This is a genomic window from uncultured Maribacter sp., from assembly GCF_963975365.1.
Classification (GTDB): domain Bacteria; phylum Bacteroidota; class Bacteroidia; order Flavobacteriales; family Flavobacteriaceae; genus Maribacter.
In genome coordinates this window covers 1-57,671 of sequence record NZ_CAXBGF010000010.1, presented here as the reverse complement: position 1 = coordinate 57,671, position 57,671 = coordinate 1, and the positions used below count along the sequence as shown (strand labels likewise).

Here is a 57,671-nt window from a genome sequence, read left to right as displayed (position 1 = left end):
ATATCGAAAAAGAAGATTTCCTAAACATTTTATAAGTAAGTTGACCGATAGTGATGCAGAGAATTCTGAAACTCAGACTTGGCTTGAATTTGCATTAAAGTGTGAGTATATTGACCAAGGTACTTTTGATGAGTTTAAAAGCGATAGTGAAGAAGTAGGTAAACTTTTAAATTATATGATTAATAACCCAACAAAATTTGGTTCAGAGTAATTTACTGCCAACTGAAACTGAAACTGCAAACCGAAAACTGAATCATGAGCGGAATATACATCCACATTCCTTTTTGTAAACAAGCTTGTCACTATTGTGACTTTCATTTTTCAACCTCGATGGGGAAGAAGGAGGCAATGGTGAATGCCTTATGTAAGGAACTGGAATTGCGTAAAGATGAGTTTAAAGATGAAACAGTGGCTACAATTTATTTTGGTGGTGGTACTCCTTCTGTTTTGCAATCGGATGAAATAGAGCAAATACTGATTTCGGTTCGCACGAATTATAAGGTTATTGATAATCCTGAAATCACCTTAGAGGCGAATCCTGATGATTTATCCGAAGAGAAAATAGTGCAATTGGCAGCGAGTTCTATAAACCGATTAAGTATCGGTATTCAATCATTTTTTGAAGAGGATTTAAAGCTGATGAATAGGGCGCATAATGCTGTAGAGGCTGAAAAAAGTTTGCAGTTGGCAAGGCAACATTTCGATAATATTTCTATTGATTTAATTTACGGTATGCCCAACATGAGTTTAGCGCGTTGGAAAGAAAATATTGATAAAGCGCTCGGTTACGGAATTCCGCATATATCTAGTTATGCATTAACTGTTGAACCTAAAACGGCCCTTGCTAAATTTGTAGAAAAAGGATTGGTTTCACCTGCCAGCGATGAGGAGGCACAAGAACATTTTAATCTTTTGAACGAAACCCTTTTAGATGCGGGATTTGATTGCTATGAAATCTCCAACTTTGGAAAACAGGGTTACTACTCAAAAAATAATTCCGCCTATTGGCAGCAGAAAAAATATATAGGAATTGGCCCTTCCGCACATTCATTTGACGGTGTTCGTAGAGGGTGGAATATAAATAGCAATCCGAAGTATATTAAATCGATTGAGAAAGATATCGTTCCTATGGAAGTTGAGGTTCTTTCCACGACAGACAAATACAACGAATATATAATGACAGGCCTTAGAACTATTTGGGGAGTATCCTTAAATAGAATCGAAACCGAATTTGGTCCAAAGTTTAAAGAATATGCTTTGTTGCAGGCCGATAAATTTATTGAAGAACATCTTTTGTTTATAGATGGTGAAATACTTAAAACAACTAAAAAGGGCATGTTTTTGGCAGATGGCATTGCGGCAGATTTGTTTATGGTGAATCTGAAATAACCTTGGAAAGAGGAAACCTTCTCGATTTGAATTACTATACTACGAACCGTTTAAAAAATCGTAATTTTCTTAATTCTAAATACAAGGTTATATAAACCACTTATCAGCATACCTTTTGGCAGTAGTAAAATGAAGACCACCATCACCTATAAAACAAAGGAATACCACATTGACCTTTCGAAACCTATAGATATTTCGATACCAATAAGGGGCGATAAAGAAAATGTAAATGCTTGGTATATCGATGCGCCTAAAATTCAACCACATACCTCTGGTGATTTTATAGGTAGTATTTCGGCAGGTTCAAGTACTAATTTTTATGATATATGGTTTAATCCACATTCTCATGGTACACATACAGAATGTGTAGGGCATATATCTGTAGCACATCAATCTGTAAATCAGAATTTACATCAGTTTTTCTTTTTGGCTGAGGTAATAACAATTGTTCCAATAGAAGAGAATGGTGATTTTGTCATAACCAAGAATCAGCTAAAAAAACTGTTAGAAAATAAAACACCTAAGGCTTTAGTTATCCGTACGATGCCGAATTCTGAGACCAAATTACACAGACAATATTCAAATACGAATCCGCCATATATTTTAGAGGAAACAATGGAGTATATTAGAGAATTTGGTGTCGAGCATTTGTTAATTGATTTACCATCGGTGGATAAAGAAAAGGATGATGGGAAGTTATTGGCTCACAAAGCATTTTGGAATATTGATGGAGAGGTACGATTAGGCACAACAATAACGGAATTCATCTATGTAAAGGATGCTATCGCTGATGGAAGCTATTTTTTAAATCTGCAAGTAGCCCCATTTGAAAACGATGCTAGCCCTAGCAGACCAGTACTTTATAAAATAGAATAATCATGAAAAATATTTTAAAATTAGAAGAAATTGCCTTAATGGGTCTGGGTATATTCATGTTTGGTATTTTGGGATATCAATGGTGGTGGTTGCCCTTGTTGATATTAACTCCCGATATTTCAATGTTGGGCTATTTAGCGGGACCCAAGATTGGTGCGTTGTGTTATAATATAGTTCATCATAGGGCTGTAGCGATACTACTATATTTCTCAGGCGCCTATTTTATGTTGCCTATAGTTGAATTAACAGGAACAATTCTTTTTATACATATAGCCATGGACCGTATCTTTGGCTATGGACTTAAATATGATAAAGGGTTTAAGTTTACTCATTTAGGCGAAATAGGAAAGAAAAATGGATAATGTTTTTGATACGTTTCTTGGATTACTCTTAGGTGCTATTGGCACGTATTGGGTCTTTACTTTTTTTAGGGGAAAGAAAACCAAAGAAATTACGACGCACCAGTCTACCGTGCTTTTAGAGAAAATGAAGAGTGTATGCAAGCTAATTTCTGTTGAAGGGGAATTTGCTGAAATCTATAAGTACGAGAATGTAAAGGATTTTATGAGCTTGGTAAGCAGTAAGAAAAAAGCCTTGGTCGTTATAAAGGCTAAAGCTCACATTGGCTATGACCTTAGCAAGTTGATGATGCATGCCGATGAGGAGAGAAAACTGATAATTCTTGATAATTTTCCCCAGCCAGAAGTGTTGAGCATAGAACCAGAATTAGAATTTTATGATATAAAAAGCGGATTTTTTAATTTTTTTGTACCAGAAGATTTAACCAAATTAAATGCAGAGGCGAAAAAACATATCCGTGAAAAAATACCTGAAAGCGGTTTAATGGATACCGCTCGAAAAGAAGCATTGGAAACCGTATTGATAATGGAGAAAATTGTGGAAACCATAGGGTGGAAATTAGATTATTCTACACTAAAAATACCACAACAACAAATAGAAAAATTAGATAACCAACGTTAAACAACTAAAATTTAAAAATGAAAAACATAATTTGTATTCTTGCAATAACATTAATGGCTAGTAGCATTTTTGCTCAAAATGACAAAGAAATGAAAGAATTCGATTCCAATTTTTCCCATACCGTATTTTTCTGGTTGAAAAATCCTGATAATGCAACAGATCGTGCAGCTTTTGAAACCTCTTTAAAGAAGTTTTTAGATAACTCGGGTTATGCCAAAACAAAGTTTATAGGGACACCACCAAGAGCAAGTAGAGATGTTGTTGATGGTTCATTTACCTATTCCTTGATACTTACTTTTGATTCGGCTGAATCTCAACAAGCATATCAAGATGAAGCACCTCACAAGTTATTTATTGCGGAATCTGAAAAATTGTGGACTAAAGTAATCGTTTACGATTCTACAAGTATCTAAAAATTTATGTTCATTTTTCGAGAGGCTGAACCCAAAGATGCCGACCGTATAGCAAATTTGCATGCTCAGAGTTGGCAACAGAATTACCGAGGTTCATTTAGTGATGAATTTTTAGATAATGAGGTTTTAGATAATCGGTTAGCCGTTTGGCGTGAACGTTTCAGTAATCCAAAAGAGCATCAGCATATTGTTATTGCTGAGGAAAATGGGCTATTGTTGGGGTTTATTTGTTCCTATTTTAAGGAGAATCTTATTTATGGCACCTATTTAGATAATCTTCATGTAAGTGATACTGCCAAAGGAAAAGGAATTGGCACAAAATTGATGGGTAACCTTGCCCAAGAAATTATTGGTAGAAACTATAAGAATGGTTTTTACTTGTGGGTTTTGAATACCAATTATGCAGCGATTTCTTTTTATGACCGTATAGGAGGTGAATCTTTAGAGACTGTAGAGGCCAATGATATTGGAGATACCGTTTTTCAAAAGACACGATATGTTTGGAAAGATATGAATGCATTCTTAAAGCTGGTTAAAACTAAAAGTCGTATTGAAAGGTAAATAATCAGCAGATTTTGCTTTTAACTATCAACCAATTAACAATGAATATTGAAGAATTTAGGGACTACTGTCTAGCTAAAAAAGGGGTAACTGAAACGTTTCCTTTTGATGAGGTTACATTGGTCTTTAAAGTCATGGGTAAAATGTTCGCACTTTGTGGGTTAGATCATGTACCCTTGCGTATCAATTTAAAATGTGATCCTGAATGGGCTATTGATCTTCGTGAAGAACAGGATGGCATCATCGAAGGTTGGCACATGAGTAAAAAACATTGGAATACGGTATATCTCGACCAGCTTTCCCCAAAATTACTTACCGAATTAATTGACCATTCTTATGACCTTGTGGTTTCTAAATTCACCAAGAAATTAAAGGCAGAACTTGATGCTTTGTGAAAATTAAGGTGAAACCGTTTTCTAAGGTTATCTTTACAATTCCTAAAATAGTTTAATTTTCATGAAGAATTTAGAGGAATTTTATACCCAGAAAGTTAAAGGGTTTGATAAAGATATTGAGGAATTAAACCAGAAGTTATTTTCATTTAGTGTACTACGCTTAATCATATTTTTAGGAACTGTAGTCGCGGTTTATTTTGCATCGGTCAATGCGAAATATGTAATCGGTGTTTTATGTGTTGGCATTCCTTTATTTCTATTTCTGGTAAGTAAATACGCAAACCTTAAGCAAGAAAAAGCAAAGATTCAAGAATTGATAAATCTTAATTCTCTAGAGTTGTTGGTACTTAAAAGGGATTATTCAAAACTTTCAACCGGGAAGGAATTTGCTGATGACACGCATTTTTTTAGTCAAGATATAGACCTTTTTGGGGAAGGTTCTTTTTATCAAATCTCTAATCGGTCCAAAATATATGAGGGCAGCCGGTTATTGGCCAATATCTATAAAGAAAATTCGATTTCAGATATAAAATTAAAACAAGATGCAATCTCAGAAATGGGTAAGAAAGTCGATTGGCGTCAAGAATTTTCGGCAATGGCTGCATTAACCAAAACAGAAACGTCTACCCTAACTATTGCTAAATGGTTGAAAAATTACCAATTTTTTGTACCTAAAACCATGAGCTATATTCCAATGGTTTTCTCGGTATTTTCAATTGGTATTTTCATTACCTATTTCTTAGATCAAATACCTGAATCGTTTTTAATTACTTGGTTAGTTTTAGGTATGCTAATAGTAGGGGTATTTACTAAAAAAATAACTAGTTTAGGGCAAAGTGCAACCAAAATGAAATCTACTTTTGACCAATACAATCAATTATTGGAAATGATTGAGGTAACTGATTTTTCTTCTGTGTTATTAAAGAAACACCAAGCTAATATCTTAAGTAAGGGAGAAAAAAATTCAAAAGTTCTTAAAAAATTTGCAGCACTTCTTAGTAATCTTGATCGCAACAATAACTTGTTGTACCTCGTTTTCGCTAATGGTTTCTTTCTACGTTCCATAACTGATTGTTTAGCTATTGAAAAATGGATTGGCAATCATGGTGACGCTGTTGAAACTTGGTTTGAAACCATTGCTTTTTTTGATGCATATAGTAGCTTAGGAAATTTCGCATTTAATCATCCTACTTTTACGTATCCTGAGATTACCAATGATGATATGGTTTTAAAATCGAAAAATGCAGGACACCCACTATTAGACCCTTCAAAAAGTATTCTTAATGATATAACTATTAAAGAAGGTCAGTTCTTCATCATTACTGGTGCTAATATGGCTGGCAAGAGCACTTTTTTAAGAACCGTTTCTTTACAGATTATGATGGCAAATGTAGGGTTGCCGGTATGTGCTGAAACCGTTAGTTATTCCCCAATAAAATTGATTACAAGTATGCGTACAACCGATTCATTGACTGATGATGAATCGTATTTCTTTTCAGAATTAAAGCGATTGCGTTATATCGTCGATGAAATACAGATCGACCGCTATTTTATTGTCTTGGATGAGATTTTAAAAGGCACAAATAGTACCGACAAGGCTTTGGGTTCTAGAAAATTCGTAGAACGATTGGTTAAAAGTAAATCTACCGGTATTATTGCAACGCATGATTTAAGTTTATGTGAAGTGGCCAATGAGTATTTGGCAGTTAAGAATCATTATTTCGATGCAGAAATCATTGATGACGAACTGCATTTCGATTATACGTTTAAAGATGGTATATGCCAAAATATGAATGCTTCATTTCTTTTAAAGAAAATGGGAATTATTGAATAAAGCTAGATTTTAAATGTTATTTATTTAATCTTTAAATGTGGTTTTTAGATGCATCAAAAATTTCATAAAACAATTATAGATTTGTAATGGATTCGTTAACGCAAATAGTACTTGGGGCAGCAGTTGGCGAAGCTGTACTGGGTAGAAAGGTTGGGAATAAGGCAATGCTTTTTGGCGCCATTGCTGGCACCATTCCAGATTTGGATGTGCTTACACGATATATTATGGATACCGTAACTGCAACAGAATGGCATAGAGGATTCAGTCATTCAATTTTCTTTTCGATACTATTTGCACCAGTTTTTGGTTGGCTAGTTTGGAAGTTGAATAGCAAAGAAGACGCTTCTTGGAAAGATTGGTCTTGGCTCATGTTTTGGGGGCTTTTCACTCATCCTGTTTTAGATGCATTTACAACTTGGGGAACACAACTTTTTTGGCCTTTCAAAACTAGGTTGGCTTTTCAAAGTGTTTTTGTTATTGACCCTTTATACACGGTGCCTTTTATCATTTTATTGATTTTGGCATTTTTTCAAAAAAGAACATCCTTAAAACGGGCAAGATTTATTAAACTTGGGCTACTCATAAGTAGCTCATACTTATTATTGACAGTAGTTCTAAAAGGAATCGCTTTCGGAAAATTTGAAAAGGCACTTGAAGTTCAGGGTATAGCTTATAATCAAATGAACACAAGGCCTGCGCCCTTAAATACAATTCTTTGGATGGCCAATATTGAAACTGAGGAAGCTTATTTAATGGGTGATTATTCTTTTTTTGACTCCAAATCCATTGCATTTAAATCATACCCAAAAAACCATGAACTTTTGGGAAGTTTAAAATCACATGATAAAATTAAAAGACTCATACAAATAACCGAAGGTTGGTATACCATTTCAGAAAAAAATGGTCAGCTCTATTTTAATGACCTAAGATTCGGATTAATTAGTATGGATAAAACAGATACTCAATTTGCATTCAGTTATAAGCTTGTACCCAATGGAGAAGATTTAATCGTTGAAGATATGCCAAAATTTAAACAGGATGCTAAACGTCTTATGGCATCTTTATGGCTGCGTATTTGGGGAAATTGAAATGTTAAAAAGGATATCCTATGGCAAAATTCAATGTCATTTTATTATCAATGTTTCCAAAGAAAGGTACATTCCATCTGTTATTTTCAGGCAAGTAAGCTACTCGTAGCGGTGAAGCTAAATCTAACCGAATAACAAAATTCTGAATATCTAGTCGAAGGCCAAAACCTACCCCGACCGCAACTTCTTTCAGCCAATCTTTTTCAAACTTGCCATCTGTAAAAAGGTTTTGTGAAAAGCTGCTCGTTAGTTGGTCATCTTCAATATCTGAATAATTACCGGTGAGCCAAACGTTACCAGCGTCAATAAAAAAGGCGCCTTTTAAATATGAGAATAAGGGAAACCGATATTCAACATTTGCCTCTAATTTTAAATTGCCAGATTGGTCAAAATAATCAGTTGTTGCATTTTCAGTTTGTGCATTAAAATTACCTGGTCCTAAAGAGCGTATGTTAAAAGCTCTTACACTATAAGGGCCGCCAGAGTAAAACTGTTTCACGAAGGGTAAGGTTTGGCTATTGCCATAAGGTAAGCCCCAACCCGCATAAATTCGTGAAACCAAAGTGCGTTCTTTTTGCCATCGCATATAAAAACGAAAATCGGCATCAACCTTGGCATATTGCGCATATTCTGAGCCGAAAATTGTTTTTGAGCTACCACTTAAAAGATTTAGCATGTTGCCTGCCAAATCTAAATTTGTCGCAAAATAAACAGGATATTCTTTATTAATGTTCGAGACTTCGTCGTAGGTGAAATTATATAAAAGACCCGCAATAAAACGTTGTTCAAAACTTAAACTTAAGAAAGGATTGTCATCCAGTATCGTTTGAAATTCGTTGGTTACATTCGTTAGTCGAGAATAATTGATGCTAATGGGGTCTAATTGATGATATACATATTGGTTTTCTTTCCATGTATATCCAAAAGAGCCATTTACCGATTTTAGCGTGAATAATTGGCTACGTTGAAGAAAATCTAGCCCTAAAGAAATTTTAGTTTTAGGTACAGCATATTTAAATCTGCTTGGTGAAAATGGAATGGATCTAGGGATAATAAGATCTGCGCTTATACCACCTGCAATACTGCTTAAACTCGAATTATTTCCGCTGGATAGTTGAGATTCGTAAGAAAAATTAGCTGAAACACTAAAAGTTTCACCTCCGTTAAAAACATTTCTATTGCTATGGGTCAATAGAATTCCGGGGCCTGTAAATCCGTTAGATTTAGTTATAGCTTGTAATTCGGCTCGTATAGAGCGCTTTGTTAATGGCGCTAAATAGATATTCGCCGCCAAAGAACCACCATTACCATCTGTAGCAGTAGTGTCAAGCTCGGTATATTGAATATTTACATACTTGTAACTCCCTAATGCCGATAACCGGTTGCTGGTTTGTTTTGATATGCTGGCATCATACGAATCGCCTTCATTGAATAGCAGATAAGATTTTAGTAATTCTGGTTTGAAATACAATTCATTTTGAACAAAATCAATACTGTCAACTTGGGTGACATTATTTTTAATCAAAGGCAATGTATCTCCTTCAATGGAGTAATTTGGGTAGATCGTGATAGAGTCAATTGTATAGGGGATAGAAGCACGAGCGGGTACAGCTTTCTTAAGCCTTAGAAAAAGGTCAAACTTTTTGTTTTTATAGTGATTGGTATCTGCCTCAAAAATTAATAAGTTTTCTTGGCTATTATAATAACCATGTTGTTTAAGTCCGTTGTTTAATCGAGCTCTTTCCGCTTTTAATAAATCGAGGTCGAAACGGTCTCCTTTAACTAGTGCCGTTTTGGGTAGCATTTTTTCTATTTCCTTATAAATAGGTAATGAATCTGATTCTAGATTGTAATTTTCCAATACATAAGGTTCTAGCAAACTTGCCGAATAATTAACGAAGGCAGATTTACCATCAATGGCGGTTTTGGAATCTGCTTTACTATAGAAGAAACCATTATTGTCTAGTCGATTTAATATTAATTCTTCTACCCGTTCTGTATTTACATTAGAAAAATAAACAGGCTCTTCACCAAATGATTTATTCAAGAATTTATAGAAAAAACCGGGTTTTTCACGTTGCGCCTTGTAATGAAAAAATAGGGCGGGTTTCATCCCTAAAAAAGAAGTGTTTGGGTTCGGTTCTATAAGATTGAATAATTCTGTTTTAACCTCTTTGATGTCTTTTAAATCACTTACTGTTTCTAATTCAAGTTCTGCGCCAGTATATAATTTTTCCCCTTCAGGTATATACTTCTCAATACCACAAGAATGTATAAGCATGAAAGCCAAACTGAATAATGTTTTATATGTAACGTTGTTATTTTTCAATAGTGTAAAATCAATTATTCTATATTCTTCACTTCTTCTTTTGATGATTTTTTTACGGTATTTTCTTTATTCAAAGGATTAAATAATTGACTGAATTTATTGAACTCACGGTCAAAAATGAATGCCAGCCCAGTAACGATCAACTGACCATCGATCACGTTTTGATATTCCTGTCTTCTAAACCCTTTTAGTCTATAAATGCCTTCTTCAGTTAACAAATACTCTAAAGTAACATTACCGATTAAAGGTGTTGCCGTATCGCTCGACGAAGCACTACCCTCTACATCTACAGCGCTACCTGCGGTAACTATCAATCTATCATCAAAAAGCTTTTTACTGGCGTTTATATTGAGCTGGGTTCGGCTTTGTGCCGTACCACTTTGATAATCATCAAAGCTATCTATATCAAAGCCTAGTTTAAAACCGGTTTTGCCTAACAGTTTGTTCGAAATGGTAGTTAGCTCACTAGAAAGAACTTTGTTTACATTATTTCGTGCAATTGATATTGCACCCCCAGAACTACCATCACTACCTGTAGTAGGGTAAAATCGATTGAGGGCCAATAATGAAAATACCTGCTTATTCAATTCAGATTCTTGTTGGTTTAGTTGTTGAATGCGACCATAGACAGCACCACCAAAATTACCACGAGCATTTTCGGGCATATCCAATTCGAAGGAAAGCTCGGGCTTCATAAGCTGTCCATCTATATTTAAATAGACTAAAAAAGGTGCTGATTGTTGGTACGACCTAGATACATTGCTATCTTGACCATAACTAATGGAAGACATTAAAGAGGCGGCCGAAGTTACAATCTCGTAAATAGCGGTCACGTCCATTTTAGCATCATAAGGGTCACCACTCCAAACAATACTACTTCCTTTTTGTAATTTGAATTCGCGACTCACCAAATTATATAAACTGGTTCGGTAAAAACCTGAATTAAGTTCTAACCTGCCCGATAATCTAATGTCTTGGTTTGGATCAATATTTAAGTTAAGAACTGCTTCTCCTGAGGCTTGTAATTTATCTTGTGTCTTTTCATCTAGAACAATGGTAAAGGTTGCTTCATTGGCAATTTCTAGAGTGGTGTTAATATCCATGCCTGCGAAGAATGAATTTGACGCCTCGCCGTTGTTACGTGTCAATAAAGCATCAGGGTTTTCTTTGTTTACGAAAATGACCACACCATCACGCTCTTGTATATCTAATTGGTTTTGTGGAACTAAATACGTTAGGTCGGTAGTATCTTTAACGCTGAGCTTCCCATTAATAATGGGCATTTCTAAATTACCACCAATTTTTAAATTTGCACGTATACTAGCAATGCCATACACGAGTTCATTATCACCTTTTTTAGAATCTAACACTCTAAATTTATCCGTATTAACAGTAAGGTCAAAACCAGGATTCATCAAGTTTTTCGTTATTATTCGACCATCTAAAATTAGTGTACCTTGGTTGATATCATCTATGTTAAAGCTGTCTAACGTTATCTCATCTTGATTTATATTCAATGCTTGATCATTAATCAGTAAAGCAGTTTTGTAAGAAGATAAGCTTAATCCGAAATCATTAAAGTTTAGCCTTCCAGAATATTTCGGTTCTGAAAGTGAGCCTGTTAGAAGTAGGCTTCCGTTAATATATCCTTTGGCATCTGTAAGTTGGTCATTGGCAAATCCCTGTATAATACTGGCTTCCAATTTTTGAATATCAAGCTCCATATTAAGGTCTTCGGAAGTTTTTTTTGCGGTATAATCATCTGTTAAGGTCAAATTGGCAGCACCATCTTTTAAAGCTAAATCAAAATCATATTCAGATAGTGACTTTGAAGAAGCGTCTAGAGTTAATGTACCTAACGGATTAGACATTACCTGAAAATCTTTGATATCGATATTAGCCACTAAACCTTTAGCGCCATACGGATTAAGTATTACAAAGCTACCCTCAACTTTTCCTTTTGCCAATGCTTCGTCAGGATTCAAAAAACTTAGAAAAGTCTGTAATTGAAAATTTTCAAAAAGTATGCCTATATGGTTGGTTTCCATTTTAGGGACTTTGGTTGAAATTTCCAGTTTTTGTGAATTTCTGCTCAGTATAGTATTATTAAAATCGGCGTAAGATTCTGCAATTACTATAGTATTATCAACAGGTATTTTCCATTGTTTATTGTTGAGTGTCAAATTCTCAGGATATACATGCAGCCTCAACGTATCTTTTTTGAATACCAGTGAAGATGATATATGCATTACCTGAACAGTATCGTTTTTAGAGTTAAAATCTAGAACGAGTTGTTTGTTTTTTAGACTTCCTTCTAGATAGGTCTGTTTTAAGTGTATAGGGTCATAAATTAATTCGGCAATACCTGCCGAGAATTTAAGGTCAACGGAATCTCCTTTTACAAAGACATTTAAACTATCTATAGAGCTGCTTGCATATGCTATATGGGGCACTTTTGCTTCGGCTGAGATTCGTTGCGTTCTTGAATTGAAGCTGGCGTCTATATTCAAAGAATCTAAGTCTTTTATTCCATTAAAAAATACTTTAGACAAAACAGGGGTTGGGACTATAGCGAGTGCCAGTTTTGCTTCGATGCTATCTTCTGGTTCAAAGGCTATGGTATCATTTGTGAAGTAGTGTTCAAGTTGTTTTTTAAGGGCATCTATAATACGATTCGGGGATGCATTTGATGAAAGTTCGCCATTTAGAAAGTTACTACGTATAGAAATGTCGGTAATGGTATCTTTAATATGTGATCTTAAGGATACTGTTGAAACTTGATATTGCTCATTATCTGCTATTGCAATACCATCATTAATATCAGCCTTAATAGTAAAGTTTGAAGGTGTTCCCGTATAAGCTCCGTCTATATTGGCTGCAACTTTAATGTTATTCTTTGTAAATCCCAACTTTTGCAAATCTGCTCCAATAATATTCGAACTAAAGGTTATGTCATTACTTTCTGATTCTAAAACAAGAGTAGATATGGCCTTCATGTTTAAATTAGGATCATTGATATTGGCTGTAACTTTTCCGTTACCATCTTTCATATGACCGGAAACATCAATGGTTTTATAGGTATAACCAGCGTATTGAAATTGTGAAATGACTCCTTCAATATCTGCGTTGATAGTACCTAAAGTTGTTCCCGAACCTGAGCCTTTTAGGCTAAGGGATAATTTGCCTAATTGTTTGTTTTGAAGAAGTTTATTTAACGGTAAACTATCGACCGAAACTGCACCATTGAAACGCATTGTTTTACCAAAATTAATCTTGGCATTAATCTGAGCAAATCCTTCAGGAATATTGATGTCCAAATCGGACTTTACCCAAGTTGTTCCTCCAGATAAGCTGCCTGTGGCAACTATAGTTTCTGGAACTGAAATTCCGATTTCTTTTGACGATATTAATTTATAAATATCATTTTTGGTGCTCGAAAAGTTAATATTGTTCAAGTTGTATTGAAGTGAATCAACGTTGGTCAAATTGGTGATTGATCCTTTTACAGCTAATTTAGTGCTAGGTCCCCATTGTAATTTGGTATTAAGATTACCTACTTTCTTTAGGTTTCCTTCAGCTTTAAAAAAACCTGTTATGTTATGTTTTGATAAAGAATTGAAGTATTTATTTTGGGCAAGTTCGGGTGCAAATTTTAGTACATCCCCAACGTCTAAAATTAGATTTGAAATTGAGGCGGATAAGGTACCGTTCTTAGGATTTTTAATTACCTCCTTCAATGATTTAAACTGAACCATCAGTTTTGCATTTGCTGAACTCTGATTCAGATTGAAAGATAAATCTGATAAAGTGGCATTAGTGTCTGTTAAGCCTGCTTTAAAAGTTAATTGGTCTAGTTGGATACCACTTGGCTCAGACAATGAAAACTTTGAAACTAGTAGATTGAACTTTTTTGGATAATATTCAAAATTGCTAGCCAACAAATTTAGTTGTTGAATTTGAAATGCATTCAGGTCAAATAGATTTTCGTTTTGCTGGGTATCGTTTAGAGAATATGTGACTAAATTTCTCTGCACATCTATAGTGTTAACAGCCAAATCGAATTTTGGCCATTCAAAATTTGTTACAGTAGCTTTTTCTTCTTTTAAATTTTGATCGGTTGTTAAACTGAGCTTGATTTGGGAGTCATGAATTATTAGGTGATCTGTTTCATATTGATTTTCGGGAACATTAGCCGAAATGTTAGTCAGATTAATTGTTCCTAATTTTAAATCAGTATTGAGACCCTCTGGTCTACTATTGTAATTGATCAAAAGGTTGTGTAAGCTAAAATCATCAACTTCAATAAAGGGCAAAACTGTACTCGTAGTGTCTGTACTTACAGGAAATGAATGTGACTGCGAATAGCTGAATTGGGAATCATTTAATGTGAACTCGTCGAGTGAGAATTTCATTTTTTCCAAATCAAATTCATTTACATCAATAGATAGTTTTCCTAAAAGTAGTTTTATGTCCGTTCCTAAGTAAACATCATTATAGTTCAAGTTCCAATCAGATAAATTTAGGTCGCCCAATGAAACTTGTATGGGTTCATTTGTTGTAGTGCTACTATCGGTCGGGGTAGTTAATGCATCTATTAAAAAAGTGAAGTTATAGTGGTCTACCTTATTTGTTCTGCTAATGTTTGCTATAACACCATTTGAAATTACCCCATCAATCGATAACTGATTCTTAAATAGAACAGGATAAATAGGAATGTCTGCTTGAATTGACTTGGAATAAAATAGCGTGTCACCTTTTTTGTCTTCTAAATAAATATCTTGGGCTAGTAAATCTCCTGAAAAAGTAAGGTAAAGACTGCCTACTTCAACTTTGGTGTTTGTCTTATGAGATATATAGTTCGTAATTTTTGAAACGATAATATTTTGGGCCCACGAAGTTCTTATGACCAAAACCAACACAAAAAAAAGCAATAACAACCCGAGTATAATCTTCCCGAATAGTTTAAAGTATTTTTTATTTTTTTGATTCTTTGCGGTCATATGGTATACATGTTAAGATTGAATACTAATATTCAATTCTGAGCTTTGATAAACTAAGACCCAAGCTGTGCCATAAACCCTGTAGCAATTATAATAAGTAGCACTTTTATGATAACCAGGTTATAAAACCTTCTCTTCTTTTTCTTGGTTTTTTTAATTGTTTCTATAAGGTCGCAAAGTTAAGACTACTGCATTATAATTTTAACTTAATTCGACTTAAGATTGTCTACATAACTATTAAGTTTTTAACTTAATTTCTCTCTTTTATTATACAGAATAATTTATTCATCGATACTTTCCGTCATTCTAACTACACTAAAGTTGTATTTAACTAAAATACATAAATAAGCACTAATGAAGTAGATACCTTTGGAGTGCAGAAAATGTTGAACGTATAATTATACCAAATTATAATATATGAAATCAATAATTTTAATGTTATTAGTACAGAGCTAATTTTAGAGGCTATAGCTGTATAAAAATTGTTTAGGTGGTTCCCCCAAACCTGTAAAGGACCAATAGAAATATTGGTCTTTTTTTTATTTCAGACCTTTCACCTGAATATCATGAAAGCTATCAGCTTGTAAGCGTAACAATTCTTCTGCTTTTTTCTTTTTGTAACCATACAACTCTTCTTCACCTTTTAAATCTTCATAGATTTTTTGGTTAATATCACCATCTGTAGCAACAATTAGTTTACGCTGTGCTACTTTTTGAGCCACCCAAGAAGATAAGATGGTTTCCTCTTCCTCCAGTTTTATATCGTATTCACCTTTCGGGGCTAATAGTTTAGCGATAATTGGTGATGTTTCAATAGCTAAAAACAGTAAGAATATAAAAAATGATGGAAGCCAAGGCAACTCATCCAAAGCGGTAATTCTTGCCATTAATCCGTCAAAACCATTAATAATAGGTTGAGAATTTTTTACTACTTCAACATATTCAGTATTTAAAGCTGCAATCTGTGTTTCAAGACCAGTGATTTTTTCAGCATTTGCCGCTTTTAATTCGTTTAATTCGGTGAGTGCTGCATCATGTTTTTCACGCTTTTCTGCATATACCGGACCTTTGCCCAAAAGTTTAGTACCTGCAGTGCCTTCAGCTTCGTTGATGTACACATCATACAAGGCATTTGTTTCGGCTTCTTTAGTGGCTATTTCACCTTTTAAAGCAGTAATATCTTGATTTAGTTGCTCAACTTTTGGTGCGTATTGTAACGCCAATTGGTCCTTGTTGGCTAAGGTCATTTCGTTCTTTTGTTCCAATAAAACCTTATTGATTTCCTTTTCAAAGATTTTCATTTCCAAGGGTTTGGAAATTACTATGGCAATAATAACAGCAAGTATAATACGTGGAGTTGCTTGAAAGAATTCTTCACTAATAGTATTCCGTTTTTTTATGGTAGAAACAATAAACCGATCTAGGTTGAAAATAAGTAGGCCCCATATAAGACCAAAGAATACGGCAGTATATACATTGTCGAATACCGTAAAAAGGGCATAACCACTCGCGATAAATGCCATGACCGCGGTGAAAAATACGGTAGCGCCAATACCTGCATATTTATTTTGTTCCCCTTTAGAACAGGTGTTTAAAAGATCGGCATCTGCCCCAGAGCAAAGGATGAAAAATTTCTGTAACATTTTGATTTGTTTTTGATTGATGATGGTACGTAATGGGAGAACGCAACTAATTTATTTTTGGTACTTAAAAAGCCCTCTTTTAGGAGGGCTTTAACACATATGTGACGCAAGAATTATTCTATTGTTACAGGGTCTTTTGTAATTCGAACAATTTGCTTGCCGTTTTTGGTTCTAGATTCTATGTTTAACTCCTTGTTATTTTTCAATAAATCAATAGCCTTGTCTGAAGAGACAATTTCACCCTCATACATAAAAGTAGCTCCTTTTTTAGTTGCGTTAATAACATAGTCTAAAGGTGAAGGTGGTGTTGGTGGTTCGGGTGCAGATGGTACTTCTACTACTTCGATAATTTCAATAGGTTGTTCGTTTACATCGATTATTTGGCCCTTATTAGTTACACGTTGTCCAAAACGATGATAAATTCTTGAAGTCCCATTATCATTTATATAATAATGTTTTTCCCCATTTATCTTTATGGCATTTGATTTGTCAACTGCCACTACGTTTTGGTAGAATTTTTGGTCTTTTATGAATTTAGTTTCCAATGGTACTTTTGGAGATTTTACCCCAGAAGGTTTAATTCTTGTTAAGGTGTTTGAGTGGGTCTCTATTATTCTTTTTATTTCTTTATCTGCATAATCAGTAGTATTAGGCACTTTTGGCGGCTTTGGTGGCTCAGGAAAATCAGGGAAAGGTTGTGCTGAAGCCTTTTGCTTTTCAGACATGATGCCATGGATAAACTTTAGTTGGTCTACATCTGATTTTAGGATACGAATATTTCCACCTTTGGCCATCATGGTATTATACTTTTTAGACAGATTATTATAAGATGCAATTTGCTTTTTAGTAGCACCTTCTTGATTCACCTGTGGTAAACATTCAGGAAAAGGTTGCGCGGCCTCTTTTTGTGCCGGACTCATATTACGGTAGATGGTTTCTAATATGTTTAAATCTTTTAAAGGGATGACCCTTTTTTCAATGGGGATGGTATTGTATTTTTTAGCGAGGGTATTATAACGAAGAATTTCTGCTAATTTTAGATTTGATTTTGCAGTTTCGATATTAAATAAATTAACTGTCCTGTTTTTTGTTGAAAAACTCGTTTTTTTAAACTCGTTTTCAATTTTATTTAGATATTCTATTGGGGTTTCGTTAAAATTAAATTTTGAATTTATTGATTGATAATCTGACTCCCAACCTTTTGTTAATAAATTGAATTCGGTTTTAAATGTTTCTACTGAAACTTTTTTGGTATTAAGATAGATTTGATTTTTATCAACGATTACTAGAATTGTTTTTTTATCAACAATAATATTTTCGGGTAAAAATTGTGGAATTGGATAAGATTGATTATTGCCAATTTTTCGATTCAAGTTTTCTAATTTATTCAAATCATCCAATCTAATGATCCTTTTTTTAACAGGTATTGCTAAATACTTTTGGGCTAAATTTTCATATTCAATTATTTTACTTGTTTGTAAGATTATTCTATTTGTATCTAGAATAATTGTTTCAGGCGTAATTTCGATTTCGTCTTTATAATCTGCAGCATCCATAATATATTCTGAAGTGTAAAATTTTATTTGCTTAATATTTGCTTTTCTAATTTCGGTTGTAATAGAAAACATAAATTCAGATTCTAATGTATCCTCTGTTAAACCTTCAATGCGTATGTTTTCCAGTTTAATATCAGGCCGAATCTCTTTTACAATTACCTCAGCTAAATCTTTTAAAAGAACGGGGGTATTATGTATTAAAATTTCAGCATTCTTTTTAATATATAATTCAATGATTTGTTCTTTTTCTTCTGTATAATTAAGTTTTAAGGCATCTACATTTTCTAGCTCTTTTTTGATGCCACTTAATAGAGTTTGTTGTTCTTGAGCAGAACCTTCTTTTTGAATCTCAAGTATTTCTTTCTCACTAAAGCCTAAAAGTAAAATGGCGGCTATTGGAATAATAAGAAAGCTTTTAACTAGGGACACTTTTCTTGATGTTTCTTTTTTCATGACAGTAAATCGTTTTTTGATTGATGAATAATTGATGGCATTTGCCAATTGTGGTTCTGCGGCATTTGATGAGAATGCCAATAATATTTTTTGATAGTCGCTTTTTTCTAGTCCGTTATTTAATACGGCACTATCCGCTAAAAATTCGTGATTTAATTTTATTGATTTTTTAAATAGATAAATAAGTGGATTAAACCAGAATACTATTTGAAGTATCTCCAGCACTAAAATATCGATGCTGTGCTTTTGTTTGGCATGGGTTTCTTCATGTAATAAAACAGCAGGAGGTATTTCATTTGCTTCAAATTTCTGTTTATTTAAAAAGATATAATTGAAAAAGGTATGTGGTACAATTTGTAGCGATAATAAAACTTTTATAATGTTATTTGTCTGCTGCTTAGGATTGTTTTGTATAGTATTTTTAATCTGATAAAGATTCTTAAAGAACTGAAGGCTAAAGAAGAGCACACCTAGGCTGTATACACTTAAAAGAGACCAATAGGTGTAGTTAATAGATTCTGTACGAGGTGCGTGGTAAGTTTCTAAACTATAATCTTCTTTTGGCGTAAAGGAAGTCGAAATTGGTTCTATGTAGATTACCTTAGTAAAAACCACGGCTGGTATTAGTAAACTAATAGCTATTGCAGCCAATAGAAAATAGCGTTTAAAGAAATGCATGCTTTCCTTTTCCAAAAACAATTTGTAGAAGACCAGAAATATGGCCATACAGGTGGCAGATTTTAAAAGGAAGATAATCATGACTATTTCTTTTTTATTTCACTGTCTATCAATTTTTTTAAATCTTCCAATTCGGTTTTGCTCAAATTGGTTTCTTGGGTGAAAAACGAAGCGAACTGACTAGCGCTATCGTTGAAAAAGTTCTTAATAAGTCCGTTTACGTGTTTTGAGAAATAGTCTTTCTTTTTAACAAGTGGAAAGTATTCTCTACTTCGTCCAAAATTTTTGTAATCAATAAAGCCTTTATCGGTCATACGTTTAAGAAGTGTTGCTACCGTTGTGGTGGCAGGTTTAGGTTCTGGATAAACGTCTAGCAAATCTTTCATAAAAGCTTTTTTCTGTTTCCAGAGAATATTCATTAATTCTTCTTCCGATTTTGACAACTGCATTTTCTACATGTTTAGAGTATGTTCTACAAACATAGAATAAATATTTTAATTCTACAAGTGTAGAGTAAATTATTATTTTGGCCTTAGGGATAGAAGTGAAAAGCCCGTATTCGATTTTTGCGAAGCGTACTTGTAACGAATAGCCCGACCTCAATTCTTTTGGGAAAGGCCCAACCACCCCATGAAAAAGATGTAAGTTTGTTTTTAAAATAACCAATAATGAGTGTATTATCTGATTTGGAGGCACGCAGCGGTTCTACTTGCGAACTATGTACAGCTACCAATAATTTAGAAGTTTTTGAAGTGCAGCCAGTTTCTATTAGCGGGGTTGACTCTAGTATTTTAGCATGTGAGACATGTCGTACGCAGATTGAAGACCCCGAGCAGATGGATTCTAATCACTGGCGATGTCTAAATGATAGTATGTGGAGTGAATACGATTCTGTTAAGGTCATCGCTTGGCGTATGTTGTCTCGATTAAAGTCTGAAGGGTGGCCTAAAAACCTTTTAGACATGATGTATTTGGAGCCAGAAACTTTAGATTGGGCAAAAGCTACGGGTGAAGGTCTAGCGGAAGCCGATAAAATAATTCATAGAGATGTGAACGGTGTTATTCTAGAAAATGGGGATAGCGTTGTTTTGATAAAGGACCTTAAAATAAAAGGATCGAGCCAAGTTGCCAAGCAAGGTACCGCAGTACGAAGAATCTCCCTAGATCGTGAAAATGCTGAATATATTGAAGGTAAAGTAGGACCTACGCTAACAGTGATTATTACGAAGTACGTGAAGAAGATTTAGTCGCTGATTGTTCGTTTTGCGAACTTAAAGTATCATTCAAAAATAAAAAACGTCTTTGCGAGTAAAACGAAGCAATCTATTAGTTCGCTACAAAAAAAACTTACAGATTGCTTCGTCGCTAAAAAGCTCCTCGTAAAGACGTTTATTTTATTTATTCATTTCGGTAAAATACTGGAAGAAATAAGGGATGGTTTCGATTCCCTTAAAATAATTCCATACTCCGAAATGCTCGTTAGGGGAGTGTATGGCATCACTATCCAAACCAAAGCCCATTAGAATTGTTTTACTGCCCAATTCTTTTTCAAACAAAGAAACGATAGGAATACTACCACCACTACGTTGTGGAATCGGTTTTTTACCAAAGGTAGTTTCATAGGCTTTTGATGCCGCTTGGTATGCAATGGTATCAATCGGAGTAACATAGCCTTGTCCGCCATGGTGAGGTTTTACCTTAACGGTAACTCCTTTGGGGGCAATAGCTTCGAAATGTGTTTTAAATAGGTCGGTAATCTCTTTCCAATCTTGATTAGGAACCAAACGCATAGATATTTTCGCATAGGCCTTGCTTGGAATAACCGTTTTTGCACCTTCGCCAGTATAACCGCCCCAAATACCATTAACATCTAATGTTGGCCTAATAGAATTACGTTCGTTCGTAGAATATCCCTTTTCTCCATAAACTGATTCAATATCTAATGCATTCTGGTATTTTTCGATACTAAAAGGAGCCTTTGCCATTTCAGCACGTTCTTCGGTAGAAAGTTCTTCGACCTTATCGTAAAAACCTGGAATGGTAATATGATTGTTATCATCATGTAGGCTTGCGATCATTTTTGACAAAATGTTTATTGGGTTGGCAACCGCACCACCATATAGTCCTGAATGCAGGTCACGATTTGGTCCGGTTACTTCAACTTCAACATAACTTAATCCACGAAGTCCGGTTGTGATAGAGGGTACATCGTTAGCGATCATTCCCGTATCAGAAATTAAAATAACATCATTGGCCAGCTTTTCTTTATTTGCTACTACATAAATACCTAAGTTATTACTACCGACTTCTTCTTCACCTTCAATCATGAATTTGACGTTACAAGGTAATTGATTGGTTTTTACCATTAACTCCAATGCTTTAACATGTATGTACATTTGACCTTTGTCATCACATGCGCCACGTGCAAAAATGGCCCCATCTGGATGTAATTCGGTTTTTTTAATCACAGGGTCAAAAGGGGGAGAATGCCATAAATCTATTGGATCTGCTGGTTGCACATCATAATGCCCATAAACAAGAACCGTGGGTAAATCGCGATTTATAATTTTTTCGCCGTAAACAATAGGATAACCTGCAGTTTCATGAATTTCAACTATATCGCATCCGGCTTCTTCCAATCTTGTCTTTACAGCTTCTGCAGTATCTAATACGTCTTGTGAGAAAGCCGAATCCGCACTAACGGAAGGAATTTTAAGTAATTCTATAAGCTCATTTAAAAATCGGTCTTTATTATCTGAAAGATATTTTTCTACGTTTTGCATGTTATTTATTAAGTGACTTTTGATAAAAGTACAAAAAGCGTAATTTTTAAATAGCTAAAATTTAGAGAATTGATTTTTTGCATTATATTTGCACCCCATTAATCACGATTTGTGGTTGGGTATTATGCAGGCGTGGTGGAATTGGTAGACACGCTAGACTTAGGACTTAGACAAGAAAAAGTCGAAAAAGATTTTAAATGCAGGTGTGGTGGAATTGGTAGACACGCCAGACTTAGGATCTGGTGCCGCAAGGTGTGGGAGTTCGAGTCTCCCCACCTGTACAAAAGCCGAAGAGAAATCTTCGGCTTTTTTTGTTTGAAATCGAACCGAAAAAAAGGTCAGGTACAACATAGGTAAAACATTTTGGTATTTTCTCATTAATATTTAAGTTGATACCAAATAGCGCATTTTGATTTCAAATACTATTTTCACGAGTATTAAATAATTAATTTTATGGGGCGCATATGGGATTATGACCAATTGTTGTGTTTAAGCAAATATTGTGGTTAACCTATAGAGGAGAATTCTAGAATTTTAACTCCTTTGAACTGGGCCCTAAAGGCTTTTATTTTTGCGTTGAACGATTCGGCCGAGGCATTGGTACTTTTTTTATAAAATAGTTCAGGATGGACCTGTAATTGAGCGCTATCGTGTTTGCGATTGTATTAAAAGTCCTAAAGCCCTTATTTTCAACATTTTTATACCAATGCGCCAGTTTTGTATATGCAGTTTCGATAGATGTTGTCGTATTGAATATGTTCCTGAGCTGGAAAAGACAGACATCGTATACCACCCCTGCCGAATTAAAGTGGGCATAACAATATTTATTGCAAACCCTTTTATATCATAGTCTGAAATGGGTTTTTAGGTGGCTCAAAGAATTCCGTTTTCAGTGGTTCACTTTGACCGTTTTTTTTGCAAATTGTAACGGTTTTTATTTTATCCCAAAACCTTTAGTTACACGAATAATGCATAATGAAAAAGGGAAATGTTCGAGAAAATTTTAATCTATTTTACTTGAAGTTTAAATGTTGATGCAAGTAAGCCGCTGCTATTCAGTAAATTTCCAAGAGCATAGGACTGCCATGAATAATAAACGAATTTGGGTTTGGAATCAGAGGATATAACTACGTACTTCCTTTCAGCATATAAGGTATTTGATGTTTTCCATCTAAAGAAAAACCCTGGACCATTATTCCATTGGAACTCTTTAATCTCTTGGCGGTATAATAAAATGTGATAACGTACTAATTACTTAATGATTTTGTCCAATTTCCTTTTAAGGGCATTAGCATATTTCAGCATCCCATAATCATTGGGGTGTGTACCGTCAACAAAACTATCCATAGCCAAACCGATTTCCTCTTTCTTCAGAAGATATAGAAACTTCGTTTTTTGGGCTTTTAATTTTTTAAAGACATTTTCGGTGGCCCGGTTCAATTCAACATAGGTTATTTTTCTGGCAGGCTGCATATTGCCATCTGAGTAGCCTGCATGTTCGACCAGCAAAATTGGGATTTCGGGTTGTAAAGCTCGTATATCGTTCACGGCTTTGGCAATTCTTTTTTCAGCTTCTTCAGGATTCAAACCTTGACCAGAAGTGAAATTCGCCATACAATCCAATACGTAAATGGATGCATCGGTTCGTCTCAAAAAGTCGATAATCTCAGGATCCAATCTACCATTTCCGGAAAAGCCGAGGTTGATTACTGGCCTTCCCGATTTCCTTCCCAATATGTTCGGCCAGGCCATACCGGGACGGCTTGCGCAAGCTCCCTGAACAATAGAGGTTCCGTATACTACAATCGGTTTATCATCAGAATCATATAAACCTTTTAATACTTCACTTTTGGCTACTCCGACCTGCATCCATTTTAAGGAACTATAGAGGGGCAGGTAAAGGCGATAGACCCGAAGTTCTTTTTTCGCCAAAGGTTTGATATTTGAAAATCGGTAGGTTATGGTATTCTTGAAACTATACTTCCCCTTTACCCATTGCCAATCCTCTTTTTCTTCATGTGCGTAAAGATCTAATCCGCTGACCCCAGTGGCGGGCATGTGTGGAAACGCCAATTCATCCTCAAGTTGATAGTGAATAATAATATTGATGGCATCCGTCTTAAAATCGAGGTAGAGTCCAGCGGAGTTTTTTGACAGTTGCCAAACCTGCTCCCTCACTTTATCTTCCATCTTCGGAGGAAAGCGTTGAAACGGTGCCGTATTCGCCGTATCCAATTTTCCATGGATGGGAAGTAAGGAAGCATCATACCATATCATCGCTTCATTATCTTGCCCGGTAGAGAAAATCGAAAAAAGACTCAACAATACCTGGAAAATAGGAAACTTAATCTTCATTTTAGGACTGTAGTTCATTCCACTTTTAGTTTAAAGGTCGATGCAGGTAGTTTTTCGACGTTTACCAGATTCGCATCCGACCAAGGCCGCCATGCGTAATATAAAAATTTGGGTTTACGTACTGTAGGAATGACAATTTTATCCTTTTGGATATCTGCCTTGACAGAGTTTTTTCCATCTAAAGAAAATCCCCGAAGCGGTTTCCCGTCCGAAGAGGTCAAGCCATCGCTATATTCGTATGATACCACTACTTTTCCGTCTTTGTAGACTGCCGAATAGGGCAAAGGGCCAGAGGGCATGATACCATGGCTATACACATTGTTCAAGGCCCATCTTGCTAGGCGATTTCCCACATCTTTTTTATTGGTGGGATGCACATCATTTTTTGCGCCGATATCGCTGGTAACGGCCATGCCGCCATAATCTATTTCTTCTAACAGTTTGCGCTGTTTGTTCCTAAACTGTGGCCAATAACGCGATTTGTACCTCGATGAGTCAATAGAAGAAAGTTGCGCCCAGTAAAATGGCATTTCGTGCTGCTTCCATTGTTTTCGATAGTCTTCAATCATTGATTTTTGCAATTCTGCATATTCATAAACCCGCTCCGGTTCTTGAGCGTTGCTCTCGCCTTGATACCATAAGATTCCTTTGATAGGCATTTGTGCCATTGGTTCAATCCCTGCTGCGAAAGCAAATCCCGGTTTAAAGGCGTGATTTGGCCCTAGTTCATCATGATGGATTACTGGTATTTTGCCCACATTTTGATGGCCTCGTTCCCGTATCCAAACGGGCAGTTCTTCGTTGGTAAGCCAGTTGCCTTTTGCCTTTCGGGTAAATTTTGGATGATTTTCCATTGCCTTGACGGCTACAAAAGTTTCAATCGGCGCCTCTCCAATAGCCATATTAATTAATCCGATTGGAACATGCTTTTTTTCAAGAAGTTCTTTTGCAAAATAATAACCAACCGCACTCATCTTTCTTACGGAATTACTATCGCTGACCTGCCATTTCCCCATATAAAAGTCTTTTTTGCCAAGAAGCCTAAGTACCGAATCGGTAAAAATTTCATTATAAATACTTTTCCCGGCATATGAAGGATTGTAAAAGCGTAGCAAAGGTCTATTTGCCTTCTTTACCTCTTTTTCAAAATGCATTTCTTTTTCCATGGGCCACTCCATGTTGGACTGGCCGATACAAAGCCATACATCCCCTATCAAGATATTGGCCAACATGATTTTTTGTTGTCGATGTGTTATTAGGATGGATTGGGGATTGGGATTTGCCCTCCGCTTTTTCAATAGAATGCTCCAGTTAGAATCTTGACCGACCCTTGCTGTAACAGTTTCCTCTCCAAATTGTACTTTCAAAAATGTATCAGGATTACCCTTGCCCCATAAATGAACAGCTTTATCTCGCTGCAGCACCATATTGTCAGTAAAGAATTTCGGTACACTTAGTTGGCCAAGAATCGAATGGATACCTAGAAAGAAGAAAAAATTAAACACTAGGAAAAACCGCATAATCTACTTTTTATCTTTAAAAATTAAACTGAAGATATATCCGAAAATAAAGCATGAGGCTACCCCTAAGAACGAGTACATCAAAAAGTTGATTTCCGTAAAAACGCTGATGTACCATATCAACAAGGCACTGACTACCAAGCCCAACAAGGTTCCTGTTGAATTGGCTTTTTTTGTGAGCATTCCCAAAAGAAACATCCCTCCCAATCCACCGGTAAACAATCCGAGGAATTTATAGAATTCATCCCAAAGGGATTTGATGTTGGAATTCGCCATCCACAATGCCAATAGCACACCTGCAATACCGGTCAGTACCGTAGCTATCCTTGCTATTTTTAACAATTTCGTATCAGTTGTTTCAGGTCTAAAGTGTTGATGAAAATCATTGCAATAGGCAGTTGATACCGAATTCAAGCTACTACTGATGCTCGACATGGCCGCCGAGAAAATTCCGGCTACCAATAAACCAGAAACCCCAACAGGCAATTCCCTAACAATGTACCAAGGAAAAATGGAATCATTATTTGAAATCGCAGGAGATAAGGCATTGGGCATTTCCGAATAGAAAATGAACAACAGGGTTCCTAGACCGAAAAAGATGATTGTTGCCGGAAGGGTCAATACTGCGTTGGTATAGAGGGTTTTTTGAGAATCCTTTACACTCGAACTGGTCAAAAAACGTTGAACAATAGTTTGATCGGTGCCTTGGGTTACCATAGCGGAAGCCAGGCCACCTATAAAGACCACCCAAAAGGTAGATTCCGTAAAATCGAAATCCATGTTGGTGATATTGAATTTATCACGTTCCTGTGCATAGGTAATCATATCGCCAAAAGAGGTTTCGGTGTGGAGCATAATCCAGACTACCGCCAATACACTTCCACCCAAAAGAACGATTACTTGGAGCACATCGGTCCAGATTACGGCCTCTATTCCGCCAAATGTGGTGTACAAAATACAGAGCAACCCCATAATTAGAATACTGGTCTCTACCGGAATTCCCGTAACTATGGAGATGGCCAAAGAGGGTAGGAGCAATACAATCCCGATTCGTCCCAATTGGAATAGAATAAAGGATAGGCTACCAAAAGCTCGGGCCAAATAGTTAAACCGATTTTCCAAGTATTCGTAGGCCGTTCTAATTTTTAATTTGTTGAAAAACGGGATAAAAATCAAGGCGATAACAGGCGTTATCAGAATAGCCGTAATGTTTAAAAAGAAAAAGGACCAGTCCGTTATAAATGCTTTTGCGGGGATGGCCATAAAGGTAATGGCGCTTAATAGTGTGCCAAAAACACTAAGTCCCGCCGCCCACCAAGGAATGCGGCCACCACCAACAAAATAGTCTTCCGTAGATTTCTGTTTACGTGCAAAATATACGCCGATCATTAGGGAAATTAACAGATAGATAATCAAAACCGTGTAGTTGATAGCGCCAAAAGGTTCTGCCGCTTCAGCGATAGTATAGGTCTGTACGGCCGGTGTACGTATGCCCGGAGAAACTTCGCCAGATACCACGGTAAAACCATCCTTGTTTTCAAAAGTAAGTGCCGTAACGGGTATTTTATTAGCAACAGTGTCGTATACGAACCATTTTTTGGTCATGGTATTGTAGGCCAAAATTTCGCTGGAGAAGCCGGGATGGCTGTTTAGGATATTACCACGTCGTTCGATTATTTGGGTGCGGATTGTATCATTATCCTCCTTTGCCAATTGTAGCCCTAAAAATTCCAATTCATCAAAAAGTACTTCGTCCGAGCCACCATAAACCAACAGATGCATAGAGCCTGTTGCTTGCGAAGAAGCTCCCATTAAGACCTTTTCCTGGCCATTTATCTCTATTTGTCCCTCGTTGCGCCAAACGTCTTTTTTTAGGTCGTAGGAAAGATAGTCCGTTGGTATAGTAGATTTTTTACCAGCAGTTTGGTTACGTCCGCCTAGCACGAAGAGCCTGCGAGCTTCTTTTGTCTCTTGTACGACCACTGTATGTAAAGCCCTAGACTCACCTGGGAAATCAGGCAATCTCTCCCATATTGTCTTATTTTTAAGCGAAAGCCTGTAAAAGGAATTTACGCTGTGACCCATGTTTTTTCCACCTACCACGTACACAAAACCATCCTCTACAACAGCAGCGCAGTAGGCCAAAGGTTCTGGTAATGAAGGATAGGATTCTTGTTCTACAGTATTGTTCTTAGGATTGTAACGCAGCAAAAAAACGGCATTCGTAGCGGTTGAACCATCTTCCCCACCTATTACCAATACTCCTTCGGGTAATGGAACGGAGGCTCCGTAGGCCAAAGGAGACGGTAGTTTTTCGGAGGCTATTTGCCAGACACCATCAACAAATACAAAAATGGCATCGGTATATCGTTTCGCTCCCCCTTCCCAAGGCAAGCCGTTGGGGAAATTGGCACCACCGGCAGCTATCAGAACATCGTTGTGTAGGCCACCCATCATCCCGGCAAAACCAAAACTTTTTCCTTCCTCGTTTAGCGACGGCAGTTGTGGCAAACTTGTGACCTCTGTTTTTGGGGATTCCTGTGCAGCTCCAAAAAATAGCCTCATCAGCATGAAAGCCATTGTGATACAGTATAGGATGTTATTTTTGGTCATGGTCGCTTGTTTTCGTTTTATATTTTAAATCCGGGGCAATGTGCACTCCATGTTCATTAACATCGATAGGGACACAACTGAACATCCATTTCCATGAATTTCCGCCATGGGGTACTTTTAGAAGTACGGTATTCCATCCCCTTTTTAATCTTATTTTTGTAGGTTCTCTATAGAAGTAATCCTCGTCTATAAAGGGGATTTCATCGGTCAATGTTTTTAAACCGGGTTGTTTCCATTTAGGCGGGTCTATCTCTTTTTGGTTCACCCATATTTTTGGTTGTGTGGTGTGCCATTCGCCCAAATCTGGAAAAGGACCTCCCCTGCGGCCACCGGAGCGCGACCAACCTTGAAAACCTATCCAGAAATCCTGTACGCGCTCATCCGGACTATAAATTTCGGTATAGGCGTAATATGTTCCAGAGTCGATATCTGTAATGGCGGGAAAGCCGAAAAAATGTTTAAAATGTATGGTACCACCAACATACGACCCCTGCCAGGTATAGATTTCGTTCTTTATTGTATAGGCTTCTTTGATACCATCTTCCACTGGAAAACGTTTAGAAAAATCGTTTTTATGGTCAAACGGGCCTATCAATTGCCATTGGATATCGGTCTGTTTTACGTAGGGGAATTCCTTTCCTTTAAAAAATTCGGTTTTATGAACCAGAACGGCCTCTTCCAATCGGGTAAAATCCTTTAGTTCGGGCAAGTTTGCCATGGGCAGGTTGGCCCAATATTGTGGTCGGTCCTTTTCCTTGCCGTTCCAGATAGCATCGGCATAAAAAACCATGGACGGATAAATCGGATTTTGTTTGAGGATGTCCCGTTCATGGGCTATATTATTATCTGGCCACGCACATAGAATTCCGCCCAAGGCTATGGAATCGCCTACTGCTTGTCTTGTAGGTTGTTGAAAAAAGAGCCGGCTCATACCCGTAAACGGATCTAAGTGATTTATGTAATTAGCACGGGAATCTATAAACGGATGTCCCTTAGTGGGCGGATGCTGTGCCCATAGCTGTTTTATGGAGGTGCTGTCCTCTGGAATTTGAATGCCTTCTTTCCATACAATAACGTTGCGATTCTTAGTTTTAAGAAATTCCATAATAGCAAGGATGGTAGTGTCGGCTACTTCTTCCCTTTTGTGGCGGACTTCATCGGTGCCTATATGTATATAAGGCATTTCTTCGGCGTCTGCTAAGTTGCACAGTTCTTCAAAAAGGTCGAGTAAAATGGGAAGCACTATCGGGTCTTCCATGTTCTTCAAATCGAATGCCTTTCGAAAAGCATCGGTATGTCCGGGAATATCAAATTCCGGAATTACGGTAATATGTCGCTCCTTACAATAAGCGAGGATATCCTTAAAATCAGCTTGAGTATAAAATTTACCTACATGACGGGAAAAGGATTTTGTGGACTGTAGTTGCGGATATTTTTTACTCTCCAAGCGCCATCCCGGATTATCTGTCAAGTGCCAATGAAAGGTGTTGTATTTGTACAGGGCGAGGATATCTATCTGCTCTTTGAGTTGTGCCACCGACTGATAATTACGGCCTGTGTCGTGCATAAAACCACGGATTTTGAATGCGGGCCAGTCGGTGATGCGCACCTTTGGTAGTGCTCCTTTTTCTCCTTGATTCCGAAACAATTGTTTTAGGGTCTGTAGCCCGTAAAACGCACCTTGATCCGAAGTTGCCCTAATCACTACCGAATTGTCAATTTGAAGTTGATACGCATCAGGATGCTCGGTGCCCTCAATTTTTATTTTCTCAAAGCGAATTGAAAGTCCGTCCGTTTTCGTTGGAATACCATGGGATTGAAAAAAACTAATCAATTTACCTCCTTGCGAAACAAATTCCATTCCACCGACTAAAATGCCATCAAAAAGAAGTAAGTCCGTACCATAGGAAGCTTCTTTAGGAGTGGGAATTACCGGATATGTTTTGGCAAAATCAGTTGGTAATTGCGTGTATCCCGTAAATACGCAAAAAGACAAGAACCAGAACGCCATAACAGGTAGGCTTAAAAATGATGTGTTCTGTTCCTTTTTGCGCATAGGTACGTATTATTTTAAAAGCTCATCTAAAGCGATTTTCTCAAAATAAAGCTCCTTGTTACCCTCATATAGAATGCCAATATGATTCTCGTCTATCATGGTCATACACGAATACCCATAGGTGTTTTCCTCATACAGTTCCAATTGGTTTTCAATAGGCCAGGTATTGCCCTCATCAAAACTGGTCTTTATGGTAATGTGATCCCGTTGTTCCTTGGTGTTTGGATTGGAGAAGAAAAAAATCCTTCCTTTTTCATCATGTTCGTGTGCAATAATGCTCGCCATACAATTGGATTCCTGTAAGGCTTTTCGGGAAGTAGGGTGCTCTACCCACGTCTTGCCAAGGTCTTTTGTAATTGCCACGGATCTTCCATTGAGCGTGTCCTTACGGTTGGCGCGGTTGCGGTCGTCCCGCATATTTAGCATAAGGCTACCGTCGGACAATTCTACCACTTGTGCCTCTGTAGTTTCGGATTTTGCGCCCGTGCCCACAGTCCAAGTTTGTCCTTGGTCCTTGCTGTAAATGATGGTGGAATGTGGAATTCTTTCTTTGTCCTTGAACTGCGCAGGAAATACCAGGGTGCCATCTTTCATGGTAATGCCCATTCCTGGTCCGTTAAAGAATAATTGCCACTCGGATTTTTTGGTCTGTGGGGTAATATTCATCGGTTGGGACCATGTAACGCCGTCATCCTCACTTTTTACGAGCATAAACTGACCCGTTTTTTCAGGTGTCATTCCCGGAGCGGATGCGTTCCAAGCGCGTTCGTCCGGGTAGCCGTGCAACCATAGTACCGCTACCCAAATGGTGTTGGTGGCGCGGTCTACCAATACGGTAGGGTCTCCGATGCCGTTCTGGTCTTCGGGCAGCCCACCATATTCGCCCATATCCATGATTACCTTCATAGGTTCCCAGGTTTGGCCGCCGTCCGTGCTACGGCTCAAACCAACGTCTACATCTTCCTGCAAATCTACGGGGTCGTTGTAACGAATATCGTAAACCCCAATAAGTGTTCCTTTGTTGGTAGTTGCAAGCCCCGGAATCCTAAATGTATCTACCCCTTCGTCTTGGTGTTGGCGCAGTGCGATGCCTATGCGCTGTGGTGTGTTGGCTTGTTTTTTTACATTGGCCATGCTACCGTCCTCAAAAGTAACGGATACCAATTGTACGCTAATTTTATTCAAAAGATTGGGAGTATTGTTAAGCGCAACGGATAACCATACGTTTCCTTCTGTGAGGGATATCGGATTTTGTGGGCTGATGTTGAAGTTTTTATCCAATGCCATCTCCGTGCCAATAACTTCCCCATCCGAAAAATCGGCACTATTACCAGCGTATAGGAGTTCTGCTTTTTTGATGTCCTTTATGTTCGTAGTCCCCGCCAATGAAAAAGAAAAGGAGTTCACTTTGGATATGGAGGAATCGTTTTCCTGTGCCAAGGTAATATGTAGCACTTTGTTTCGGTCTTTTTTAGCTAAAACGGGTAGTACGGGTTGTACGCTACTAATACTAAAGGTAGTTGCTTTTGTTGAGGTTTCACAGGACATCAACAGGAACAGTGCACAAATAGACAGGGTAAAGAAGTTGTATTTTTTCATAAGTTTAAATTATAAAGATTAAATACTAGGGGATTTTAGTTGGATACGCTCAAAAGTCTGCCAACACTGATAAAGTGCTCTGGGCACATGAAAGCAACCCTTCCATTTTCCGCCTTTTAGACTAAGATGTGGTTTTCCTTCCCTATTCAAATAACCATACCATTCGCCATGTTCCGAGTCGGGGAAATGGGACCATGTATATTCGTGTACCTTGTCATACCACTGTTTTATCTGTTCATCTGGCCGGTGTTCATAGGCCTTGGCTAAAGCAACTAGCGCTTCTAAATGTACCCACCATAATTTTTGATCATGTTCCAATTGCTGTGGCGGATGGCCTTTGGCATCCATAAAATAAAGAATTCCACCGTATTCTTTGTCCCAACCATAGTCCAAGATGCTCAGCATGGTATCGGTCGCTTTTTTGATTAATGTAGTATCCTTGTTACGTATACCAATATCGATCATAAACCACATAGCTTCCAAACCATGACCTGGGTTGATCAGGCGTCCTTCAAAACTATCATGTAAATCCCCGTTGATCAATACGTTCTCGTAAATAAGGCAGGAATCCTTTTGTAAAAAGACCTCCATAACTTCATGGACGCTGAAATCTATTGTTTTTTGGATTTCTTTTTCGTCTAAAAAATCTTCTAGTTCTAAAACTAGATTGGACAGAATCATGGGAAGAGCGAAGTTCTTTAGGTTTCTAGTACCCGTACCTTTTTCGAATTTGCCCTTTGGGTTATCCTTTCTTAAAAGTATATTTAGGTAGGTATTTTTCGCCAAGGTTCCATAGGAAGTCTCGCCAGATGCTTTTGAATATTGTGCAAAGGCCATTGCAGCAAAACAGTCCGAGAAAATATTATAAGGCTGTACCAAAGGTTTTCCCTCTCTAGTTACCGAGAAATAGAAATCTCCTTGGTTATCCATTCCGTGATCTTTGAGAAATTCTGCGCCAGCTGTTGCAATGGCTAGCCAAGAGGCTTTTTTTTCTACTTTTTGATATAGCATGGAAAAAAGCCAAACCTGTCTGGCCTGTAACCAAATGAACTTGTCTGTATCGTATACCTTACCAAATTGATCTAGGCAGGTAAAGTACCCACCATAGGTAGTGTCTATGGAATGTTCTTCCCAAAAAGGAATAACATCGTTAAGTAAGGCATTTTTATAAAATTGACTGTAGTTCATATTATATGTCTGACATAATACAAATTTACTTAAAAAATGACTAACTTGGCTTTATGTTCTTAGTTTTAATACAAATTTAGGGATGTCTCCAAACCCGAGTACAATTGTTATTTTTGCAATGAAAAGACCTACAGCCATGTCACTGCTTTTATATACGGACTAAGTTAAATAGAATAAATGAAGGATTTTAAGAAACTGAAACCGATAGATACGGGTTCTTTGGTAGATAAAGTAGAAACTAGGCTTTTGGCCTTTTTTAAGGAGAATAATTTGAAGGTAGGCGATGCCATACCTAAAGAGTTGGAGTTTGCCGAATCCTTAGGCGTTAGCCGTACCGTAGTTCGAGAGGCATTACTTCGTTTACGAACCTTGGGTCTGGTAGATTCTAAAAAGCACAGAGGCATGATCCTAAAGCAGCCAGATATCATAAATAATTTTGAGCGTATCATGGACCCGACACTTTTAGGTGAGGATACCTTAAAACAATTGTTTGAGTTGCGATTGATTTTGGAAATGGGTATGGCCGATTTCCTTTTTGAGCATAAGACCCAAAAAGATATGGATGAGCTGGAAGAAATTGTAGTCGCCGAGGAGGAGACCAGTTACGAAAGGAATAGATTTTCCCTAGACCGCGAGGTGGCATTTCATGGCAAACTTTATCAAATATCCGGTAATTCCACGCTGCTTGGTTTCCAAAATCTATTGCTGCCTGCTTTTGAATATAAATACCTTATGGATGCCAAAAAGACCAATAGCGACTACCAATATTCTTCGGGTAAATTTGTAAGCCACCGTATGCTAATGGATAATCTTAAAATTGGAACCCCCGAAACATTCCGTAGTGCTATGCGTAGACATCTAGAGCCACATTTTGACCATGTATTCAACGTTAAATAAGTAAATAAAAAACCCTTGACTTACGAAACCAAGGGTTTTAGGTACTAAACTAACTCAACAAAAACTATTCTAATTATAACCCGGTGTTTGTACCAAGGCTGGGTTTCTGCCTATCATATCCGTAGTGATGGGCAATACCAACTTAAATTCGTCCCCTGGATTTAAAAAACTAATATTATCTAGAACAAAATTGTTTCCAGCTCTTCTTAAATCCCACCATCTTTTGCCTTCTCCTATGAATTCTTTGTAACGTTCTTCCAATATAGCATTGGCATTGGCTACCTGTGAGCCATTTACATGGCCCTGCGTAGCCGCATCATAATTTGCACCATAAGCTCTTTGGCGAATTTGGTTGATTTCTGCTGATGGATCTTCACCTAGTAGATTTTTTGCTTCGGCCAAAAGTAAAAGTATATCTGCATACCTGTAGACAGGCACGTCATTTTCAAATATACGTTCGGTGCCAATTACTTGGCCCAAAAACTTGTTGAATACGGAACCAAAATAAGTAGGTTCGTTATAGGTAGGGTAACCGGTTCCTCCATTATCATCTAAATATAATCGAATAAAAGTAGCGTCTTTACGGCTATCGTTGTTATCATCTAACAATAAAATAGTCTTTTCTGACTGGCCATATCTATTCGCTCCGGCGATAACAAAGTCGGTCATGGAGTTTCCTTTGTCGTTAAACTGAGGGTTTACTTCCGTACTTCTACCTGTTAAGCTATTGTAAAAATTTGAGGCCTCATCCTGCTTGTATTGTATGGAAAAAATAAACTCACTGTTACCTTCGTTACCAATACCGAACAATTCCTCTATGCTCGGCGCAAGGCTAACACCCAATGAAGGTATTTGTTCCAATGCAGCTTTTGCCTCGTTAAAATCTGACGCACCACCTCCCAACAAATTACCGGACCAAATGTAAACATCGCCTTTCAAAGCTAATGTGGCAGCTTTTGACCAAAAGTTCCTACTACCTTCCCAAAAGCTATCATCTCCTCCAAAACTGTTCAAGGAGGCTTCAATATCAGACTTGATCAAACTCATGACATCTTCTTGTGAAGATCTAGGTTTGGTCAAATCTGAGGGGTCTATAGTGCCTAGAGGCTCTACAATAATGGGTACTTCTCCCCATGTTTTCAAGAGGGTGTAATAGTAGAACGCCCTAAGCCCGTATGCTTGCGCTATTAATTGGTTCTTATCGCCCTCGCTAATAAAATCAACTTCAGGGGCATTGATCAAGAAATCGTTTATTCTATGAATCCTTGTGTAAAGTCCTGCCCAGCCACCAAAAGGAGCGGTCGCCTCGGTAAAATTAGATTCTATTAGGTTTGTGTTGCTGGCGGATTCGTACGTACGGCCTCCCCAAATATCACTTCTCATTTCCCCCAACAACCAAAGGGTTTGTGCGGATGACCTTAGGTTAGCATATAAACCTGTGTGTGCCGTTCTTGCTCCTTCTTCGGTATCCCAAAAACCTGCCGTGGTTAATTCACTTGGACTTGTAAGATTTAATTCTTTGTCGCAGGCGATCATTGAGATGACTGCTACTACTATGTATATATATTTTCTCATTTTGATAAAATTTATAAAGTTATGTTTAGTCCAATGGTAACCGTTCTTGGAACAGGAAAGGCGCCATACTGTACACCACCAATTTCTGGTGTATCACCACTCATGCTTTTAAAATAGTGTAGATTGGATCCTGTTACATAAAGATTAAGTCTTTGAATATTATCGTTGAAAAGTGACTTAGGCACGTTATATCTTAGGGTAACTTCCCTTATGGCAAGATAATCTCCTTTTTCCCAGAATTGATTACTACCTGCGTTTTGCAAACTGTTAGAATCCCTAAAATCATTCCCTTCATTGCCTCTCCACACGTTTTTCCCGTCATTTACAAAAACCATACGCGGCCAATTTGTATCTGTGTTGGTAGGTGTCCAAGAGTCCAGCACCTCTATGGGCTGGTTTAGATTCCCTTGTGTTTGGCCATACCCTTTAGCTCTAATATGATTCCATACTAAATGCCCGGTTGCGAAATCGGTCTGAACAAATAAACTGAAGTTTTTATAATTTAAGCTAGTTGTAAAACCACCTACAAGCTGGGGTGTGGTTCGTCCAATTACTTTTCTGTCAAGGCCATTGATAACACCATCGTTGTTTTGATCCACCCATTTAGAATCACCTGCCCAACGCTGGTTTCTACTTGCCGCTGGCATAAACTCATCCGTTATTGCATTGTCTGCATCGGCATCGGCCTGATTGGTATAAATACGTTCTTGCTCGAAGGCTACAATAAGGTCGTTGCCTGATCGCTGCCCTTCCTGAAATCCACCAACCCATTCTTCCGCACCTGTACTTGGATTCCAGATTAGTGTTCCATTTTGTCTATTTAAATCATTATCGTTTTCTGGAAGATCAATCACAAAATTTCTATTTCTACTAAAAGTAGCACCAACATTCCATGTTAAATTATCATTTCTAATAATGTCACCATTCACTTGTAGTTCAAAACCTTTGTTTCTAATCGTTCCGTTATTAGTTAGGATACTACTAAACCCGGTATAGAAAGGAAGTGTAAGGTCTGCTAGCTTATCTTTAATGTCCCTTGAATAGACATCCGTAATGATCGAAAGCCGTTCATTGAAAAATGAAACATCTAAACCAATATTTAGGGTTGTAGATTTTTCCCATTGTAAATCCAAAGTAGGTAGTAGGGAGTTAGCGTACCCGGTTTGCCCATTATAAACCCCTTGGCTTCCATAGGCACCAAAAACACCATAATTGCTTAATACATCTTGATTGCCATTAACACCATAACTCAACCTAGGTTTAATTCTAGAAATGGTTTTGCTAATTCCAGATTCCGAAAAGAAACTTTCGTTGTGTAGGTTCCAACCAAATGAAACACCGGGAAAAAAGTCTGTTTTGTTATTTCCTAATCTAGAGGAACCGTCATTTCTAAAGGTGAAATTTATAAGATATTTATCATCATAATCATATAATAACCTACCAAAAGCAGATGCAATCACGTACTCCGTCTCGAAACTAGATGGAATACCGTCTGCTTCCGCACCGGCATTCAAGGTTTCAATCAAATCCGTAGGGGAATTTCTAGTTCCTGCGGAAGTTGTGAAGAAATTATCCTGAAAATATTCTGCACCTAGCAATGCGTTAAAATTATGCTTACCGAATTGTTTTGTATAGTTCAACGTACCCGTCAATTGGTTTCGTAATGTTCTTTGCAATTGAACAGAAGCCTCGCGAGCAGCTCGTATTGGGCCTTCATTGCTACCTACCCTATAGGCTCTATTAAAATTTTCGTTATGATTGTTTATTGTGAAGTGACTGGCATTTACAGAAAAAATGAGGTTGTCAACTACATTCCAATCCAATCCAACGGAAGCAGCTAAACGCTGTTCCAAGTTTTTTCTAACAAATTTATCCTGATAATATAATGGGTTGCCGAAACCTTGGTTTTGCCCTACTGTAAAAATATCTGAAAACGTACCATCGGGATTGTTATCAAAATCTCTTGATGTAGGCGCTTGACCTTGGAATCTTCTAAATACGGTATCGTCACTGCCTAAAGGACTTCTACTTAGGTTAGAGTGCGTGTATAAAATATTGGAATTCACTTTCACTTTGTCCGAAACCTTATAGGAACCAGAAAACTTGCCGGAATATCGCTTAAACCCAGATCCTAGAATAAGACCGTCGTTATCTAACATACCTAAACCTAAGTAATAGGTTCCTTTTTCATTTCCTCCATCGAAGGATATATAATGGTCTTTTGTCTCGCTGTCCTGATAGATACGATCACCAACATTTTTATTGTCGAAAAACAGAATATCTCTAGTTGGGTCTAATATATCCGGTATGGATTTCCATCCAGGTTGATTAAGTAAATATCTATTATCTTGGGTTAACAGCTGAGTAGTGAAGGGTGAATTTGTGGTGTTACCTCCGATACCAAAAGAATTGTCCCCGTTTATGAATTGACGGATAAAATTAGGATTTCCACGTGCTTGCTCAGAATAGGCATGACCTTGTCTGTTATAATTTAGAAAATCTGCCGCGGTAAGATATTGTTGGTCATTTCGTTCCTCGTTTATACTATAGTTATATCTATAATTAATGGAGGATTTACCTGATTTTCCCGTTTTTGTCGTTACTAAAACAACACCATTTGCAGATCTTGCTCCGTAAATCGCCGTTGCGGCAGCGTCTTTAAGTACCTCAATAGATTCCACATCCTCGGAATTCAGCCCAAAAAACGAGCCTGGAACGCCATCAATCAGTATCAATGGAGAACCTGTGCCATCAAAATTAGTACCACCACGCAAAACAATTTGGGGGGTAGCCCCTGGTTGTCCGGTAGTATTGGTTACCCTTAAACCAGCAATAGTACCTTGGAGTGCAGTTGCTACGTTAGATCTTGTTGCCGATTGTAAAACATCTGTATCCAATTTTGATACGGATGTTGTTAGTTTTCCTCTGGACTGGCTACCGTAACCGGTTACAACAACCTCGTCAAGGACTCCAGGGTTTTCCCCCAAGGAAATGTTATAATTGGAATTATTGGAAACAACCACCTCTTGGGAATTGAACCCTAAATAACTGAATACTATAATGTCCCCTTTACTTGCGTTAATGGTAAAATTACCATCAAAATCGGTTTGTGTACCATTCGTAGTACCCTTTACAACAATACTGGTACCAGGCAACGGAGTTCCTTGATTATCGGTAACTGTGCCGGAGATTGAAGTTTCTTGCGCCAGTGCAGTAGTGCTTAGGCATAATGATGTAAGTAGGATTACAAAGAAGTGGGGCTTTTTGTGAATAGGAGCTAGAAGCTTTTTAAAGCCATGTAATCTAGCGTCCTTTTGCTTTACAAAACATTGCATAGAGTTTAGTTTAAGTTAGTAATTGTAAAAAAGATAGTACGAATATATAAAAATTTGCATTATGTTATACATAATGCAAATAAAACTTAAGAATTTAACATAAACAGGCTACATCATGGATGTAATTACTGCTAATGGTCTTTTTAAGTTCTCTTTACAATGACCTGCAACTCAATATAAAATACTCGGAGTTATATGAAGAGTTGGTTTTCTTAACCGGTTCTATTATTGGATGTGATACAATGAATCCTTATGTCAGGTGTTCATTATGCACATTAAGAGGAATATTCCTTTAACCGAGTATGGACGGTATTTGTGTTATGCTGATTCTTCATTTTGATCAAGTCAAAACGATTAGCTTAGCTTAGTGAAGATGTTTTTCCGAAAATGACGAGTTAAAACAGGTTGTAAGTTCCTTGGACTGCATCATTTGCAGCGCAAGGGTCAACTGTTCGTTACTCATAGTTTTATGTGGGTACCTGCTAGGTCCCATATCCAGACCAAATAAACGCATAAAGCTTTTTCCCGCCCCATTAAATCCGTTAAGTTTATCTAGAGTTTTAACAAAAAACACAGCTTTTTGTTGAAGACGTTTCGCCTCCCTTATTTCCCCGTTCCTAAAATTGGAAATAATTTGATAATATAAAGGCGCCAAGTGATTATAAGTGCTACCTACCCAGCCTGTGGCACCAAGCGGAAGACTGTCTACCAATTGCTCGTCAACACCAAAAAGAATATTTTTTGAGCCTTGGTCAAAATGCAGGCATTTGCCAAAATCAGTAGGGTTGTACTGAGAGTACTTAATGCCAGAGAAGTTTGGAATTTGTTCTACTGCTAACTTCATGAAATCTATCATTGAAAATTCAGCACCGGTAAGAACAGGTATATGGTAATAATAGAAAGGGGTGTTAGGTGCAGATAGCGCAATTTCACTGCAGTAGTGTAATAGACTTTCTATAGTTTTAGGTTTAAAGTAATATGGAGGTAGTACGCAGATAGCATCAACAAGGTCTTTGGAGTGTGCAGCAAGTTCTTTAGCTTCGTTGATATTAGTATGACCTACATGATTGGTTAGAAAAAAGTTGTTTGGTTTAGCCTTTGCCCAAGCTGTTATTAGTTTTTTTCTTTCAACTGTAGAAAGAGAAACAAAATCTCCGGTTGATCCATTAACAAAGGCGCCTTCAATTAAGTTTGATTTTAAAAACAATGCATAGGATGGGATTATATCAAGGTTTAAATCACCATTTTCGAGCATTGGAGCATAGGTGGCAGCAATCAAATTTTTCATATATGTATTATGTATAACATAATCAAATATAAAATTAATTTTTGTTTATTGTGTATTTACATGCTTATTTTAACACTTTGTTCTTGAAAGCGTATTTAACGTATTATCTTATTTGGGAACATAAAGTGGCGGCCTCGCGAAACTAGTTTTGATTATTCTAAACGGATTCTAAAAATTACAAATTCTAGCTCAAAATCTTTTAAACCAGCTTAATCCTAATTGTGATGTTCTGCTCTTATTATATCTGGCTCCCTAAAATAAAACCATCCTGGAAGAAAATAAATACGATTTCGACTCATTATATTGAAAGGTTATATGATGTTTACATTAAGTGCAAAAAACGGTCATAGTGAACCGCTAAAAACAGATTAATTTGAACAACTTAAAAAAAATGTTTCAGACTATGCTATAAAAGGGTTTGCAATAAATATTGTTATGCCCACTTTAATCCGCCGGGGGTGGTATACGATGTCCGTTCTTTCCAGCTTATACAAACTATAGGTTGAATCTATAGGAATCTCATAAAACGACCGTGGCTGTTGCAGAACTCCGATAAATATCAATTTTTGCTTTTACCAATGTGCGAAAATCCGTAAATTAAAGGTATACAAGGCAGAAAGAATTATACCGAAAAACTTTTCCTCAGTTTCCAGATGTCGGACCGGATCCCAAAGGAAAATCTTTACAGAAGGCTCCGCGAAACCCTTGACCTGAGTTTTCTCTATAAGGACACGAAGGAACTCTATGGCAGGACCGGCAACCCCTCGATCGACCCCGTGGTCTTTTTCAAGCTGTTGATTACGGGTTACCTCGAGAACATTACCTCCGACCGAAAACTGGTGGAGCACTGCGGTATGCGAATGGACGTGCTCTACTTTCTGGGCTATGACCTGGACGAGGAGCTGCCATGGCATTCGACGATAAGTAGGACGAGGCAACTTTACCCGGAATCCCTTTTTGTGACCTTGTTCAACAAGGTATTTGCCCTATGTATCGATAGCGGGATGGTGTCCGGCCACACCCAGGCGGTGGATTCGGCCCCGATAAAGGCGAACGCATCCATGGAAAGCGTAGTGCCGAAAATGCCGGCTACCCCGATGGAGAGCCACTTGAAAAAAGTGTCGGAAGAAAACGGGGAAACCACAAAAAAACGTGCAGGAACCGTATCCCCCGCACGTGTCTCCGCTCCCGTGCATGAGCTGAAGCGCGTGGAGAAACACCACCAAAATCTGAGGGACAGTCCGGTACGCCTTGCCGGTGCATCCCACAAAAAAGCACGGTTACTTAGCAATAAAACGCATTATAACCCCCATGATCCGGATGCGCGTATATCGGTAAAGCCGGGCAAGGCCAGAAAATTGAACTACCATTGCAGCATGGCAGTGGATACCGCGGAAGGGGTCATCTCGCATATCCAAGCGGACTTTGCAGACGGCAGGGACAGTCAGTACCTGACCGATATAGGCCTGCGGGTCCAGAACCGCTTAAGGAAAAACGAGCTCATAATGACGAATCTCCTGGCGGACGCAGGTTATTCCAATTGCGCCAACTACCATTTTCTCGAACAACGGAAGGTTACCGGATGGATACCCGTTTTCGGAAAGTACAAACCTAAAATAGAAGGCTTTCCCTATAATAAGGAAAAGGACGAATATAGATGCCCGATGAACAGGCCCCTGCCCTTCAAGGCATTCTATACCAACAGGGACGGGAGCGTACTGAAAAACTACTGGGCGGCACCGAAGGATTGCAAGGCCTGCCCCATGAAACCCCAATGTGTGCCGAATACAAAATGCAAAAAGATAATCAGAACGATTTATGACGAACAATACTTGAGGGCCTACGCCAGACAGTACAGTGAAAAGGGCGAACGGATGAAAAAGCTGAGGCAAAGTACGGTGGAGCCCGTATTCGGTAGTTTGACCCAGTTCTACGGTCTGAGAAAAATAGGCGTACTGGGCAAGGCCGGTGCACATAAGGTCATGCTCATGGCGGCAATCGCCTTCAACTTGAAGAAGTACCTTAAGAAAGGGGGAGGGAAGCCCTCCCTTGGTATTTTCAAGACCATTATGGATGACTTCCAAGGCTGCCTGACCATTTTTTGCCAAGAAATGCGATTAAGACAGGTTCTCCTGAAGGCTTTGTAAAAAAACAGCCTACTCGAGTCTATCTCTTGTGTTATACCAATTCTGCAACAGCCACGACCGATTTATGAAACCAATTTTCCAAAATACGATATCTTTTTAGAGTGTCACATTCTTGGTCTCTTATCGTAGTATCGTTAATTCACCTTTTTTAGGATACTAAAACTACAAGAATTTTTAAAAATCCAATTTGATTTTACGTCAGGATAATTAGAACTCATTCAGCCCATTCCCTTTCATTCCGGGGAAAAGCTTCATTTCAGTGAATACGCTTCATTAAAAGGTCTTGAACACAACTTCAAAGATTCCGATTTCCCTTGCGCTAACCCTGCTAGAAAAAGGCAGGAACGCTTCGATTCCAATCGAAATCTTTAAAATTAAGTCCGCCTTAAATCCAATGAAAGTAGTTTAATATGTTTTCATAAACCGTTCAGCACATTCCCCTTCAATTTGCAAAAAGCTCCATTCCGAGAAAAGAGCTTCCCTAGCAATGTCTTGGACACAATCCCCAATTTTAGCTTTCCATTCCGTTAACCCTTTCCCCTGCGCTGGAAAGGAACACTTCATTCCAGAGCTAAAATAGTGAATTAAGTCCGCCAAATCGGAATTCCATTATTCAATTGGTGTCGCTTCCTATGGTTTTGTACTTCACAAAGGCCTTTAGATTCATCTTTCGTACCATCACTGTTATTCCCTTTTTATGCCAGCAAAATACCAACATTGGGAAGTTGAACGCACTGCATAAACCAGGCTCGTACCTCGCTCTTTTTTATAAGTCCTTATCAATTCCAAATATTGAAAATGTATCAGCAACAAAAAAAGGTAACAGCGAGGGCGCTATGGGAAGTAAATCTAAAATAAAACTTATGAAATCTTACAAAAACATACAAAAGGAAGCGGCACCAAAAAAAACAAAAAAGGAAAACGCTCAAGATATAATAAGTAAATCACTTCAAAAAAACAGAAACAAAAACTATCTGAATGGTTCAGATAGATTTTAATTAATTCTTAAATATTTTATTATGGGTACTTTAAAAAATCACGTACAGTTAATCGGAAATGTTGGACAAGAACCAACCATAACAAACCTTGAAAGCGGTAAAAAAGTAGCACGTTTTTCATTGGCAACAAATGAGTATTACAAGGATGCCAAAGGGGAAAAACAAACGGACACCAATTGGCACACCGTCGTAGCTTGGGGCAAGACCGCGGAAATCATCGAAAAATTTGTAGGCAAAGGAAAGGAGATCGGGGTAACCGGGAAACTTAAGACACGGACCTATACCACCGATGAAGGAAATGAACGCTATGTTACGGAAATCGAAGCGAACGAAATCCTTTTACTTGGAAGCAAGAACGACTAGTACTATTTAAAAAGCAAAGGGCGTTCCCGAAATTAAACGCCCTTTTTCAATTCTCATTATTAACCTTTTAAGTAGAAAACAATGAAAGCACAAGTTAACGAAATCAAAGAAGGATTGCAACATTTTCACGGAACGGAAATGTTCTATCAAATACCATTATTAAAAACCCGTTTTACGGACGGATTAAAATATTTATCCGAAGTCGCTGAATGTTTTTGGCTTATAACAGACACTTCAGTAATCGCAAAAAATCTGATGAACCGAAGCGAGTTTATAACGATAGACTTCAAAAGGCTACATAAAGAAAAACAGGATTTTGAAGGATACGAAGCGGAGATAATTTACAGCGACGGCAATGATACTATTTTGCAAAAGCAAAGGTATAGGGTAACCGATTTTCCACTCGATGAACTGCGGTTGTTTTTTGTAAATGATACGTTGATGTTACCTAGCGAATATTAAAATCCTGAGCTATGGTTTATCTCAATTTTACGGACCTGAGCGAAGAGGCGCAAAACCGACTTTTAGAAAATTCTAAAAAAGACGTAGAACGAAAATTTGGTGATAGTATTCGAAAATATATAAAAGAAAATCACCCCTGTTTTGAAACGATGATCGAGGAAGAAGCGATACGAAATTTGTATTCTTATACGTTTATTTTTAATCCTTAAATCTTAAAATAATTAAATTGACACCTCTGAAAATTCAGGGGTGTTTTGCTTTTAATCAATATCATATCAAGAAAAAAATTGTATCTTTAGTTTGCTGATATACAGCATGCAGTTTTAAGTAGGGTTATCCATTTTTCGACTTTCGCCGATAACCGTACACATCGAAATAATAACATATCGGAAATTCATTTCCTTAAAATGGCAATTGGCTTTTTAGCCAGATTGTATGAAATTTTTGTTCGCCTGTAGCGAACGAAAAGGAATAGCAAGAGGGTAACGGGCAGAGCCGCGTTACATATTCCTTTTAGTGTATAACACATTGAATTTCAATAACTTGAAAATTAATGGATTATATGTATTTCTTCGATTTGCGTCAAATGCCATTGAACAGCCTGTAAACAGGGATGGATTTACGTCAAATGCACAAAAAAGCGAAAGAAAATGGACTCATTCATCACCATCAGGTTTAAGCGGGCAACTGCTAAACGTTTTCAGGAATTTTCCAAAACCCACTTCAAATCGCATACCGAAGCGATGGCCACGATGCTGGATTTTTTCTTTTACAATGAAATCTCGCCCAAGGAAAAATTGGGTCCGACCGGTCGAACAATCGAAGCTTCTATCAAGAAACGTATCAATGCGGTAATCGCCATAATGCGAGATATGGAAAAGACCCAGACCAAGCCCACAGTGGCAATGATAGAATCACTTTTTCAGACCGAAGCACCAACAAAGAGACCTTTGATTTTAGAGAAGAAATTTGTGGAAGAAAAGAGGGAAGTACGCTTTAGTGAAAAGCAAGACCAAAACAACGAACTCTAAATTTATGAGCTATGTATATTACAATTACACCCCAAAAAATGGGAGGCAATTATTCTAAAAGTTCGGCGAATTTTGTTGGTTATCTGGAGAAGGAAAACCAAGGTCAAGAACAGCAGGATATGGAGCATTTTTTCAATCAATATGGCAACGAGATTTCAGCAGAGGAAGTGGTTAAAGAAATTGATGGCAATACCGCAAAACTTGAAAAGCACGAACCACGGTTTTATTCTATTACCGTAAGCCCTTCAAAATACGAACTGAAACGATTACAGAACCATAGTCAAGATTTGCAAAAATACACCCGTGAGATTATGAAGGATTACGTGGCTTCATTTAATCGTGAAATCAATGGACGACCAATAACCATAGACGACATAAAATACTATGCTAAAATTGAACACCAAAGAACCTTTAAAGGAACGGACAAACAAGTGCAGGAAAACCAACCGTATGCAACAAAGATACTTCATCTTAAAACGGATATCCGAAATGTAAAGGAGGGAAGAACAGAAGGAAATGTGAAAAAATTGGAAAAGGAAATTGGCAAACTAGAAAGAGAAGCACTCAACCAGCAGAACGGAAAACGCATCGTACAGGGAATGCAAAAGGAGGGCAATCAAAGCCATATCCACATTATAGTGAGCCGGAAAGATGCTTCCAACAAGTTCAGCTTGTCACCAGGAAGTAAATACAAGGCTTCTGAGGTTGAACTAAACGGTAAAACGGTAAAACGTGGTTTTGACCGTGATAAATTTTTTCAGAGTACCGAAAAAACTTTTGATAAAACTTTCGGCTACCAAAGAAACTTTGCGGAGACCTACAAGGCAAGAAAGGATTTCATAAAGAATCCAAAAATCTATTTCGCATCATTGATGAAACTGCCCACCAATGAAAAGGCATTGGCCTTCAAAATAATGGGCAAAGCGGGCATCCCGATGATGCCGAGTATTCCAGTCACGCAAGCACAGCTGGCAATGAAAATATTTAATAGGCTTCGACGTGGTGCAGAAGTCGCCATAAAATCAAGTTCCATCGGAATCTAAATTATGCAGTTGGACAATCTATTAACGGTTCTTTTCATTATTGGTCTGACCAGTACGGTTTTCTATGGAATGTTTCGGATAAGCAGATATGCCTTCCTAATCAATTTTCTGATGCTTGGTTTCCTTATGCTTTATCTAAACGAACAAACACAACTAATTTTAATAGCACTCTATTTGGTCTGTCCTCTCACATTAATTAATATAGGACTATATGTTTTTTTGCACAAGACCGAAAGCCTAAAAAATGGCGACAGCAAATATCAGGTGAACTTCGCCACAACCAAAGGAAACTTCAAATTGGATAATATTAAACGTGGTGCATCGGTCATAGGTTCTGCCGGAAGTGGCAAGACTGAAAGCGTGGTTTATGGATTCCTGAAACACTTTAGGAAAGAAAGCTTTTGTGGGATTATTCATGATTATAAGGATTTTGAACTAACAGAAATGGCATATCCCCTTTTCAAGGATGGGGATATCCCGTTTAAGGTCATTTCCTTTGATAAAATCATTCATAGGGTAAATCCTATAGCACCTCGCTATTTAGAGAACGAGGAAAGCGTAAACGAGGTTTCAAGGGTGCTGATCGAAAACCTTTTGGAGCAACGGGAATCTGGAACTACCGGTACGTCTAAATTTTTCAATGATGCTGCCGAAGGTTTGATCGGCGGATTAATTTGGAAGTTAAAAACCGACTATTCCCAATTCTGCACCTTGCCACATTTAATAGCTGTTTATCAATATTTGGACACAGACAGCCTTATCCAGTTCTTGGAAACCAACACCACATCAAGAGCAATGGCGGATGCTTTTATTAGTGGCAAGGATTCTGAACGGCAGACGGCAGGGGTAAAGAGTACTTTGGCAAATGCCCTAAAACGTATAAGTACACAACATATTTTTATGGCGTTGTCGGCAGACGAAGTACCGTTAAATATTAATAGCGAAGATAATCCTTGCGTAATTTCAATAGTGAACAATCCTAAATTTGAAACATCGTATTCACCTGTCATCGCTACGATTATCCACACCATTACCAAACAAATGAGCGTACGCGGTCAGAGACCGTCTTTTTTATTAATGGAAGAAGCACCTACGATACGTTTATTAAATATGCACCGCATTCCTGCAACACTTCGAAGCTATAATATCTCTACAATTTATGTGATGCAAGATAAAATACAAAATGATATGATGTATGGCGATAAAGCGAGTAAGGCAATTTTAAGCAATCTATCCTATCAGTTTTTTGGAAAGGTCAATGACCCGGACACCGCCAAATATTATGAACGCTTTTTTGAGATTATTAAAGACCCGACCAAAAGTGTAAGCCGAGGGCATAATTTGGATTTTGATACGCGTATTACTACAGGGGAGAAGGAAATTCCAAAAATAAGGGCGGATGTATTCTTCCGATTGAAACAGGGGGAGTTCATTACCTATGCCGATGGGAGGGACAAAATGGTCCAGTTTAAACTCCAACACATTGAACGGGGTCTTCCGCAGGATGTAAAGGCGTTTTCCAATAAAGATTTACACGATAATTTTGAATGGGTTTATAAAGAGGCGAGGGGTATTTTTAAGAATTGACTGTTTTTAGGCCTTTGACAAAAACGGAGTATAATTATATGACCGTTTTATTGAACTTTTTAATAAAATTGAATTTCAAATAAATAGCGGTACATTTTATCGGTATAATTTATTAGTTTAATTTTAGAGCTATAATTATACTCATTATGTTATTTGGATATGTTAGAGTAAGCACCAAGACCCAAAACCCCAGTTTACAGATCGATGCATTATTGAAAGAAGGTGTAACTGAAAAAAACATCTATCGAGATGTTTCTTCAGGCGCAAAAGCAGAGCGCCATGATCTGGATCTGATGATCTCTAAACTTCGAGAAGGAGATACGGTAATCGTTTGGAAACTGGATCGTATCGCCAGGAGCATTTCACATCTATTAAAACTGGTCGATCAGTTCGAAAAACTTGGCGTAAAATTCAAGAGTATCAATGACCCTTTTATTGATACAACTTCTGCACACGGTAAATTTATAATTACACTGTTCGGGGCCGTAGCCCAACTGGAGCGTGATATAATTATTGAGAGGACCACTGCCGGTCTTAAGAGTGCAAGAAGAAGGGGTATACAACTGGGTCGTAAAAAGGGGCTTGGTAAAGAAGCTAAACAAAAGGCGATGCTGGCTGCAACATATTACCAAGAGAATAAATTGCCTATTGTCGACATCATGAAGTTGGTAGGTATTAAATCAAAACCTACCCTATATAAATATTTGGCTATTCAGGGCAGAAGAAATTGTAAGGAATGTGGAGTTGTATTCTGGGATCAAGTGCAAGATTTAGAAGATGCATATTGCAAACGACATTTGTAGATTCAGTGTTGATTCCGAAAACACATAAAGAAAATTAGCAAAAAAGCAAACTTTTTTACGATTAGCCCTATATCCCTACCGCCATATAGTCCTGCCAAGTAACCAAGACATACTTTTCTTTTCCGTTATCCTTCTTGCTCAAAAATCCGTATTCGTAAACAAATAGATATACCTCTCCTTTTTGATTTTTCCAATAGTGGGTAATAAATTTAGGATTAAATCCTAATTCCAATAACACATTAGACCGTATCGTTACCTTTCCTCCCTTGTTGTATTCCTTTAGAATCTTCCTATTGAGTTTTAGTTGATTGTCCACTTTGTTATAAAACCGTTCCGGGTTCTGTTTTTCCTTTTGGTACTGGTTGGCGCTCTTGCAGTGTAAGTTGCAATATTTTTTATCCGTTCTACCTGTAAGTTGCTTTTTACAATATATACATTCATGCTGTAATCTCATCCCTATTAAATTTAAGTGAATGTTTATGCGAACATTATTCGCTTAAGGTACGATTAAATCAATTCTATCCTATAAATTGCCCTTTTATCCATTAATTCAATAGTATGGCTTCCTCTTATACACCGCATATAAAATCCATAACCTTATATCATCTTATGATCAAGGGTCAACAGATGATAGGCATCAAATTTTCTCCGGATAGGTTGATACAAAATTTAATCAAAGGGCTACCTGACCCCAGATGGAGTAAACGGTACAATATGGCCTATATTGAGAATACTAAAGCTAACCTTGGTATTATCTTTAACACATTTAAAGGTGAAGTTTGGATAAACTATAACCGATTCTTGACCAACAAACCATTAAAGACGACCAATGAGTCAATAGATGTGGAATGGTACCGCAAGAGAAAACCCATACCCCAATTTAGATGTTGTCCCGAAGAGTACCTTCTAAAACTTGAACTAAAAAAATATGCCAATAACACCGTGCGCACCTATGTTTCGTTCTTTGAAATGTTTATAAATCATTATAAACATAAGGAACTGAACGCCATTAACGAAAGTGATATTAGAGCGTTTCTTCAAAAGCTTATTCATCGTAACGTATCCAATTCTTATCTAAACCAGGCAATTAATTCCATTAAATTCTATTATGAGGTAGTATTGGGCATGCCGAACCGATTTTATGAAATAGAACGTCCAAGAAAGGAGTCCAAGCTACCCAAGGTAATATCAAAGGAGGAGATCATTTCAATTATCGAGAACACCAATAATATCAAGCATAGGTGCATTGTAAAGCTTTTGTACAGTTCAGGTCTAAGACCGAGTGAGCTTTTGAACCTGAAAATTTCGGATGTTGACAGTAAGCGAATGCTTGTAAGGGTAAAGGACGGCAAGGGCAATAAGGACAGGTACACCTTATTGTCAAAATCCGCTTTGGATGATCTTCGTCTTTATTACAGAGAGTGGAAGCCGCAAGATTACTTATTCGAGGGAAGAAAGGCATCAAAATATACCGCAGAAAGTGTATTGAACATCGTTAAAAAATCAGCAGCAAAAGCAGGTATAAGAGATACCGTTACCCCACATGTATTACGGCACAGTTTTGCAACACATCTTTTGGAATCAGGTACAGATCTTAGACAGATTCAAGTGCTTTTAGGTCATGGCTCCAGCAAGACGACCGAAATATACACCCATGTGGCGACCAATACTTTTAAGAAAATTAAAAATCCATTAGATTAGTATTTCTAAAATAGAAATATAGTAACTTGTTACTATATACAATTGTTGTAAGCAAGTTTGACCAACAAAAATCAATATGAAAGTAAAACCAATCATCTATTCAATTTTAATTTTGACAGCATTAAGTTGCTCTGATGGAGAAACCAAAAAGCAGTTATCGGAATTAAGGACTGAACTTGAAAAAACCAAAACGGAATTGACTAACTGTTCGGCTGAACTGAACGAGTTAAAAAATACAGCAGAAAATAGATTTATTCGTGCAAAAAAACTTCTTTCCGAAAATAATCTGAATGGTGCAAAAATAGAATTTCAAGGAATCGTTGATAATTTCAAAGGAACTAATAACGCTTCGATAGCTTCAAAGGAAATTGCCAAAATTGATAAAACAATAGAACAAGCAAAAATAGAAGCTGAAAGGAAAAAAGCACTTGGATATAAAGTACTAAAACCAACATCACGAGTAAAATATGGCGATTTATCATTAAGATTTGACAAAATATGGAAAGGGAAACGTTGGACTTTTGATGATTATGGTTATAAATATTTCTTAAGAGATGCTGAAAGAGGAAACAGTCATATAATGTCTAGAGTTTCTATAACTTCCGAAAATAACAATCCTGAACTTCCAGCAATTTTAGTTTACAAAATGAACGATGGTGAACTAGAATTATTAGGAACTTTAAACTATAAGTTTAGACGCTGGAAAGATTATGGCTCGTACCTTGGAAATACGGCAGATTACGGAAATGATTTTGCACATTCTAAAACCATACCTTTTAACTGTGGTTTAGAACTATCAAATGATGACTTGAAAAGTGGAACAATTTATGTCGTCCTAAAAAAACAAGGATGTTTTAAACGAACCAGAGTTGAATATGGAAATCCAGAAATCGCTTATCGACAAAGTTTATGCAATCCAAAGCGAACTTTACAAGTTGAGGATTTTGACAATGACTATGTTCTACTTAAAAAATTATAGCATAAATGAGAAAATATTTAATAATAACAATTGTCGCTTTTCTTTTTGTGAGTTGTTCTCAAAGTAAAAGAGAACTTTATGATATAACTGACACATTTGTTGAATCTTTAGATACTGAATTTGAAAGTTACGGTATGCAAGGAGAAAAATATTCAAAGAAAACAACTAACGGTAAATATAGAGTTATGCCAATTGGCAGACTTGTTAATGTCAAAATAATGGAAGTTGTAGAAGATGGAACTTACGAAGACCTTCGAGATGACTTAACAGACCATTATGAAGATGATAATCGAGTAAATAAAGTCTATATTAACCAAGGTGGAACGATAATGATTGATTGTAGAAATTAAAAAAAACCTGCTTACAACAATGGCTATAAGTAATTGCTTGTTCTCGCCTACTTCTGAAAATCCTCGCGGATTTTCAGTTTGGTGTGTACTTGCAAAGTTAAGTGCTAAACCACGCAACTACTCATAGCCGATACCGTTAGCGTTTATTGGAAAACAGGAATACAATTATTAAATCAATTAGATGAATACGCGCTTATGCACAATTTTTTTTCTGCTTGTTGCCTTGTTCGCTTGCACCAATACTTCCTCAGATGAAGTCTTGAATGGGGTTTTAGAGGTTCCTGAAAACCGGAATAATCCAAGTTCGCGAACCCTCAAATTAGTTTACAAAGTATTAAAAGCCAAAAAAAACGATTCAACAAAAACGCCTGTTGTCTTTTTACAGGGAGGACCTGGTGTGGCTACCTTGATTACGGAAGAGTTTTGGGCAAATCACCCGCTAAGAAATGATAGGGATATTGTACTAATGGACCAACGTGGGACAGGCGAATCCCAAGCGAACTGCAGCCATATGGGAGAAGAACTGTTCAAGGTTATGGGACAAGATTATAATATTGAGGAAGATTATGAAGCCACTAAGATTATATTGGCGAAATGCAAAAAAAGCATCCAAAAAAAAGGGGTTGACCTTGAAGGATATAACAGCAGGGAGAATGCAACTGATTTTGAGGATCTACGTAAAGCACTAGGTATTAAGAAATGGAATCTTTACGGAGTCTCCTATGGTTCTAGGTTAGGTTTGACCATTATGCGAGATTTTCCAGAAAATGTCCGAAGTGCGATACTATTAGGGGTTCATCCCCCAGAATCCAATCTGTTCGGCGATAGGGTAAGAAGCATTGACAAATCACTTTTAGCAATTCTGAAGAGTTGCAAGGAAAATAAAGGCTGCAATAGTCGATACCCTAATCTAAAGGAACGTTTACATAAAGTGTTGGCGAAAATGCAAACAGAACCTCTACAAGTTAAATATAAAGGAAAACCATTTGTACTCAATTATCATGATACCTTTGTACTACTCTCCGTATCACTATATGATCGCCATTCAATAGGTAACATTCCTTTTTTTATTGAGGCATTGGAAAATGGAGATACAAAACCTATCATTGAATTTTTAAAGGCTTTTGAGACCTTTTATAATTACTTTAATTTGCCAATGAACTTCTCAGTTGTTGCGTACGAAGAACTTCCTTTCTATGATGATGAAGATTTGGATATGGCAATTAAACAATCGGAGTTTGGATTCAACTATGAGTCCTATGATTCGACCATCAAGCTAACGACTGATTGGCATTCTTACCGTGCTGAAAATATCGAAAACCAACCTGTCGCTTCTAATATCCCCACAATTTTGATGTCGGGAAACTTTGATCCAGTCACTCCGCCGAACAATGCGAATGAAGCCTTAAAGTATTTGAAAAACGGTTATGCAGTCACTTTTCAAGACGAAAGTCACAATTTGTTGAATCCATGTGTATTAAAAATAACCGAAGACTTCATAAATGACCCTATGAAAAAACCGAATTTAGATTGTAATCTCAAAAGGAAGTTCATTGAATGGAATTTATCAAAATCAAACAAATAGAAAACAACAAACGCTAACAATACCTATAGCAAATAGGGCATAAAGTATTAAATTTAATGGTTTGGGCTTATTTACTAAGTCCGCCAAATCTTTAGGATTTGGCAATTAAAAAGAAAATATAATTACAAAACAAAAAGCTTTGGCTCGCAGACCAGACGGAAACGAAAAGTTTCCTTGCCTGCCCTACTTGCCATAGCCGCACCGTTACCTGTAAGCCAAGAACAATAATTAGAATCAAAATAAATGATAGAAAAAAACATAGGATTTATTAAACAAATAATTGAAGAAGGTATTCCAGTTCATAAATTTTTAGGACTAAAATTATTGGAACTTGAAAAAGGGTTTGTAAAAGTTAAAGTTCCCTTTAGAGATGAAATTGTTGGAGATATGAGAACAAACAGGTGGCACGGAGGAATTATTGCTACAATAATGGACTCTGTTGGTGGTATTGCAGGAAGCACTCACTTTACGTCATTGGAAGATAAATTAGTAACTATTGATTTAAGAATAGATTATTTAAAAGGTGCTGAAGCATCTGAAATAATTGTGGAAGGTAAAATAGTTAGGTTAGGTAATAGAATACTTGTAACGAAAATGAAAGCCTTTCAGAATGATGAATTAATTGCAGAAGGAAAAGGCGTATATAATTTCATACGAATTAACAAATCAACGGAAAAATAGGAACTGAAACAAAATAGCCTACAGGTAACAAAGTGTAAAAATAATAAGGGTTTTAGTGCTTATCCCAAAGTGAAGTGCATTTTACAAAGTCCGCAAAATTTACAATTTTGCATGTCTATTAATTAAAGAAAAATTGCAAATTTGGCTAAGTGATAAATTGAAAGTTCAGTCCTTCGAAATCCCTTACTATTCTTAGTGTGCCGAGCAAGCAACGAGCGGCAAAATACTTGTTGTGAACTGTAATTAAGATGGTGGAACCGACCCACCAATGTCGTTTTATAGGAGAAGGCGTTAAACCACCTAAAGGTGCTGTTGTAAAGAGCGATGGTGCTGAGCGTTTAGGAAACGGCTAATCAAGAATTAGTCAGGTATTGATAAAAGAGATGAACGAAAGTGAACCCCTTTTGAGGTGTCGAGAAGTAGGTACACCCTGTCAAAAGCTACGAAGTATGATACGGAGTTAAAGAGTATAGCGAAGACCTATTTATTGGCTATACGGCAGGCGTCATTCAGGGGGCATGAATTTTATCCAGGCTTAGTTACGGAACTCGGGAACCTGACTATAAATGCTAAGGGAAATACACAATAGGCTCAACCTAGAGGTAGAATACCGAAGTTATTTTCAGGGACGGACCAACCCGTAGTAGCGTTGAAGTTTCTGTAATGGAAATGGAGCAAAGGGGTTAGGTTATACAGTTGCATTACATTTAACAACTCACTATTTGAGGATGACTTTATGCGATGAAACAAAATCAATACCTATAAGCAAAGCCATGATATGGCAAGCTTACAAGAGAGTGCGAGCCAACAAAGGAAGCGCAGGTATAGACTTGGTCAGTATCGAGCAATTCGAGACCAACCTGTCTGGAAACCTGTATAAGCTTTGGAACCGTATGGCATCGGGAAGTTATTTCCCCCCTCCGGTCAAAGAAGTGGAGATTCCCAAAAAGGACGGAAAAGTCCGAAAACTGGGAATACCTACCGTAAGTGACCGAATTGGGCAAATGGTGGTCAAGATGTTTCTAGAACCCCGTTTAGAAAAGAATTTCAGTCAAAATTCATTTGGTTACAGACCTAAAAAGAGTGCGCATCAAGCACTTGAACAGGTCAGGAAAAACTGCTGGAAAACAGACTGGGTAATTGACCTGGACATTAAAGGGTTCTTTGATAACATTGACCACCACAAACTGATGCTTGCCGTAGAGAGACATGTACCCGAAAACTGGGTCAAACTCTATATAGCACGTTGGCTGGCATGCCCAGTAATGACCAAATCTGGAAAACTACTCGTAAAACAAGGAAAAGGAACTCCGCAGGGTGGTGTTATAAGCCCCTTATTGTCGAATCTCTTTCTACATTACGGTTTTGACAGATGGTTAGAACAGACTGACAGAACAGTAAGTTACACACGTTATGCCGACGATGTTATCGTAAACTGTAAAAGTCAAAAACATGCTGAACGAACACTAAAGGCTATCCAAAACAGAATGCACCGAATAGGTTTGGAGTTACATCCAGAAAAGACCAAAATTGTGTACTGTAAGGACTATCGTAGAAAAGGAAAATACCACAACGTTAAATTTGATTTTCTAGGCTATTCTTTTCAACCTAGAACTTCCAAATCTAAAAAGCGAAGTGGGCTATTTCTAGGCTTCGATTGTAGCATTAGTATAAGTTCGAGAAAACGTATTGCAGCTAAGTTAGCAGAACTTAAAGTGCATAGAATGACCTCTAATAGTATCGTAGGTATTGCCAAAATCCTCAATCCCATGATTAGGGGATGGATCAATTACTACGCGAAATTCAGGAAGTCTATGCTACACGGAGTCTTCAAACTATTAAACAATCGTTTAGTGAAATGGGCAAGAAAAAGGTATAAACGTTATAAGACCAGTATAAAACGTGCATACAAATGGTTCTTTAGAATTCAGGAACAGTTTCCTAATCTATTTTACCATTGGAAAATGGGATATACAAAGTGAAAACGTAAATTTAGATTTGTATAACAAGAGCCGTATGATGGGAGACTATCACGTACGGTTCTGTGAGAGGCTTGGGGTGAAATTCCCCTTGTCTACTCGACGCCCAACCGTTGTGTGCAATTTCAAGAAAAATTTTATTTATGAACAACCTCTTTGAAATTAAGAAAGTTTTAAGTGTACTACTGTGTTTCATTCTATTCGCGTGTTCAGAATCGAAATCAGAAACAAAAACTGAAAAAAAGTATTTCAGCGACTTAGGAGAAATACCTTTTGATGAAAAACTTGATGATATTAATTTTAAAGTTTGCCATGAAGATATTACGTTTCCATTCAACTACGGTGGAGTAGGCTTAATATACGAAGGCGAAAAAAAGGAGCTTGTAAAAACTTTCTCAGACAATTACAAATCTTCTGAACTAAAGAATCAAAATGGTTTTATTACAATCCGCTTCATTATAAACTGCGAAGGAAAAACCGGTAGATTTAGAGTTGTGGAAATGGACTTCAATCTTAAGCCTATAAAATTCGATGAAACTATTTCTAGTCAAATATTAAATATTACTAAAAACCTTAATGGATGGAAACCATACGAACATAAAGGAAAAACTTACGACTATCAGCAATACCTAACTTTTAAATTAGTGGACGGCAAATTAAAAGATATTCTACCATGAAAAAATTTATTTACATCATAACTTTTCTGTCTTTTCAAACCAATCTAATTGGACAACAAAATTGTGAAATTTTGAAAGATGACCCTAAATGTTACCAAGCTTGTTTGACTATGAATCAAGAAAGTTTGCATCATCAAGGTTCATATGCATCTCAGAAACATTTGAGCGATGCGATAGAAATGTGTCCAACTTTATCAAATGCATATTTTGAAAAATCAGTTGCCTTTCTAAAGCGAGGTATGTTCATTGAATGGAAAGAACTGATGGACAAAGCTGTTAAGATAAACCCAGAACAACATCTTTCATACAGAGCTTGGTGCCAGTTTTCATTTTTACATAACTATGAAGAAACCATCAAAGATTTAAACAAGTTAGCGGAAATAAAAGGTACACCATTTATTGGCGTTGGTCAAAGTGGAGACTACGATTTACGTATAGTTCTTGCGCTAAGCTACAAACTAACCAACAGAAAGGAAAAAGCCATAGAAATAATTGAAAAGGCAATGATGGACAAAGATTACTATGTCGGGCTTTATGATTATTTACACCTAGGCGTTATATATCTCGAAAACAATGAACTGGACAAAGCATTAGAATCATTTAAAAAGCAAATAGAAGAAAATGAACTAGCAGAAGTATACTTCTATTTAGGTAAAACATATTTACGACAAGACAACCAATCCGAGGCTTCAAAAAATATTGAAAAAGCACTCGAAATGTATAAGAGTGGTCGAAAAATGCACAGTAATTATTATCAATTTACAGACCAAATATATGAACGTGACATACTAGATTTACAAAACATGGCGGGATAAAACTGCACACAACAAAACCTCCTATGAAAAGCCTTAGTCCAGTTCTTTAAAGTTAATTAATATTT

General features: G+C 37.3%; 46 protein-coding genes and 1 tRNA gene (1 of these 47 running past the window's edge). 30 read left to right on the top strand and 17 right to left on the bottom strand.

Features of this window, described 5'->3' with window-relative positions:
- The 10 genes from AACZ49_RS12195 to AACZ49_RS12150 form a co-directional block, all read left to right on the top strand.
- Positions 1-211, top strand: partial view of a four helix bundle protein gene (locus AACZ49_RS12195; RefSeq protein WP_339655198.1) — the 3' portion only. 155 nt of this gene lie to the left of the window's left edge; only the last 211 of its 366 coding nucleotides appear in the window; the start codon falls outside the window, past its left edge; its stop codon occupies positions 209-211.
- A gap of 44 nt (positions 212-255) precedes the next feature.
- A complete protein-coding gene (gene hemW, locus AACZ49_RS12190; protein ID WP_339655195.1) occupies positions 256-1,389 on the top strand; it encodes a radical SAM family heme chaperone HemW in 1,134 nt (377 codons plus the stop codon).
- A gap of 129 nt (positions 1,390-1,518) precedes the next feature.
- Complete coding sequence (locus AACZ49_RS12185; protein ID WP_339655193.1) at positions 1,519-2,265, top strand: cyclase family protein; 747 nt, start codon at positions 1,519-1,521, stop codon at positions 2,263-2,265.
- A 2-nt stretch (positions 2,266-2,267) separates the two neighbouring features.
- Positions 2,268-2,627 carry a DUF4260 domain-containing protein gene (locus tag AACZ49_RS12180; RefSeq protein ID WP_339655190.1) on the top strand — a complete coding sequence of 120 codons (360 nt, stop codon included), beginning with the start codon at positions 2,268-2,270 and terminating at the stop codon, positions 2,625-2,627.
- Positions 2,620-3,246, top strand: coding sequence for a DUF4230 domain-containing protein (locus AACZ49_RS12175; RefSeq protein ID WP_339655188.1), 627 nt, complete (start codon positions 2,620-2,622; stop codon positions 3,244-3,246). Before AACZ49_RS12180 ends, AACZ49_RS12175 begins: the two co-directional genes overlap by 8 nt.
- 17 nt (positions 3,247-3,263) lie before the next feature.
- Positions 3,264-3,659, top strand: a complete 396-nt coding sequence (locus AACZ49_RS12170; protein WP_339655186.1) for a Dabb family protein — start codon at positions 3,264-3,266, stop codon at positions 3,657-3,659.
- Positions 3,660-3,665: 6 nt separating this feature from the next.
- Complete coding sequence (locus AACZ49_RS12165; RefSeq protein WP_339655183.1) at positions 3,666-4,220, top strand: GNAT family N-acetyltransferase; 555 nt, start codon at positions 3,666-3,668, stop codon at positions 4,218-4,220.
- Positions 4,221-4,261: 41 nt separating this feature from the next.
- The gene (locus AACZ49_RS12160) at positions 4,262-4,615 is read left to right on the top strand and encodes an MmcQ/YjbR family DNA-binding protein (protein WP_339655180.1); all 354 of its coding nucleotides are present in this window, start codon (positions 4,262-4,264) and stop codon (positions 4,613-4,615) included.
- Positions 4,616-4,676: 61 nt separating this feature from the next.
- Positions 4,677-6,449, top strand: a complete 1,773-nt coding sequence (locus AACZ49_RS12155; protein ID WP_339655177.1) for a DNA mismatch repair protein MutS — start codon at positions 4,677-4,679, stop codon at positions 6,447-6,449.
- 86 nt (positions 6,450-6,535) lie between these two features.
- Positions 6,536-7,537 carry a metal-dependent hydrolase gene (locus tag AACZ49_RS12150; protein ID WP_339655174.1) on the top strand — a complete coding sequence of 334 codons (1,002 nt, stop codon included), beginning with the start codon at positions 6,536-6,538 and terminating at the stop codon, positions 7,535-7,537.
- 4 nt (positions 7,538-7,541) lie between these two features.
- Here AACZ49_RS12150 and AACZ49_RS12145 read toward each other — a convergent pair whose 3' ends face one another.
- From AACZ49_RS12145 to AACZ49_RS12125, 5 genes are all read right to left on the bottom strand, one after another.
- On the bottom strand, positions 7,542-9,818 hold the full coding sequence (locus AACZ49_RS12145) for a BamA/TamA family outer membrane protein (protein ID WP_339655172.1): 2,277 nt from the start codon (positions 9,816-9,818) through the stop codon (positions 7,542-7,544).
- Between the two features lie 62 nt (positions 9,819-9,880).
- Entirely contained in the window at positions 9,881-14,866 is a 4,986-nt protein-coding gene (locus tag AACZ49_RS12140) for a translocation/assembly module TamB domain-containing protein (protein ID WP_339655169.1), read from the bottom strand.
- A gap of 539 nt (positions 14,867-15,405) precedes the next feature.
- Positions 15,406-16,509 carry a DUF4407 domain-containing protein gene (locus AACZ49_RS12135; protein ID WP_339655166.1) on the bottom strand — a complete coding sequence of 368 codons (1,104 nt, stop codon included), beginning with the start codon at positions 16,507-16,509 and terminating at the stop codon, positions 15,406-15,408.
- A gap of 113 nt (positions 16,510-16,622) precedes the next feature.
- Positions 16,623-19,277, bottom strand: coding sequence for a M56 family metallopeptidase (locus AACZ49_RS12130; RefSeq protein ID WP_339655163.1), 2,655 nt, complete (start codon positions 19,275-19,277; stop codon positions 16,623-16,625).
- A 2-nt stretch (positions 19,278-19,279) separates the two neighbouring features.
- A complete protein-coding gene (locus AACZ49_RS12125) occupies positions 19,280-19,645 on the bottom strand; it encodes a BlaI/MecI/CopY family transcriptional regulator (protein ID WP_339655160.1) in 366 nt (121 codons plus the stop codon).
- Between the two features lie 219 nt (positions 19,646-19,864).
- Here AACZ49_RS12125 and AACZ49_RS12120 point away from each other — a divergent pair, with 219 nt between their 5' ends.
- Positions 19,865-20,443, top strand: coding sequence for a PhnA domain-containing protein (locus AACZ49_RS12120; protein ID WP_339655157.1), 579 nt, complete (start codon positions 19,865-19,867; stop codon positions 20,441-20,443).
- A 147-nt stretch (positions 20,444-20,590) separates the two neighbouring features.
- Here AACZ49_RS12120 and AACZ49_RS12115 read toward each other — a convergent pair whose 3' ends face one another.
- On the bottom strand, positions 20,591-21,979 hold the full coding sequence (locus AACZ49_RS12115; protein ID WP_339655154.1) for a dipeptidase: 1,389 nt from the start codon (positions 21,977-21,979) through the stop codon (positions 20,591-20,593).
- 199 nt (positions 21,980-22,178) lie between these two features.
- On the opposite strand from AACZ49_RS12115, the gene AACZ49_RS12110 reads away from it, so the two are divergent.
- A tRNA-Leu gene (locus AACZ49_RS12110) sits at positions 22,179-22,260 on the top strand.
- 284 nt (positions 22,261-22,544) lie between these two features.
- Here the strand turns inward: AACZ49_RS12110 and AACZ49_RS12105 are convergent.
- The 7 genes from AACZ49_RS12105 to AACZ49_RS12075 form a co-directional block, all read right to left on the bottom strand.
- Positions 22,545-22,772 (bottom strand): transposase, encoded by a 228-nt coding sequence (locus AACZ49_RS12105; protein ID WP_339655151.1) that lies wholly within the window; start codon positions 22,770-22,772, stop codon positions 22,545-22,547.
- Between the two features lie 458 nt (positions 22,773-23,230).
- The gene (locus AACZ49_RS12100; RefSeq protein ID WP_339655147.1) at positions 23,231-24,352 is read right to left on the bottom strand and encodes an SGNH/GDSL hydrolase family protein; all 1,122 of its coding nucleotides are present in this window, start codon (positions 24,350-24,352) and stop codon (positions 23,231-23,233) included.
- Complete coding sequence (locus AACZ49_RS12095; RefSeq protein ID WP_339655144.1) at positions 24,349-25,854, bottom strand: sialate O-acetylesterase; 1,506 nt, start codon at positions 25,852-25,854, stop codon at positions 24,349-24,351. The genes AACZ49_RS12100 and AACZ49_RS12095 overlap by 4 nt, the downstream gene beginning before the upstream one ends.
- Before the next feature lie 3 nt (positions 25,855-25,857).
- Positions 25,858-28,467: a sodium/solute symporter gene (locus tag AACZ49_RS12090; RefSeq protein WP_339655143.1), complete on the bottom strand. Its 2,610-nt coding sequence runs from the start codon at positions 28,465-28,467 to the stop codon at positions 25,858-25,860.
- Positions 28,454-30,523 carry a beta-N-acetylhexosaminidase gene (locus AACZ49_RS12085; RefSeq protein WP_339655140.1) on the bottom strand — a complete coding sequence of 690 codons (2,070 nt, stop codon included), beginning with the start codon at positions 30,521-30,523 and terminating at the stop codon, positions 28,454-28,456. The genes AACZ49_RS12090 and AACZ49_RS12085 overlap by 14 nt, the downstream gene beginning before the upstream one ends.
- Before the next feature lie 9 nt (positions 30,524-30,532).
- Complete coding sequence (locus AACZ49_RS12080; protein WP_339655138.1) at positions 30,533-32,071, bottom strand: exo-alpha-sialidase; 1,539 nt, start codon at positions 32,069-32,071, stop codon at positions 30,533-30,535.
- A 69-nt stretch (positions 32,072-32,140) separates the two neighbouring features.
- Positions 32,141-33,310 (bottom strand): AGE family epimerase/isomerase, encoded by a 1,170-nt coding sequence (locus tag AACZ49_RS12075; protein ID WP_339655135.1) that lies wholly within the window; start codon positions 33,308-33,310, stop codon positions 32,141-32,143.
- A 177-nt stretch (positions 33,311-33,487) separates the two neighbouring features.
- Between AACZ49_RS12075 and AACZ49_RS12070 the strand changes: the two genes are divergently transcribed.
- Complete coding sequence (locus AACZ49_RS12070; RefSeq protein WP_339655133.1) at positions 33,488-34,207, top strand: FCD domain-containing protein; 720 nt, start codon at positions 33,488-33,490, stop codon at positions 34,205-34,207.
- A 69-nt stretch (positions 34,208-34,276) separates the two neighbouring features.
- Here AACZ49_RS12070 and AACZ49_RS12065 read toward each other — a convergent pair whose 3' ends face one another.
- The 3 genes from AACZ49_RS12065 to AACZ49_RS12055 all read right to left on the bottom strand — a co-directional run bounded on the left by AACZ49_RS12065 (position 34,277) and on the right by AACZ49_RS12055 (position 40,405).
- Positions 34,277-35,782 (bottom strand): RagB/SusD family nutrient uptake outer membrane protein, encoded by a 1,506-nt coding sequence (locus AACZ49_RS12065; protein ID WP_339655130.1) that lies wholly within the window; start codon positions 35,780-35,782, stop codon positions 34,277-34,279.
- 11 nt (positions 35,783-35,793) lie between these two features.
- Positions 35,794-39,117 carry a TonB-dependent receptor gene (locus tag AACZ49_RS12060; protein ID WP_339655127.1) on the bottom strand — a complete coding sequence of 1,108 codons (3,324 nt, stop codon included), beginning with the start codon at positions 39,115-39,117 and terminating at the stop codon, positions 35,794-35,796.
- A 364-nt stretch (positions 39,118-39,481) separates the two neighbouring features.
- Positions 39,482-40,405, bottom strand: a complete 924-nt coding sequence (locus AACZ49_RS12055) for a dihydrodipicolinate synthase family protein (RefSeq protein ID WP_339655125.1) — start codon at positions 40,403-40,405, stop codon at positions 39,482-39,484.
- 596 nt (positions 40,406-41,001) lie between these two features.
- Between AACZ49_RS12055 and AACZ49_RS12050 the strand changes: the two genes are divergently transcribed.
- The 9 genes from AACZ49_RS12050 to AACZ49_RS12010 all read left to right on the top strand — a co-directional run bounded on the left by AACZ49_RS12050 (position 41,002) and on the right by AACZ49_RS12010 (position 48,839).
- A complete protein-coding gene (locus tag AACZ49_RS12050; protein WP_339655436.1) occupies positions 41,002-42,552 on the top strand; it encodes an IS1182 family transposase in 1,551 nt (516 codons plus the stop codon).
- 725 nt (positions 42,553-43,277) lie between these two features.
- Complete coding sequence (locus AACZ49_RS12045; protein ID WP_339655122.1) at positions 43,278-43,550, top strand: hypothetical protein; 273 nt, start codon at positions 43,278-43,280, stop codon at positions 43,548-43,550.
- Positions 43,551-43,571: 21 nt separating this feature from the next.
- Positions 43,572-43,913 (top strand): single-stranded DNA-binding protein, encoded by a 342-nt coding sequence (gene ssb, locus AACZ49_RS12040; protein ID WP_339655120.1) that lies wholly within the window; start codon positions 43,572-43,574, stop codon positions 43,911-43,913.
- Between the two features lie 81 nt (positions 43,914-43,994).
- Complete coding sequence (locus AACZ49_RS12035) at positions 43,995-44,375, top strand: DUF6876 family protein (protein WP_079512719.1); 381 nt, start codon at positions 43,995-43,997, stop codon at positions 44,373-44,375.
- 11 nt (positions 44,376-44,386) lie between these two features.
- The gene (locus AACZ49_RS12030) at positions 44,387-44,584 is read left to right on the top strand and encodes a hypothetical protein (RefSeq protein ID WP_339655116.1); all 198 of its coding nucleotides are present in this window, start codon (positions 44,387-44,389) and stop codon (positions 44,582-44,584) included.
- A gap of 441 nt (positions 44,585-45,025) precedes the next feature.
- Positions 45,026-45,406, top strand: a complete 381-nt coding sequence (locus AACZ49_RS12025; protein WP_339655113.1) for a BfmA/BtgA family mobilization protein — start codon at positions 45,026-45,028, stop codon at positions 45,404-45,406.
- An 11-nt stretch (positions 45,407-45,417) separates the two neighbouring features.
- Positions 45,418-46,449, top strand: coding sequence for a MobB family relaxase (gene mobB / locus AACZ49_RS12020; RefSeq protein ID WP_339655111.1), 1,032 nt, complete (start codon positions 45,418-45,420; stop codon positions 46,447-46,449).
- Between the two features lie 3 nt (positions 46,450-46,452).
- Positions 46,453-48,036: a type IV secretory system conjugative DNA transfer family protein gene (locus tag AACZ49_RS12015; protein WP_339655109.1), complete on the top strand. Its 1,584-nt coding sequence runs from the start codon at positions 46,453-46,455 to the stop codon at positions 48,034-48,036.
- A gap of 146 nt (positions 48,037-48,182) precedes the next feature.
- The gene (locus AACZ49_RS12010) at positions 48,183-48,839 is read left to right on the top strand and encodes a recombinase family protein (RefSeq protein ID WP_339655107.1); all 657 of its coding nucleotides are present in this window, start codon (positions 48,183-48,185) and stop codon (positions 48,837-48,839) included.
- Positions 48,840-48,906: 67 nt separating this feature from the next.
- Here the strand turns inward: AACZ49_RS12010 and AACZ49_RS12005 are convergent, their stop codons facing one another.
- A complete protein-coding gene (locus AACZ49_RS12005) occupies positions 48,907-49,293 on the bottom strand; it encodes a hypothetical protein (protein ID WP_339655105.1) in 387 nt (128 codons plus the stop codon).
- 155 nt (positions 49,294-49,448) lie between these two features.
- Here AACZ49_RS12005 and xerA point away from each other — a divergent pair, with 155 nt between their 5' ends.
- The 8 genes from xerA to AACZ49_RS11965 all read left to right on the top strand — a co-directional run bounded on the left by xerA (position 49,449) and on the right by AACZ49_RS11965 (position 57,606).
- Positions 49,449-50,540, top strand: a complete 1,092-nt coding sequence (gene xerA, locus AACZ49_RS12000; RefSeq protein WP_339655433.1) for a site-specific tyrosine recombinase/integron integrase — start codon at positions 49,449-49,451, stop codon at positions 50,538-50,540.
- 76 nt (positions 50,541-50,616) lie between these two features.
- Positions 50,617-51,519 (top strand): hypothetical protein, encoded by a 903-nt coding sequence (locus AACZ49_RS11995; protein WP_339655102.1) that lies wholly within the window; start codon positions 50,617-50,619, stop codon positions 51,517-51,519.
- Between the two features lie 5 nt (positions 51,520-51,524).
- Positions 51,525-51,869, top strand: coding sequence for a hypothetical protein (locus tag AACZ49_RS11990; protein ID WP_339655100.1), 345 nt, complete (start codon positions 51,525-51,527; stop codon positions 51,867-51,869).
- A 181-nt stretch (positions 51,870-52,050) separates the two neighbouring features.
- Positions 52,051-53,454 (top strand): alpha/beta hydrolase, encoded by a 1,404-nt coding sequence (locus AACZ49_RS11985; RefSeq protein ID WP_339655097.1) that lies wholly within the window; start codon positions 52,051-52,053, stop codon positions 53,452-53,454.
- Positions 53,455-53,697: 243 nt separating this feature from the next.
- On the top strand, positions 53,698-54,135 hold the full coding sequence (locus tag AACZ49_RS11980) for a PaaI family thioesterase (protein ID WP_028284032.1): 438 nt from the start codon (positions 53,698-53,700) through the stop codon (positions 54,133-54,135).
- 773 nt (positions 54,136-54,908) lie between these two features.
- Positions 54,909-56,117 carry a group II intron reverse transcriptase/maturase gene (gene ltrA, locus AACZ49_RS11975; RefSeq protein ID WP_339655084.1) on the top strand — a complete coding sequence of 403 codons (1,209 nt, stop codon included), beginning with the start codon at positions 54,909-54,911 and terminating at the stop codon, positions 56,115-56,117.
- Positions 56,118-56,257: 140 nt separating this feature from the next.
- Positions 56,258-56,791 carry a hypothetical protein gene (locus AACZ49_RS11970; RefSeq protein WP_339655082.1) on the top strand — a complete coding sequence of 178 codons (534 nt, stop codon included), beginning with the start codon at positions 56,258-56,260 and terminating at the stop codon, positions 56,789-56,791.
- Complete coding sequence (locus AACZ49_RS11965) at positions 56,788-57,606, top strand: hypothetical protein (RefSeq protein ID WP_339655081.1); 819 nt, start codon at positions 56,788-56,790, stop codon at positions 57,604-57,606. Before AACZ49_RS11970 ends, AACZ49_RS11965 begins: the two co-directional genes overlap by 4 nt.
- Positions 57,607-57,671 lie beyond the last annotated feature (65 nt).

What these genes read in the sequence shown, in the direction of transcription:
- hemW (WP_339655195.1), top strand. Translation starts at nt 256, where the DNA reads ATGAGCGGAATATACATCCACATTCCTTTTTGTAAACAAGCTTGTCAC.
- AACZ49_RS12185 (WP_339655193.1), top strand. Translation starts at nt 1,519, where the DNA reads ATGAAGACCACCATCACCTATAAAACAAAGGAATACCACATTGACCTT.
- AACZ49_RS12180 (WP_339655190.1), top strand. Translation starts at nt 2,268, where the DNA reads ATGAAAAATATTTTAAAATTAGAAGAAATTGCCTTAATGGGTCTGGGT.
- AACZ49_RS12175 (WP_339655188.1), top strand. Translation starts at nt 2,620, where the DNA reads ATGGATAATGTTTTTGATACGTTTCTTGGATTACTCTTAGGTGCTATT.
- AACZ49_RS12170 (WP_339655186.1), top strand. Translation starts at nt 3,264, where the DNA reads ATGAAAAACATAATTTGTATTCTTGCAATAACATTAATGGCTAGTAGC.
- AACZ49_RS12165 (WP_339655183.1), top strand. Translation starts at nt 3,666, where the DNA reads ATGTTCATTTTTCGAGAGGCTGAACCCAAAGATGCCGACCGTATAGCA.
- AACZ49_RS12160 (WP_339655180.1), top strand. Translation starts at nt 4,262, where the DNA reads ATGAATATTGAAGAATTTAGGGACTACTGTCTAGCTAAAAAAGGGGTA.
- AACZ49_RS12155 (WP_339655177.1), top strand. Translation starts at nt 4,677, where the DNA reads ATGAAGAATTTAGAGGAATTTTATACCCAGAAAGTTAAAGGGTTTGAT.
- AACZ49_RS12150 (WP_339655174.1), top strand. Translation starts at nt 6,536, where the DNA reads ATGGATTCGTTAACGCAAATAGTACTTGGGGCAGCAGTTGGCGAAGCT.
- AACZ49_RS12145 (WP_339655172.1), bottom strand. Translation starts at nt 9,818, where the DNA reads ATGCTTATACATTCTTGTGGTATTGAGAAGTATATACCTGAAGGGGAA.
- AACZ49_RS12140 (WP_339655169.1), bottom strand. Translation starts at nt 14,866, where the DNA reads ATGACCGCAAAGAATCAAAAAAATAAAAAATACTTTAAACTATTCGGG.
- AACZ49_RS12135 (WP_339655166.1), bottom strand. Translation starts at nt 16,509, where the DNA reads ATGTTACAGAAATTTTTCATCCTTTGCTCTGGGGCAGATGCCGATCTT.
- AACZ49_RS12130 (WP_339655163.1), bottom strand. Translation starts at nt 19,277, where the DNA reads ATGATTATCTTCCTTTTAAAATCTGCCACCTGTATGGCCATATTTCTG.
- AACZ49_RS12125 (WP_339655160.1), bottom strand. Translation starts at nt 19,645, where the DNA reads ATGCAGTTGTCAAAATCGGAAGAAGAATTAATGAATATTCTCTGGAAA.
- AACZ49_RS12120 (WP_339655157.1), top strand. Translation starts at nt 19,865, where the DNA reads ATGAGTGTATTATCTGATTTGGAGGCACGCAGCGGTTCTACTTGCGAA.
- AACZ49_RS12115 (WP_339655154.1), bottom strand. Translation starts at nt 21,979, where the DNA reads ATGCAAAACGTAGAAAAATATCTTTCAGATAATAAAGACCGATTTTTA.
- AACZ49_RS12100 (WP_339655147.1), bottom strand. Translation starts at nt 24,352, where the DNA reads ATGAACTACAGTCCTAAAATGAAGATTAAGTTTCCTATTTTCCAGGTA.
- AACZ49_RS12095 (WP_339655144.1), bottom strand. Translation starts at nt 25,854, where the DNA reads ATGCGGTTTTTCCTAGTGTTTAATTTTTTCTTCTTTCTAGGTATCCAT.
- AACZ49_RS12090 (WP_339655143.1), bottom strand. Translation starts at nt 28,467, where the DNA reads ATGACCAAAAATAACATCCTATACTGTATCACAATGGCTTTCATGCTG.
- AACZ49_RS12085 (WP_339655140.1), bottom strand. Translation starts at nt 30,523, where the DNA reads ATGCGCAAAAAGGAACAGAACACATCATTTTTAAGCCTACCTGTTATG.
- AACZ49_RS12080 (WP_339655138.1), bottom strand. Translation starts at nt 32,071, where the DNA reads ATGTCCTGTGAAACCTCAACAAAAGCAACTACCTTTAGTATTAGTAGC.
- AACZ49_RS12075 (WP_339655135.1), bottom strand. Translation starts at nt 33,310, where the DNA reads ATGAACTACAGTCAATTTTATAAAAATGCCTTACTTAACGATGTTATT.
- AACZ49_RS12070 (WP_339655133.1), top strand. Translation starts at nt 33,488, where the DNA reads ATGAAGGATTTTAAGAAACTGAAACCGATAGATACGGGTTCTTTGGTA.
- AACZ49_RS12065 (WP_339655130.1), bottom strand. Translation starts at nt 35,782, where the DNA reads ATGAGAAAATATATATACATAGTAGTAGCAGTCATCTCAATGATCGCC.
- AACZ49_RS12060 (WP_339655127.1), bottom strand. Translation starts at nt 39,117, where the DNA reads ATGCAATGTTTTGTAAAGCAAAAGGACGCTAGATTACATGGCTTTAAA.
- AACZ49_RS12055 (WP_339655125.1), bottom strand. Translation starts at nt 40,405, where the DNA reads ATGAAAAATTTGATTGCTGCCACCTATGCTCCAATGCTCGAAAATGGT.
- ssb (WP_339655120.1), top strand. Translation starts at nt 43,572, where the DNA reads ATGGGTACTTTAAAAAATCACGTACAGTTAATCGGAAATGTTGGACAA.
- AACZ49_RS12035 (WP_079512719.1), top strand. Translation starts at nt 43,995, where the DNA reads ATGAAAGCACAAGTTAACGAAATCAAAGAAGGATTGCAACATTTTCAC.
- AACZ49_RS12030 (WP_339655116.1), top strand. Translation starts at nt 44,387, where the DNA reads ATGGTTTATCTCAATTTTACGGACCTGAGCGAAGAGGCGCAAAACCGA.
- AACZ49_RS12025 (WP_339655113.1), top strand. Translation starts at nt 45,026, where the DNA reads ATGGACTCATTCATCACCATCAGGTTTAAGCGGGCAACTGCTAAACGT.
- mobB (WP_339655111.1), top strand. Translation starts at nt 45,418, where the DNA reads ATGTATATTACAATTACACCCCAAAAAATGGGAGGCAATTATTCTAAA.
- AACZ49_RS12015 (WP_339655109.1), top strand. Translation starts at nt 46,453, where the DNA reads ATGCAGTTGGACAATCTATTAACGGTTCTTTTCATTATTGGTCTGACC.
- AACZ49_RS12010 (WP_339655107.1), top strand. Translation starts at nt 48,183, where the DNA reads ATGTTATTTGGATATGTTAGAGTAAGCACCAAGACCCAAAACCCCAGT.
- AACZ49_RS12005 (WP_339655105.1), bottom strand. Translation starts at nt 49,293, where the DNA reads ATGAGATTACAGCATGAATGTATATATTGTAAAAAGCAACTTACAGGT.
- xerA (WP_339655433.1), top strand. Translation starts at nt 49,449, where the DNA reads ATGATCAAGGGTCAACAGATGATAGGCATCAAATTTTCTCCGGATAGG.
- AACZ49_RS11995 (WP_339655102.1), top strand. Translation starts at nt 50,617, where the DNA reads ATGAAAGTAAAACCAATCATCTATTCAATTTTAATTTTGACAGCATTA.
- AACZ49_RS11990 (WP_339655100.1), top strand. Translation starts at nt 51,525, where the DNA reads ATGAGAAAATATTTAATAATAACAATTGTCGCTTTTCTTTTTGTGAGT.
- AACZ49_RS11985 (WP_339655097.1), top strand. Translation starts at nt 52,051, where the DNA reads ATGAATACGCGCTTATGCACAATTTTTTTTCTGCTTGTTGCCTTGTTC.
- AACZ49_RS11980 (WP_028284032.1), top strand. Translation starts at nt 53,698, where the DNA reads ATGATAGAAAAAAACATAGGATTTATTAAACAAATAATTGAAGAAGGT.
- ltrA (WP_339655084.1), top strand. Translation starts at nt 54,909, where the DNA reads ATGATATGGCAAGCTTACAAGAGAGTGCGAGCCAACAAAGGAAGCGCA.
- AACZ49_RS11970 (WP_339655082.1), top strand. Translation starts at nt 56,258, where the DNA reads ATGAACAACCTCTTTGAAATTAAGAAAGTTTTAAGTGTACTACTGTGT.
- AACZ49_RS11965 (WP_339655081.1), top strand. Translation starts at nt 56,788, where the DNA reads ATGAAAAAATTTATTTACATCATAACTTTTCTGTCTTTTCAAACCAAT.